The sequence below is a fragment of the Paraburkholderia sp. XV genome, from assembly GCF_020177535.1.
GTDB classification, from domain to species: Bacteria; Pseudomonadota; Gammaproteobacteria; order Burkholderiales; family Burkholderiaceae; genus Paraburkholderia; species Paraburkholderia caribensis.
Genome location: NZ_JAGUUD010000053.1, coordinates 1 through 56,037, shown reverse-complemented (window position 1 = coordinate 56,037; position 56,037 = coordinate 1). Strand labels below are relative to the sequence as shown.

At 63.7% G+C, this 56,037-nt stretch carries 51 protein-coding genes and 1 tRNA gene; 26 read left to right on the top strand and 26 right to left on the bottom strand.

Translation table 11 applies throughout. The features are described 5' to 3' along the window. The first annotated feature begins 253 nt into the window (after positions 1–253). The 3 genes from dacB (at position 254) to KFO72_RS23330 (ending at position 4,347) form a co-directional block, all read left to right on the top strand. The gene (dacB, locus tag KFO72_RS23340) at positions 254–1,915 is read left to right on the top strand and encodes a D-alanyl-D-alanine carboxypeptidase/D-alanyl-D-alanine-endopeptidase (RefSeq protein WP_224101839.1); all 1,662 of its coding nucleotides are present in this window, start codon (positions 254–256) and stop codon (positions 1,913–1,915) included. Positions 1,916–2,111: 196 nt separating this feature from the next. After that, positions 2,112–3,044 carry a sterol desaturase family protein gene (locus tag KFO72_RS23335; RefSeq protein WP_225033145.1) on the top strand — a complete coding sequence of 311 codons (933 nt, stop codon included), beginning with the start codon at positions 2,112–2,114 and terminating at the stop codon, positions 3,042–3,044. A gap of 106 nt (positions 3,045–3,150) precedes the next feature. Further along, a complete protein-coding gene (locus KFO72_RS23330; protein WP_225033144.1) occupies positions 3,151–4,347 on the top strand; it encodes an SGNH/GDSL hydrolase family protein in 1,197 nt (398 codons plus the stop codon). Positions 4,348–4,507: 160 nt separating this feature from the next. On the opposite strand, the gene KFO72_RS23325 is transcribed toward KFO72_RS23330, so the two are convergent. From KFO72_RS23325 to KFO72_RS23285, 9 genes are all read right to left on the bottom strand, one after another. Then, entirely contained in the window at positions 4,508–5,551 is a 1,044-nt protein-coding gene (locus KFO72_RS23325; RefSeq protein ID WP_054929787.1) for an L-threonylcarbamoyladenylate synthase, read from the bottom strand. A 12-nt stretch (positions 5,552–5,563) separates the two neighbouring features. After that, positions 5,564–6,772: a 5-(carboxyamino)imidazole ribonucleotide synthase gene (locus tag KFO72_RS23320; RefSeq protein WP_225033143.1), complete on the bottom strand. Its 1,209-nt coding sequence runs from the start codon at positions 6,770–6,772 to the stop codon at positions 5,564–5,566. Positions 6,773–6,897: 125 nt separating this feature from the next. Beyond that, entirely contained in the window at positions 6,898–7,416 is a 519-nt protein-coding gene (purE, locus tag KFO72_RS23315) for a 5-(carboxyamino)imidazole ribonucleotide mutase (RefSeq protein WP_224101840.1), read from the bottom strand. A gap of 27 nt (positions 7,417–7,443) precedes the next feature. Beyond that, positions 7,444–8,334, bottom strand: coding sequence for a phosphoribosylaminoimidazolesuccinocarboxamide synthase (locus KFO72_RS23310; RefSeq protein ID WP_007581426.1), 891 nt, complete (start codon positions 8,332–8,334; stop codon positions 7,444–7,446). Between the two features lie 196 nt (positions 8,335–8,530). Further along, the gene (gene fba / locus KFO72_RS23305) at positions 8,531–9,595 is read right to left on the bottom strand and encodes a class II fructose-bisphosphate aldolase (protein ID WP_035986436.1); all 1,065 of its coding nucleotides are present in this window, start codon (positions 9,593–9,595) and stop codon (positions 8,531–8,533) included. Positions 9,596–9,838: 243 nt separating this feature from the next. Beyond that, positions 9,839–11,275 (bottom strand): pyruvate kinase, encoded by a 1,437-nt coding sequence (gene pyk, locus KFO72_RS23300; protein ID WP_054929810.1) that lies wholly within the window; start codon positions 11,273–11,275, stop codon positions 9,839–9,841. A 473-nt stretch (positions 11,276–11,748) separates the two neighbouring features. Further along, complete coding sequence (locus KFO72_RS23295) at positions 11,749–12,942, bottom strand: phosphoglycerate kinase (protein WP_054929784.1); 1,194 nt, start codon at positions 12,940–12,942, stop codon at positions 11,749–11,751. A 217-nt stretch (positions 12,943–13,159) separates the two neighbouring features. After that, the gene (locus tag KFO72_RS23290; RefSeq protein ID WP_035986440.1) at positions 13,160–13,483 is read right to left on the bottom strand and encodes an AzlD domain-containing protein; all 324 of its coding nucleotides are present in this window, start codon (positions 13,481–13,483) and stop codon (positions 13,160–13,162) included. Beyond that, the gene (locus tag KFO72_RS23285; RefSeq protein WP_054929783.1) at positions 13,480–14,253 is read right to left on the bottom strand and encodes an AzlC family ABC transporter permease; all 774 of its coding nucleotides are present in this window, start codon (positions 14,251–14,253) and stop codon (positions 13,480–13,482) included. The genes KFO72_RS23290 and KFO72_RS23285 overlap by 4 nt, the downstream gene beginning before the upstream one ends. Before the next feature lie 315 nt (positions 14,254–14,568). On the opposite strand from KFO72_RS23285, the gene KFO72_RS23280 reads away from it, so the two are divergent. From KFO72_RS23280 to KFO72_RS23255, 6 genes are all read left to right on the top strand, one after another. Next, complete coding sequence (locus tag KFO72_RS23280) at positions 14,569–15,492, top strand: branched-chain amino acid transaminase (RefSeq protein ID WP_054929782.1); 924 nt, start codon at positions 14,569–14,571, stop codon at positions 15,490–15,492. Positions 15,493–15,561: 69 nt separating this feature from the next. Continuing rightward, entirely contained in the window at positions 15,562–15,756 is a 195-nt protein-coding gene (locus KFO72_RS23275) for a zinc-finger domain-containing protein (protein ID WP_007590092.1), read from the top strand. Positions 15,757–15,941: 185 nt separating this feature from the next. Further along, entirely contained in the window at positions 15,942–16,967 is a 1,026-nt protein-coding gene (gene waaF / locus KFO72_RS23270; protein ID WP_054929781.1) for a lipopolysaccharide heptosyltransferase II, read from the top strand. 150 nt (positions 16,968–17,117) lie between these two features. Then, positions 17,118–17,564 carry a nuclear transport factor 2 family protein gene (locus KFO72_RS23265; RefSeq protein ID WP_054929780.1) on the top strand — a complete coding sequence of 149 codons (447 nt, stop codon included), beginning with the start codon at positions 17,118–17,120 and terminating at the stop codon, positions 17,562–17,564. A gap of 77 nt (positions 17,565–17,641) precedes the next feature. Then, positions 17,642–18,727 carry a hydrolase gene (locus KFO72_RS23260; protein ID WP_225033142.1) on the top strand — a complete coding sequence of 362 codons (1,086 nt, stop codon included), beginning with the start codon at positions 17,642–17,644 and terminating at the stop codon, positions 18,725–18,727. After that, positions 18,720–19,319: a DUF2946 family protein gene (locus tag KFO72_RS23255; protein WP_224101843.1), complete on the top strand. Its 600-nt coding sequence runs from the start codon at positions 18,720–18,722 to the stop codon at positions 19,317–19,319. Before KFO72_RS23260 ends, KFO72_RS23255 begins: the two co-directional genes overlap by 8 nt. Before the next feature lie 8 nt (positions 19,320–19,327). Here the strand turns inward: KFO72_RS23255 and KFO72_RS23250 are convergent, their stop codons facing one another. Next, positions 19,328–21,016: a M48 family metalloprotease gene (locus KFO72_RS23250; protein ID WP_107202133.1), complete on the bottom strand. Its 1,689-nt coding sequence runs from the start codon at positions 21,014–21,016 to the stop codon at positions 19,328–19,330. A gap of 234 nt (positions 21,017–21,250) precedes the next feature. Here KFO72_RS23250 and moaC point away from each other — a divergent pair, with 234 nt between their 5' ends. Next, positions 21,251–21,727, top strand: coding sequence for a cyclic pyranopterin monophosphate synthase MoaC (gene moaC, locus KFO72_RS23245; protein WP_054929777.1), 477 nt, complete (start codon positions 21,251–21,253; stop codon positions 21,725–21,727). A gap of 103 nt (positions 21,728–21,830) precedes the next feature. On the opposite strand, the gene KFO72_RS23240 is transcribed toward moaC, so the two are convergent. The 8 genes from KFO72_RS23240 to recA all read right to left on the bottom strand — a co-directional run bounded on the left by KFO72_RS23240 (position 21,831) and on the right by recA (position 30,474). Further along, the gene (locus tag KFO72_RS23240) at positions 21,831–23,624 is read right to left on the bottom strand and encodes a PglL family O-oligosaccharyltransferase (RefSeq protein WP_060602271.1); all 1,794 of its coding nucleotides are present in this window, start codon (positions 23,622–23,624) and stop codon (positions 21,831–21,833) included. A 192-nt stretch (positions 23,625–23,816) separates the two neighbouring features. Continuing rightward, positions 23,817–24,434, bottom strand: coding sequence for a pilin (locus KFO72_RS23235; RefSeq protein ID WP_107202135.1), 618 nt, complete (start codon positions 24,432–24,434; stop codon positions 23,817–23,819). A 138-nt stretch (positions 24,435–24,572) separates the two neighbouring features. Continuing rightward, positions 24,573–25,298: a TerC family protein gene (locus KFO72_RS23230; RefSeq protein WP_054929774.1), complete on the bottom strand. Its 726-nt coding sequence runs from the start codon at positions 25,296–25,298 to the stop codon at positions 24,573–24,575. A gap of 159 nt (positions 25,299–25,457) precedes the next feature. After that, positions 25,458–26,339, bottom strand: a complete 882-nt coding sequence (gene sucD / locus KFO72_RS23225; protein WP_054929773.1) for a succinate--CoA ligase subunit alpha — start codon at positions 26,337–26,339, stop codon at positions 25,458–25,460. A 114-nt stretch (positions 26,340–26,453) separates the two neighbouring features. Beyond that, positions 26,454–27,623 carry an ADP-forming succinate--CoA ligase subunit beta gene (gene sucC, locus KFO72_RS23220; RefSeq protein WP_225033141.1) on the bottom strand — a complete coding sequence of 390 codons (1,170 nt, stop codon included), beginning with the start codon at positions 27,621–27,623 and terminating at the stop codon, positions 26,454–26,456. A gap of 55 nt (positions 27,624–27,678) precedes the next feature. Further along, positions 27,679–28,428, bottom strand: a complete 750-nt coding sequence (locus KFO72_RS23215; RefSeq protein WP_176052986.1) for a DUF2889 domain-containing protein — start codon at positions 28,426–28,428, stop codon at positions 27,679–27,681. A 170-nt stretch (positions 28,429–28,598) separates the two neighbouring features. After that, positions 28,599–29,390 (bottom strand): recombination regulator RecX, encoded by a 792-nt coding sequence (gene recX / locus KFO72_RS23210; RefSeq protein ID WP_225033140.1) that lies wholly within the window; start codon positions 29,388–29,390, stop codon positions 28,599–28,601. A gap of 7 nt (positions 29,391–29,397) precedes the next feature. Then, a complete protein-coding gene (gene recA, locus KFO72_RS23205; protein WP_054929770.1) occupies positions 29,398–30,474 on the bottom strand; it encodes a recombinase RecA in 1,077 nt (358 codons plus the stop codon). Between the two features lie 234 nt (positions 30,475–30,708). On the opposite strand from recA, the gene KFO72_RS23200 reads away from it, so the two are divergent. The 4 genes from KFO72_RS23200 to KFO72_RS23185 all read left to right on the top strand — a co-directional run bounded on the left by KFO72_RS23200 (position 30,709) and on the right by KFO72_RS23185 (position 35,060). Further along, complete coding sequence (locus KFO72_RS23200; protein ID WP_007586121.1) at positions 30,709–31,449, top strand: response regulator transcription factor; 741 nt, start codon at positions 30,709–30,711, stop codon at positions 31,447–31,449. Between the two features lie 9 nt (positions 31,450–31,458). Then, positions 31,459–33,006: a sensor histidine kinase gene (locus KFO72_RS23195; protein WP_054929769.1), complete on the top strand. Its 1,548-nt coding sequence runs from the start codon at positions 31,459–31,461 to the stop codon at positions 33,004–33,006. A 228-nt stretch (positions 33,007–33,234) separates the two neighbouring features. Next, complete coding sequence (locus KFO72_RS23190; protein ID WP_054929768.1) at positions 33,235–34,893, top strand: MFS transporter; 1,659 nt, start codon at positions 33,235–33,237, stop codon at positions 34,891–34,893. 90 nt (positions 34,894–34,983) lie between these two features. Further along, positions 34,984–35,060, top strand: a tRNA-Met gene (locus KFO72_RS23185). A 118-nt stretch (positions 35,061–35,178) separates the two neighbouring features. On the opposite strand, the gene KFO72_RS23180 is transcribed toward KFO72_RS23185, so the two are convergent. Continuing rightward, complete coding sequence (locus tag KFO72_RS23180; protein ID WP_054929754.1) at positions 35,179–35,622, bottom strand: MarR family winged helix-turn-helix transcriptional regulator; 444 nt, start codon at positions 35,620–35,622, stop codon at positions 35,179–35,181. A 159-nt stretch (positions 35,623–35,781) separates the two neighbouring features. Here KFO72_RS23180 and KFO72_RS23175 point away from each other — a divergent pair, with 159 nt between their 5' ends. Then, entirely contained in the window at positions 35,782–37,320 is a 1,539-nt protein-coding gene (locus KFO72_RS23175; RefSeq protein ID WP_225033139.1) for a DHA2 family efflux MFS transporter permease subunit, read from the top strand. 32 nt (positions 37,321–37,352) lie between these two features. Here KFO72_RS23175 and KFO72_RS23170 read toward each other — a convergent pair whose 3' ends face one another. Further along, the gene (locus KFO72_RS23170; protein ID WP_167352359.1) at positions 37,353–38,045 is read right to left on the bottom strand and encodes a FadR/GntR family transcriptional regulator; all 693 of its coding nucleotides are present in this window, start codon (positions 38,043–38,045) and stop codon (positions 37,353–37,355) included. Positions 38,046–38,312: 267 nt separating this feature from the next. Between KFO72_RS23170 and dgoD the strand changes: the two genes are divergently transcribed. Further along, positions 38,313–39,461: a galactonate dehydratase gene (dgoD, locus tag KFO72_RS23165; RefSeq protein WP_060602284.1), complete on the top strand. Its 1,149-nt coding sequence runs from the start codon at positions 38,313–38,315 to the stop codon at positions 39,459–39,461. Positions 39,462–39,777: 316 nt separating this feature from the next. Further along, a complete protein-coding gene (locus KFO72_RS23160; RefSeq protein ID WP_035986488.1) occupies positions 39,778–40,080 on the top strand; it encodes a hypothetical protein in 303 nt (100 codons plus the stop codon). A 41-nt stretch (positions 40,081–40,121) separates the two neighbouring features. Here the strand turns inward: KFO72_RS23160 and KFO72_RS23155 are convergent, their stop codons facing one another. Together KFO72_RS23155 and copC are read right to left on the bottom strand one after the other, a co-directional pair. Further along, the gene (locus tag KFO72_RS23155) at positions 40,122–41,051 is read right to left on the bottom strand and encodes a CopD family protein (RefSeq protein ID WP_054929750.1); all 930 of its coding nucleotides are present in this window, start codon (positions 41,049–41,051) and stop codon (positions 40,122–40,124) included. Continuing rightward, positions 41,048–41,425 (bottom strand): copper homeostasis periplasmic binding protein CopC, encoded by a 378-nt coding sequence (gene copC, locus KFO72_RS23150; protein WP_176055122.1) that lies wholly within the window; start codon positions 41,423–41,425, stop codon positions 41,048–41,050. The genes KFO72_RS23155 and copC overlap by 4 nt, the downstream gene beginning before the upstream one ends. 453 nt (positions 41,426–41,878) lie before the next feature. Between copC and KFO72_RS23145 the strand changes: the two genes are divergently transcribed. From KFO72_RS23145 to KFO72_RS23130, 4 genes are all read left to right on the top strand, one after another. Further along, the gene (locus tag KFO72_RS23145; RefSeq protein WP_054929748.1) at positions 41,879–42,610 is read left to right on the top strand and encodes a c-type cytochrome; all 732 of its coding nucleotides are present in this window, start codon (positions 41,879–41,881) and stop codon (positions 42,608–42,610) included. A gap of 20 nt (positions 42,611–42,630) precedes the next feature. Then, a complete protein-coding gene (locus KFO72_RS23140; RefSeq protein WP_054929747.1) occupies positions 42,631–43,929 on the top strand; it encodes a cytochrome c in 1,299 nt (432 codons plus the stop codon). A 175-nt stretch (positions 43,930–44,104) separates the two neighbouring features. Next, positions 44,105–44,725, top strand: coding sequence for a PAQR family membrane homeostasis protein TrhA (gene trhA / locus KFO72_RS23135; protein ID WP_054929746.1), 621 nt, complete (start codon positions 44,105–44,107; stop codon positions 44,723–44,725). 197 nt (positions 44,726–44,922) lie between these two features. Next, positions 44,923–46,458, top strand: coding sequence for a DEAD/DEAH box helicase (locus tag KFO72_RS23130; protein WP_225033138.1), 1,536 nt, complete (start codon positions 44,923–44,925; stop codon positions 46,456–46,458). A gap of 57 nt (positions 46,459–46,515) precedes the next feature. Here the strand turns inward: KFO72_RS23130 and KFO72_RS23125 are convergent, their stop codons facing one another. Together KFO72_RS23125 and KFO72_RS23120 are read right to left on the bottom strand one after the other, a co-directional pair. Further along, on the bottom strand, positions 46,516–47,040 hold the full coding sequence (locus KFO72_RS23125; RefSeq protein WP_225033137.1) for a hypothetical protein: 525 nt from the start codon (positions 47,038–47,040) through the stop codon (positions 46,516–46,518). 128 nt (positions 47,041–47,168) lie between these two features. Beyond that, entirely contained in the window at positions 47,169–47,996 is an 828-nt protein-coding gene (locus KFO72_RS23120; protein ID WP_007586158.1) for a ferritin-like domain-containing protein, read from the bottom strand. Between the two features lie 428 nt (positions 47,997–48,424). Between KFO72_RS23120 and KFO72_RS23115 the strand changes: the two genes are divergently transcribed. Continuing rightward, complete coding sequence (locus tag KFO72_RS23115; protein ID WP_035986506.1) at positions 48,425–49,204, top strand: DeoR/GlpR family DNA-binding transcription regulator; 780 nt, start codon at positions 48,425–48,427, stop codon at positions 49,202–49,204. A gap of 378 nt (positions 49,205–49,582) precedes the next feature. Further along, entirely contained in the window at positions 49,583–49,780 is a 198-nt protein-coding gene (locus KFO72_RS23110; RefSeq protein ID WP_007586164.1) for a hypothetical protein, read from the top strand. A 200-nt stretch (positions 49,781–49,980) separates the two neighbouring features. Here the strand turns inward: KFO72_RS23110 and KFO72_RS23105 are convergent, their stop codons facing one another. Beyond that, positions 49,981–50,370, bottom strand: a complete 390-nt coding sequence (locus KFO72_RS23105) for a hypothetical protein (protein WP_176055123.1) — start codon at positions 50,368–50,370, stop codon at positions 49,981–49,983. Between the two features lie 202 nt (positions 50,371–50,572). Here KFO72_RS23105 and glpD point away from each other — a divergent pair, with 202 nt between their 5' ends. From glpD to KFO72_RS23090, 3 genes are all read left to right on the top strand, one after another. Next, entirely contained in the window at positions 50,573–52,102 is a 1,530-nt protein-coding gene (gene glpD / locus KFO72_RS23100) for a glycerol-3-phosphate dehydrogenase (protein ID WP_060602293.1), read from the top strand. 143 nt (positions 52,103–52,245) lie between these two features. Continuing rightward, on the top strand, positions 52,246–53,745 hold the full coding sequence (gene glpK / locus KFO72_RS23095; RefSeq protein ID WP_054929742.1) for a glycerol kinase GlpK: 1,500 nt from the start codon (positions 52,246–52,248) through the stop codon (positions 53,743–53,745). A 140-nt stretch (positions 53,746–53,885) separates the two neighbouring features. Then, a complete protein-coding gene (locus KFO72_RS23090) occupies positions 53,886–54,572 on the top strand; it encodes an HAD family hydrolase (protein WP_225033136.1) in 687 nt (228 codons plus the stop codon). 170 nt (positions 54,573–54,742) lie between these two features. Here the strand turns inward: KFO72_RS23090 and KFO72_RS23085 are convergent. After that, positions 54,743–55,917, bottom strand: a protein-coding gene (locus KFO72_RS23085; protein ID WP_224100527.1) for an IS3 family transposase whose coding sequence is annotated in 2 segments (ribosomal slippage) — positions 54,743–55,659 and positions 55,659–55,917 — 1,176 coding nt in all. Because the reading frame shifts where the segments join, the coding sequence is not laid out codon by codon here. Positions 55,918–56,037 lie beyond the last annotated feature (120 nt).

Sequence of the window (56,037 nt, the reverse complement as noted above, 5' to 3'; positions counted from 1 at the left end):
GGCAAAGAAAAGTAGGTGCCGCCCCGCACAGGGGCGACGCGTGAAGCGAGATAACGCATCGCGGATGCCAGCGCAAAAACCTGGAAAACCGGACCAACCCCCACAAGACACCCCGCACCCCACCTCAAATCATTTTTTCTCGACCCCATAGCAACTCTCTACAATGAGCGCTTTCGCGCACCGCGACTTCACCGCGCACCGTGCTTGCATATACCTTTCCGCGCCGCGATTTCACCGCCGATTCCGTCCCTTCATGCCGCTCGCTTTCCTTTCACTAGCCTCGTCGTATGCCTGCTCGCTCGGGCGTCGTTTCAAATCGCTGAATTCGGCTCACGCTGAGCCGGCGGCTGCACTCCACACGACAACACGCGCCGCCGCCGTCCTGTTCGCCTGCGCCGCGCTCGCCGTCGCCGCGCCCGCCGAGGCGCGCAAGAAAGCGCAGCAACCCGCCGTCAACGTCACCACCGTATTGCCGCCTGCCGTGATGGCGGGCCTGCAGCGCGCCCATGTGCCGCTGTCATCGATCAGCGTGGTCGTCGAGAAGGTCGGCGACCGCACGCCCGTGCTCGCGCTGAACGCCGGCAAGCCGATGATGCCCGCCTCGACGATGAAACTCGTCACCACCTACTCCGGTCTGTCGCTGCTCGGCCCCGACTACCGCTGGAAGACGACGGCGTACGCGCAAGGCAACATCGACGGAAACGGCGTGCTGCACGGCAATCTGTACATCCAGGGCACAGGCGACCCGAAGCTCGTGCCCGAAGAGCTGATCGACCTCGTCCAGAAGATTCACAAGGCGGGCATCACGGGCATCGACGGCGCGCTGGTGCTCGACAAACGCTTCTTCGATCCCTCCACGCGCGATTTGCCCGCCTTCGACAGCGACGTCAATTCGCCCTATAACGTCGGCCCCGATCCGCTGCTGTACGCGTTCAAGTCGCTGTCGTTTACGATGTCGCCGTCCGAGGACGGCAAGGTGCAGATCGACGTGCTGCCCGCGCTCGCGCAATTGCAGATCGACAACGAATTGCGCGCGACGCGCGGCCCGTGCCGCGGCGAGCTGGTGACGCCCGCCGTCACGCCGGCGGCGAACGGCGTGGTCAATGCGTCGTTCATCGGCGACTATCCGCTGCGCTGCGGCGAGCGCACCGTCAACGTGGCCGTGCTCGATCACACCACGTTCTTCGCGGGCGGCTTCCTCGCGCTGTGGCAGCAGACAGGCGGCACGTTCAACGGAACGACGCGCGAAGGCCCCGTCCCCATCGACGCAAAACTCGTCGCGACGCATCAGGGGCCGATGCTGTCCGACATCGTTCGCGACATCAACAAGTTCAGCAACAACACGATGGCGCGCAATCTTTTTCTGACGATCGGCGCCGTCATCAACCGCCCGCCCGCGACGCCCGCGAAGTCGGCGGAAGCCATCGAATCGTTCCTGCATCGCAGCGCGATGCCGATGGAATATCTGAGCCTCGACAACGGCTCGGGCCTGTCGCGCGACGAGCACATCACCGCGCTCGCGCTCGCCGATCTGCTGCAAAGCGCGAACGCCAGCCCCGTCGCGCAGGTGTTCGTCGATTCGCTGCCTATCGTCGGCGTGGACGGCACGATGCGCAACCGCCTAACGTCGAAGCCCGTCAATGGCAACGCGCACATCAAGACAGGCACGCTGCGCGACGTGCGGGCGATCGCAGGTTATGTCGCATCGTCCGATGGGCAGAGCTATGTCGTCGTCAGCCTGATCAACGACCCACACGCGGAAGCGGCGCGCGCCGCGCATGACGAACTGCTCGAATGGGTGTATCAGGGCCCGTCCGCGATACTCGCCAGCACCGTCGCGCCGGCCACGACAGAAGCCGCGGACGAGCCGCGCCGCAAGATCAGGAAAAACCCTCAGAAGCGCGGCGCGCACTGAGGATTCCTTCTATTGAAGCGGTGCGCGACGCGCCGCGAGGCGTTGTACGCTGTCGGGCAGTATGAAAAAGGCGCAGACAAACAGGCATGACGGCGCGCGCGACAGGCGCCGCATGATGAACAGCGCCGCATTCAAACAATAAAGACAATGCCGGCCTCCCCGAGGAGGCCGCAGGGACCCTCGGAGGGAGACGTCAATGCAATTCGATGCCGAATTGCTTCTGCTCGCCATGGCGCCGATCTTTCTCGCGTGCATCGGCTGGGAGGCGTGGCGCGCGCAGCGCATGCAGCCCGAAGCGCGCATGTACGGCTGGCGCGACACGTTGTGCAATACCGCGCTCGCGCTGATGCACCAGGGCGCCGACAAGCTCGCGTGGCTGTTCGTCATCCCCGTCTATGCGTATTGCTACGAGCACTACCGGCTGCTCGACTGGCATGCGGGTTGGGTGTCGTTCGCGGTGCTGTTCGTCGCGCAGGATCTGCTCTACTACGTATTTCACCGCTGCAGCCATCGCGTGCGCTGGTTGTGGGCCGCGCATGTCGTGCATCACTCGTCCGAGCGGATGAATTTCTCGACGGCGTTTCGTCAAAGCCTCATGTATCCCGTCGCGGGCATGTGGGTCTTCTGGATTCCGCTCGCGATTCTCGGCTTTCCGCCGAAGCAGATCGTCGGCATCGTGCTGATCAACCTGGGCTTTCAGTTCTTCGTGCATACGCAGTCCGTCGGCAAGCTCGGCTGGTTCGAATACGTGCTGAATACACCGTCGATCCATCGCGTGCATCACGCGCGCAACGACCGGTATATCGATCGCAACTATGCGGGCGTGCTGGTGATATGGGACCGGCTGTTCGGCAGCTATGTCGATGAAGATCCGAACGAGGCGCCCGTGTACGGCATCGTCGAGCCGCTTCACACGTATAACCCGCTGAAAGCGACGTTTCATGAATGGGCTTCGATGGCGCAGGACGTCGTGCGGGTGCGCGGCTTGCGCAACCGGCTGAGCGCGCTGTTCGCGCCGCCCGCGTGGGCCGCGCAGTATCACGCGAGCCTGCGCTGCGGCGAGCTTGCGCCGGATGCTGCCGGACGCGCATCGCAGAACAACAACGCGGCCGTCCAGACGCCGCGATAACAGGGAAGGCTTTGCAGGTTCGTCGCCGCGTCCAGACGACGCCTGCATCAGATGGCTCACGAGACACAAGGCTCAGGCCAGATACATACGAGGAGATAAGGACCTTATGAAGCAAGCATCAAACAACACGGGCATCCTGCGCTACGCACGCATCGCCGTCGCGTGCGCGGCATTTGCCACGCTCGTCGCATGCGGCGGCGGCAGTGACAACAACAATAACAACAACGCGAGCGCCACGCCTGCGGGCGGGGTCAAACTGCAGGTGGTGTCGTTCGGGGACAGCTTGTCGGATGTCGGCACGTATTCGCCCGTGATCACCTCGAGCTTCGGCGGTGGACGCTTCACGACGAACCCCGGCGAGGTGTGGACGCAGAAGGTCGCCGAGTACTACGGCGACACGCTGACGCCGGCCTTTGTGGGCGGCTTCGGCAAGCCGCTCGCGGCAAATGGCGGCTTCGGCTATGCGCAAGGCGGCTCGGATGTGTCGCGCGTCGACGGCAACGGCTACGCGCCGAATAGCCAGGCCGCGACCACCTGGCCGGTGACGCGGCAGGTTCAGCAATACCTGAGCGACCACGGCAGCTTCAATTCGAATCAGCTCGTGCTGATCAACGGCGGCGCCAACGATATCCTGCAGAACCTGTCCGCGATGCTGACGTCGATCTCGACGCAGGTTGCGGCCAATCCGACTCAGGCTTCGCAAATCGTGCAGTCGGTCGCGGTGAGCACGGTCGGCCCGATGGCGCAGACGCTCGTGGCGCAGATCGGTACGATCCTCGCGAAGGGCGCAACGCATGTGGTCGTGATGGACGTGCCCGATATCGGCAAGACGCCGCTGGCCGCGCAGCTTGCCACGCAGTTGGGGTCGGCGCAGGTGCCCACGCTGATCTCGGGCATCGTCGCTACCTATAACGGCGTGCTGCAGCAGGCGCTGGCAGTGGCCGGCCTGTCGACCAAGGTGGTCTTCGTGTCGACCAGCGGCTGGCTCACGCCGCTGCTCGCCAATCCGTCGGCGCAAGGCTTCAGCAACACCACGGGCACGGCCTGCAACATCACGCAGATGGCCGCGAACGCAACGGCTTATGCGACCGCGAACCCTTCCGTGCTGGTCGGCGGCATGACGGCTGCGCAGTATGGCCAGCAATTCGCGTCGTCGCTGTTCTGCTCGCCGAATACGCTGACGGTCGCGGGCGCGGACCAGTCGTATGTGTTCGCCGACACGATCCACCCGACGACCCACGCGCATGCCGCGTTTGCGACATACGTCGAAGGCAAGATCGCGGCGACGGGTCTCGGCAAGTAAGCGGCATCCGGCGGGGTTGCCCCGCTGTTTCCGGCTGCGTTCGATGTAAAAAAAGCCCGGCTCTCAAGAGCCGGGCTTTTTGCTTGGGTGCGTCTGCTTTGGCGACTGCGTTTGCGACTGCGTTTGCGCTCACGCGAGATGCGTGCCGCGCGCGCGGCTCTCAGGCGTCGTGCGCCTCGAATGCCGCGGCCGCGCGTCCCAGCCGGTCGTTGACGGCGATCCACTCGATCGTATCCGGCAATTTCTCGATCAGTATCCGCGACACATTCGCGCGATCCAGCGCGCGCAGCAGGCCGTACAGATCGCGCGCATACAGATGCGGATCTTCCGGCGCGGCGACGAAATGCACGCCCTCCGCGTCCGCCCAGCGCCCTGCACGCGACACACGCGCAACCAGCGCAACGCGTTCGCCGGGCGCGCGCGCGGCCAGCAGCGGCTCGAGCACGTCGAACGGCAGCAGCGCGAGCGGCGTGCGCGGCGCATAGTGCGCCTTCAACGTGCCGGAAGCACGCGGCGCGCTCGCGTCCGAGCCGTCGGGCAAACGCGGCATTTCACCGAGCACGTCGGCGATGTCTTGCGGCGTGACGTGCCCCGGCCGCAGCAACGCAGGAAAGCCGCGCGACAGATCGACGATCGTCGATTCGATGCCGACATCCGACGATCCGCCGTCGAGCACATGAATCGCATCGCCGAATTCCTCACGCACATGCTGCGCCGTGGTCGGGCTGACGTGACCGAAGCGGTTCGCGGACGGCGCCGCGACGCCGCCATGTCCATTACGCAACGCGCTGAACGCCGCAAGCAGTGCCTGCGCAACAGGATGCGACGGACAGCGCAAGCCGACCGAATCCTGCCCGCCGCTCACCGCCGCCGGAATATGCGCGGCGCGTTTGAGAATCAGCGTCAGCGGACCCGGCCAGAAGGCGTCGATCAGGCGCTGCGCATCGGACGGCAATTGCTCGACCCAATAATTCGGATCGCCGCCCGGCGCCAGATGCACGATCACGGGATGATTCGCCGGCCTGCCCTTCGCCGCGTAAATGCGCGCAACCGCGTCAGGACTTTCGGCATCGCCGCCCAGCCCGTAGACAGTCTCCGTGGGAAACGCGACGAGTTGCCCGGCATCGAGCAGCGCCGCGGCACGCGCGATCTCGTCGGCGCCGACGCTCGACGTCACGTCGGCAGGTTTCGTTTGATCCGGCATAAAGGCTCGTGCTCAGCTCGTCGGGATATGCAGCAGGCGCGCGCAATCGCGGGCGGCCGCGCGCGCGTGCTCGAGCGTCGCGGCGGTGAAGTTCACGTGGCCCATCTTGCGGCCGGGACGCGCGTCTTCCTTGCCGTATAGATGCAGACGCGCTTCCGGCATCGCCGCGACTTCGTGCCACGGCGGCGTGACAGCGGCAGTGGGCCGCTCGCCCTTCGCGTTGACGGGGAACCACACGTCGCCGAGGATGTTCAGCATCACGGCGGGCGAATGCTGGCGCGTATCGCCGAGCGGCATGCCTGTCATGGCCCGCACCTGCTGTTCGAACTGGCTCGTCGCGCAGGCGTCGACCGTGTAGTGGCCGGAGTTGTGCGGACGCGGCGCCATTTCGTTCGCGACGAGCGTGCCGTCTTCGAGAATGAAGAACTCGACGCACAGCACGCCGACATAGCCGAGCTTGTCCGCGATCTGCAGCGCGGCCTGCTGTGCCTGCTCGACAAGCGTCGCATTCGCGTCGGGCGCGGGCACGATGGTATGAGACAGCACGCCGTTGCGATGCGTGTTCTGCGCGAGCGGATACACGGCCGAGCAACCCGTCGCGCCGCGCGCGATCAACGCCGACACTTCGAACTTCAAGGGCAAACGCTTTTCGAGCACGCAAGGCACGCCGCCCAGCGACGCATGCGCCGCGCGCACTTCGGCCGCATTGCCGACCCGCACCTGCCCCTTGCCGTCGTAGCCCATGCGCGCTGTCTTGAGAATGCCGGGCAGCACGGCTTCGAGCACGGCGTCATCCAGCGCGGTGAGCGCGTCCGACGATTCGATCACGACATGCGGCGCCACGGGCACGCCCGACGACGCGATGAAGCGTTTCTCCGCAATGCGATCCTGCGCGACGGCGACGCAACGCCCTGCTGGGCTGACGAACGTGGTGCGCGCAAGGAAATCGAGACTTGCGGCGGGCACGTTCTCGAACTCGGTCGACACCGCCGCACACAGCCGCGCGAGTTCGGTGAGGGCCGCTTCATCGTCGTAGGCGGCGCGCAGATGGCGATCCGCGACGGCGCCCGCCGGACTGGTTTCGTCCGGATCGAGCACGGCGACGCGATAGCCCATTGCCTGCGCGGCGAAGCAGAACATGCGGCCGAGCTGGCCGCCACCGACCATGCCAAGCCATGCGCCGGGCAGAATCGGTGATACCGGAGTGTTGTCTGGATTCATCTTGATGGTCGGTCGCGGCCGATGTGGGGTCGGCCGGGTGAAACATTGAACTGCGACATTGAGCTACGACATTCAGCTACGACACTGAGCTACGACGTCGCACGGCGACGTCTCACTGCGAAGCGTTACAGCGGCGGCAGCGTCATTGCATGCGCCGCCTGGTTCTGGCGCACGCGGAACGCGGCGAGCTTCTCCGCATATTCCGGCGACGTGCCGGACAGCAGCGACACCGCGAACAGCGCGGCATTCGCAGCGCCTGCTTCGCCGATCGCGAACGTCGCGACGGGCACGCCCTTGGGCATCTGCACGATTGAATGCAGCGAATCGACGCCCTTCAGATACTTGCTCGCAACGGGCACGCCCAGCACGGGCACCGTCGTCTTGGCCGCGAGCATGCCCGGCAAATGCGCCGCGCCGCCCGCGCCCGCGATGATCGCGCGGATGCCGCGGTCGCGCGCGCTTTCAGCATAGGCGAACATTTCGTCCGGCATGCGGTGCGCGGACACGACCTTCGCTTCGTACGGCACGCCGAATTCCTGCAGGATCGCGACCGCGTTCTTCATGACGTCCCAGTCGGAACTGGAACCCATCAACACGCCGACGAGCGGCGCGTTGTGCGTATGTGCTGTCTGGACTTCACTCATCTTGCCTGTTTTCCGTATGCGTGGCGCTCAGGCCAGTTTCTGGCCCGTCAAGCGCTCGAGCGCTTCCTGGTACTTCTCGGCCGTTTTCGTGACGACTTCGTCCGGCAGCTTCGGCGCGGGCGGCTCTTTCTTCCACGGCTGGGTTTCGAGCCAGTCGCGCACGAACTGCTTGTCGAACGATGGCGGGTTCGTGCCGACCTGGTATTGATCCGCCGGCCAGAAGCGCGACGAATCCGCCGTCAGCGCTTCGTCCATCAGGTACAGCTGGCCCTTGTCGTCCAGACCGAATTCGAACTTCGTGTCGGCGATGATGATGCCGCGCGTGGCCGCGTAGTCGGCTGCTTCCTTGTACAGGCGGATCGAGATGTCGCGAATCGTCGCCGACAGTTCGGTGCCGATGCGGCGCTCCATCTCTTCGTATGTGATGTTTTCGTCGTGGTGGCCCATTTCGGCCTTCGCTGCCGGCGTGAAGATCGGCTCGGGCAGCTTTTGTGCGTTCTGCAGGCCTTCCGGCAACTGCACGCCGCACACGGCGCCCGTCGCCTGATAGTCCTTCCAGCCGCTGCCCGCCAGATAACCGCGCACCACCGCTTCGACGAGAATCGGCTCGAGGCGCTTGACCACGACCGCGCGGCCCTTCACCTGCTCGACCTCGTCAGGCGCGACGACCGTTTCGGGCGCGACGCCCGTCAAATGATTCGGCACGACGTGCGCGAGCTTGTCGAACCAGAAATTCGCCATCTGGTTCAGCACGCGGCCCTTGCTCGGAATCGGCTCGCCCATGATGACGTCGAACGCGGACAGACGGTCCGTCGTGACGATCAGCAGCTGGTCGTTGCCCACCGCGTAGTTGTCGCGGACCTTGCCGCGGCCGAGCAGCGGCAGCGAGCGGAGCGTGGATTCGTAGAGGGTAGACATCGTCGTGATTCACAAAAATGGGGCAAACACTGCCCGGAACAAAAGGGAAACGCCGTTCCCCTGATCATGCGGGAACGGCGATCTGACGACAACCTGGCCAGATGGCCAGCTGCGTACTACTCGAACAATGCGCAAACAACGCGCAGACAACCGCAAACAGCGAGCAAACGGGCGCCGCACGGCGCCCGCGCGCCGCTTAGCGAACGACTTGCGCGAGCTCGCCCGCCTTGTACTTCTCAGCGATCTTTTCCAGCGAGACCGGCTTGATCTTCGACGCCTGGCCTTCGCAGCCGAACGCCAGATAACGGTCCACGCACACCTTCTTCGCGGCTTCGCGAGCCGGCTTCAGGTAGTCGCGCGGATCGAACTTCGACGGGTTTTCCGCCATGTAGCGGCGGATCGCGCCCGTGATGGCAAGACGCAGATCGGTGTCGATATTGACCTTGCGCACGCCGTACTTGATGCCTTCCTGGATTTCCTCGACGGGCACGCCGTAGGTTTCCTTCATGTCGCCGCCGAATTCGCGGATTTCCGCCAGCAGTTCCTGCGGCACCGACGACGAACCGTGCATCACCAGATGCGTGTTCGGAATGCGCTGGTGAATTTCCTTGATGCGTTGAATGGACAGGATATCGCCCGTCGGCTTCTTCGAGAACTTGTACGCGCCGTGCGACGTGCCAATGGCAATCGCCAGTGCGTCGCACTGCGTGAGCTTCACGAAGTCCGCCGCCTGCTCGACGTCCGTCAGCAGTTGCTCGCGCGTCATCGTGCCTTCCGCGCCGTGGCCGTCTTCCTTGTCGCCCTTCATCGTTTCCAGCGAACCGAGCACGCCCAGTTCCGCCTCGACCGTCACGCCGATCGAATGGGCCGCTTCGACGACCTTGCGCGACACATCCACGTTGTACTCGTACGACGCCACCGTCTTGCCGTCGGCTTCGAGCGAACCGTCCATCATCACGCTCGTGAAACCGCTGCGGATCGCGGCCATGCAGACTGCCGGCGACTGACCGTGGTCCTGGTGCATCACGACGGGAATGTGCGGATACGACTCCACAGCCGCTTCGATCAGATGGCGCAGGAACGGCTCGCCCGAGTACTTACGCGCGCCAGCCGACGCCTGCATGATCACGGGCGCATTGACCTGATCCGCCGCCGCCATGATGGCCTGCACCTGCTCCAGATTGTTTACGTTGAATGCCGGAAGGCCATAACCGTGTTCGGCGGCATGGTCCAGCAGTTGACGCATTGATACGAGAGGCATTGATTACTCCATAGATTGAAACGAAATCTGTGCCGACGGCATCTATTTATGCAATTTCGTGCAATTTTATCGCGAAGCAGACCGTGTCCCGAGCGCCCTCTCCCAAACTGGGGTACGCCGCCTCTTTCGGGGACACGGCACTCTGCTTCACGCGTGCCGTTCAGCTGCGCCGTTTCCGGCTTGCCGGGTTTGCGTGCCTTGACTCGCTCTGACGGCGGTTTATGGCTGGCCGATATGACGCTGTCAGACCGGCTCGCCGACCCGCACGATCTTCAGTGTGTTCGTGCCGCCCGCCTGGCCCATCGGCTCGCCGACCGTCAGCACCACCATGTCGCCGCGCGCCGCGTAACCCTTGCCGACCACCACTTCGAGCGCCTGCGCAAGCGCGATGTCGCGGTCGCTGCTGGTGTCGAGGTGCAGCGACGTCACGTTGCGGTAGATCGCCATGGCGCGCTCGCTGCCCGTACGGGGCGTGAGCGCGAAAATCGGCACATGCGTCCAGTGACGCGACATCCACAGCGCCGTCGAACCCGATTCGGTCAATGCGACGATCGCCTTGGCCCCCAGGTGGTAAGCGGTGAACAGCGCGCCCATGGCGATCGACTGGTCGATGCGCGTGAACGTGCGGTCGAGGAAATCCTTGTCCAGTTCGACATGCTCGGACTTCTCGGCTTCGACGCAGATGGCGGCCATGGTTTCGATGGTCTGCACCGGATACTTGCCCGCCGCCGATTCCGCCGACAGCATCACGGCGTCCGTGCCGTCCAGCACCGCGTTCGCGACGTCCGACACTTCGGCGCGGGTCGGCACGGGTGCGTGGATCATCGACTCCATCATCTGCGTGGCCGTGATGACGAACTTGTTGGCGTCGCGCGCCATCTTGATCATGCGCTTTTGCAGCGCGGGCACCGCCGCGTTGCCGACTTCGACCGCGAGGTCGCCGCGCGCGACCATGATGCCGTCCGACGCATCGAGAATGCCTTGCAGCGCCGGGATGGCCTCGGCGCGCTCGATCTTCGCGATCATCTTCGGCTTGATGCCATACGGCGCGCCCGCGATATTCGCGAGCTGACGCGCCATTTCCATGTCCGTCGCGTTCTTCGGGAACGACACGGCCACGTAGTCCGCGCCGAGCGACATCGCCGTGCGGATATCTTCCATGTCCTTCGCGGTCAGCGCAGGCGCCGTCAGGCCGCCGCCCTGGCGGTTGATGCCCTTGTTGTTCGACAGGTCGCCGCCGATCTTCACGACGGTATGAATCTCGTTGCCGATCACGCGCGCAACGCTCAGCACGATCAGGCCGTCGTTGAGCAGCAGCGTGTCGCCGGGTTTCAGGTCGCGCGGCAGGTCCTTGTAGTCGAGGCCGACGCGGTCGTCGTTGCCGAGCTCGCACTCGGCGTCGAGGATGAAGGTATTGCCGGCGACCAGCGTGGTCTTGCCGTTTTCGAACTTGCCGACACGAATTTTCGGGCCTTGCAGGTCAGCCATGATGCCGACCTCGCGGCCTGCCTGCCGGGCCGCTTCACGTACGAACTCCGCGCGTTGACGATGATCGTCGGCGGTGCCGTGCGAGAAGTTGAGACGCACCACGTCGGCGCCCGCCTGAATCATCTGCAGCAAGATGTCCTGCGTGCTGGATGCGGGTCCGATGGTTGCGACAATCTTGGTGGCGCGATGCATGAGTCTCCTCGTCTGGATGGGATCGCTGGGATGAACGTTGGGAGTCGGATGCGGAGGCTGCGCAACGACCGGTGCTACATGGGGTGGTGCGCCGTTCGTTCCCTTCGAACCTTGAAGGCCCGGCGTCGAATCGTGGGGGACTGCTGCGATATCTGCTGCCCGCGGCGCGTCACGCGCCGTGAGTCGAGATGCATCGGCTTCGGTGTTTGAGGCGAGAGACACCGTTGCACTTGAAACGGCTGCCGTGTCCGCGTCATGTTGCGCGACATCGATCACAGCCAGTTCGGTATTCTGATCTTCGGCAACGGCTGCGGTCAGTGCCACTGGCGCGTTGCCGGAAAGTTGCGAGGCCGCCGGTTGGGCGCCCTCGGGTTGCAGCGCTTGTGCGGAGCGCGCTGCGCGCTCCCCTGCCGCTGCCGTGCGCGACGCGTTGCGCGTCTTCTGAGGCTTGTTGGGGGAGCGCGTCGCCATTATCAGGCCCGCGATTCCAGCACAGCGACTGCGGGCAGCTTCTTGCCCTCGAGGAACTCGAGGAAAGCCCCGCCGCCTGTCGAGATATAGCTCACCTTGTCGTGGATGCCATATTTGGCGATGGCCGCGAGCGTGTCGCCGCCGCCTGCAATCGAGTACGCCGACGACTTCGCGATGGCTTCCGCAAGCGTCTTCGTGCCGTTGCCGAACTGGTCGAACTCGAACACGCCGACCGGGCCGTTCCAGACGATCGTGCCGGCCTTTTCGAGCTGCGACGCGAGCGCCTTCGCTGTTTCCGGTCCGATGTCGAGGATCAGGTCGTCGTCCTGCACATCGGCAACCTGCTTGATTTCGGCCTTGGCGGTGGGCGAGAACTCCTTCGCGGTGACCACGTCCGACGGAATCGGCACCGATGCGCCGCGTGCCTTCGCGGCTTCGATGATGGCCTTCGCTTCTTCGACGAGATCCGCTTCGGCCAGCGACTTGCCGATCTTCAGGCCAGCCGCCAGCATGAACGTGTTCGCGATGCCGCCGCCGACGATCAGCTGATCCACCTTGTCGGCCAGCGACTTCAGAATGGTCAGCTTGGTCGACACCTTCGAGCCCGCGACGATTGCCACCAGCGGACGCTTCGGTGCGCCGAGCGCCTTGCTGAGCGCTTCGAGTTCGGCCGCGAGCAGCGGGCCCGCGCACGCCACCGGCGCGTACTTCGCGATGCCGTGCGTGGTCGCTTCGGCACGGTGCGCAGTGCCGAACGCGTCGTTCACGTAGATGTCGCAAAGCTTCGCCATTTTCTGCGCGAGCTCGTCGGAATCCTTCTTTTCGCCCTTGTTCACGCGGCAGTTTTCGAGCAGCACGACCTGGCCCGGCGCGACGTTCACGCCGTTCTCCACCCAGTTCTGCACCAGCGGCACGTCGCGGCCGAGCAGTTCGGCGAGACGCTTCGCGACGGGCGCGAGCGAGTCTTCGGGCTTGAAGTCGCCTTCCGTCGGGCGGCCCAGGTGCGACGTGACCATGACGGCCGCGCCCGCGTCCAGCGCGGACTTGATGGCAGGCACGGAAGCGCGGATGCGGGTGTCTTCGGTGATGTTGCCGGCGTCGTCCTGCGGCACGTTCAGGTCGGCGCGGATGAACACGCGTTTGCCGGATAGTTTGCCTTCGGCGATCAGATCGGAGAGACGCAATACCTGTTTCATGATTGATATGCGAGTTGATTGGAAGGCGGTGCGGACGCTGCGCGAACAGCCAATCGAGAACGGTGCCGGCAGGTTCGCGCGTGTTCCGGGAGACAGCCATTTTAACCGATCGACGGACCGATCTAAGCCCGTCCGAGCGAATCCCAGTATTTGCCGGCTGCAGCGGGCGTTGCGCGATATTGCAGCGCAACATTCACACGCGCGCGGGCGACCGCCTTCAGAAAATCAGCCGCAGCGCCGTGAACACCAGCATCCCGACGACGATTGTGCCGAGCATCGTCCGCCGCCACAGGAACCACGCGAGGCCCGCGAGCGTGCCGTACAGCTCGTGATTCGACAGCGCGATGGACACGCCACTGTCCGTCACGAGCACGTCCGGCACGACGACAGCCGCCAGCGCCGCCGCGGGCGCGTAACGCAGCATCCGTTGCGCGCGCTCCGGCAGCACCGTGCGCTCCCCTCCGATCAGAAACAGCGCGCGTGTCAGCGCTGTGACAAACGTCATGCCGATAATCGCGAGCCAGATCTGCAGCGTGCTCATCGCGAATCTCCCGAATGTCCCGGACGTCCCGCTGTTTCCGTGTGGTTGCGGATGCGGCGCAGATCGGCGCGCTCGATCAGCGCGTCGGCGGCGGTGCCCGCGAGGATCGCAGTGATCACGGCGAGCGGCAGCGCGAGGCGATACGGCAGATCGAATGCGACCAGCGCGACGATGCCCGCGACGCTCACGGCCGCCAGCGTGGAGCGCGACGAAATCGCCGACACCATCACGGGAATCAGCGCGAGCGTGCCCGCGAGCGAAAGACCCCAGTTATCGGGAAAGAGGCTGGCCAGCAGAATGCCGATGATCGACGAGACCTGCCACGACAGCCAGCTCGAGACGGCCATGCCCCAGAAATACGCTTCCTTGCCGGGTACGTAGCCTGGCTGGAAGGCTTTCTTCTGGAACAGCAGATAGATGACGTCGCCGTTGAAATAGCCGACCAGCAACCGGCGCCACAGCGGCAGATAGGAAAAATGCGGTGCGAGGCCCGCGCTGAAGATCACGAAGCGCGTGTTGACCATCGCGGCCGTCAGCAGGATCGTCCAGACGGGCAGCTTGGCGAGCATGAGCGGCAGCACGGCCAGCTGCGACGAGCCTGCGTAGACCAGCAGCGACATCGCGAGCGACTGAGGCACGGTCATCACCGACTTGCTCATCGCGATGCCCGTCACGAGGCCCCAGGAGAAGATCGCCATCAAGGTGGGCGAGTAGGCGCGCGCGCCATCACGGAAAGCGCGGCGGTCGAGATCGGACAAACGAGCGAGCATGAGGCGAATGCAGCGCGGCGCGACGAGCGCCACGATGGCAGGGGGTCAGCGCCAGATCGTGTAGCAGCCGCTGGCGCATCCGGTTAGTTTTCAGCGACCGCCGGATTATAGCGTCCGGGGTGCCCGCAAATGCCCGTTGATTGTGCAAAAGACGCTAAAATATCGCTTTTCGCCGCGTGGCCCGAACGCATCTGTCGTGGTTGCGCCACGCGCCGAAACCGACGCCGCAGTCGAACGTCATAAGCGACGTCACGATCAAACGTCACAATCCGAACAACCCGCGACCCCGCGAACCCGCACTGCCAGGAGAATCGTATGTCAATGGCCGACCGCGACGGCAAGATCTGGATGGATGGCAAGCTCATCGACTGGCGCGACGCCAAGATCCACGTCCTCACCCATACGCTGCACTACGGCATGGGCGTCTTCGAAGGCGTGCGCGCCTACAAGACGGCTGACGGCGGCACGTCGATCTTCCGTCTTCAGGAACACACCAAGCGCCTGCTGAACTCGGCCAAGATCTTCCAGATGGACGTTCCGTTCGACCACGAAACGCTCGCCGCAGCACAGCGCGAAGTGGTCCGCGAGAACAAGCTGGAGTCGTGCTACCTGCGCCCGATCATCTGGGTCGGCTCGGAAAAGCTGGGCGTGTCGGCCAAGGGCAACACCATCCACGTCGCGATCGCCGCCTGGCCGTGGGGCGCCTATCTTGGCGAAGACGGCATCAAGAAGGGCATCCGCGTGAAGACCTCGTCGTTCACGCGCCATCACGTGAACGTCTCCATGGTCCGCGCGAAGGCGTCGGGCTGGTACGTCAACTCGATCCTCGCGAACCAGGAAGCCACGGCCGACGGCTACGACGAAGCGCTGCTGCTCGACGTCGACGGCTATGTGTCGGAAGGCTCGGGCGAGAACTTCTTCCTCGTGAACAACGGCAAGCTGTACACGCCCGACCTCTCGTCGTGCCTCGACGGCATCACGCGCGACACGGTGATCACGCTGGCGAAAGACGCGGGCATCGAAGTGATCGAAAAGCGCATCACGCGCGACGAAGTCTATACGTGCGACGAAGCGTTCTTCACGGGCACGGCCGCCGAAGTCACGCCCATCCGCGAACTCGACAACCGCACGATCGGCTCGGGCACGCGCGGCCCGATCACGGAGAAGCTGCAATCGGGCTTCTTCGACATCGTGAACGGAAAGAGCGCGAAGTACGCGCACTGGCTGACGAAGATCTGAATCCCGGCGGGCGCGTCGCAGGCAGAAAGCCGGACGCGCCCGCCTTGTGCATACAACGAGAAAGTCCCTATGAGCGAAATCAAGGAAATGCCGCTGGTCGAACTGTCGGCGAAAGATCTTCCCGCGTATTGCCCGAACCCGTCGATGCCGCGCTGGAGCAACCATCCGCGCGTCTTTATCGACGTGACGCACGGCGAAGCGCGCTGCCCCTACTGCAGCACGCGCTACAAGCTGCGCGACGGCGAAGTGATCAAGGGTCACTGATCCGCTGCACTGCTTGTCTGCCGCATGGGCTGCGGCCGCGCATCGCTGAATCGGGCAGGCGGAAGGTGGAACTTCCCGCCGCGCGCGCCGATATAGCCTGGGCTGCAGTCCACATTCCCTGACAACCCGGCACCGCGCGCCTCGTGCGCGCGGCGCCTTATTTTCGACATCGGAAACTCACCCTGATGCGTCGCGCGTTGGTTATCGCACCGAACTGGATCGGTGACGCATTGATGGCGCAGCCGCTGTTTGCGCGCCTCGTGAAATTGCATCCGCGCATCGCGATCGATGCCGTCGCGCCCAGCTGGGTCGCGCCCGTGCTCGAACGGATGCCGGAAATCCGCGATGTCTACGCGACCGATCTCGCCCACGGCAAGCTGCAGATGCTGCGCCGCTGGCAGCTTGCGAGCGATTTGCGTGACGTCGGCTATGACGCGGCTTACGTGCTGCCCAATTCGCTGAAGTCCGCACTGATTCCGTGGATGGCGGGCATTCCGCTGCGCATCGGCTACACGGGCGAAAGCCGCTACGGGCTGTTGAACGTGCGGCACGCGAACCCGCGCAAGGACGCGCGTCCGCCGATGGTCGGCCAATACGCGGCTCTCGCTTACGCGCCCGGCGCGAAAGTGCCCGAGGATCTGCCGCCGCCGCGGCTCGACGCCGACCTGAACGAAGCGTCGCGCGTGTCGACGCGCTTCAATCTGGACACGCGCGTGCCGCTGCTGGTGTTCTGCCCCGGCGCGGAGTACGGCCCGGCCAAGCGCTGGCCGCCCGAGCATTTCGCAGCGCTCGCGCAGATGGTCGGCCAGTCGTTCCCGTACACGAAGATCGTCGCGCTCGGTTCGCCGAAAGACGCGCCCATCGCCCAGGCCATTGCCGACCGCGCGCCGAACGTGCGCAACCTGTGCGGCCAGACCGCGCTGGGCGAGGCCTGCGCGCTGATCTCGCGGGCGAGCGCCGTCGTCACCAACGATTCCGGGCTGATGCACGTCGCAGCCGCGCTGCGCCGACCGCTCGTGGCCGTGTACGGATCGACCGATCCGCGCCACACGCCGCCCTTGTCGGACCTCGCAAAGGTACAATGGCTGCATCTCGAGTGCAGTCCGTGCTTTCAGCGCGAATGTCCGTTGGGCCATCTGAACTGCCTGCGGCAACTGAGTGCCGAACAGGTATTCGACGATCTGCGTGGAATGTTGCTCGCGCAACGCTGAGCGTCCAAGGGCCTGCTGTGCTCGCGGGGCGACGTCCCGCGCCGCCTGCAGCGTCATGCCCGCGTCTTGAGGCGCGAGCATGCTGGCGAATGGCCTGCTGCACATCACTGACCGCAACCGCGCGCCTTGCGCGCAAGAGACTGACGAGCTATGCCACGTTTTGCCCACATCTTCGAAGCCGCTGCGGACACGTTGAATGCCTATTACCAGGCAGTCGCGGAGGTCAATCTCGACAGTTTGATGGGCTTGTGGATCGACGAGGAATTTGTCAGTTGTATCTGCGCCGACGGCTCGCATCTGCATGGTCTCGACGCGATCCGCTCGGGGCTGACCGTTCAGCTCGAAGCGCAGCCGGTGTCGATCGAGCCGCTCGACATCCGCGTTTACGACAGTCTCGGCACCGTCGTCTACGCGATTGCCGAAGCGCACCGGCCCGCCGACCCGGCCGCCGTGCCGGCGATGATCTTCACCACCTATGTGATGGTCCATGAGCGCGGCGAATGGAAAATCGCGCATATTCATGCGAGTGCGATGCCGAACGAAACTGCCTCGCAGTTTGCTGCCAAAATGAGACATGGTCAGGGCGCGCTGCACTGACGCGCCCCGCGAGACCAGCTTGACGGAAGTCCCGGCGAAACCATGACCCGGGGCTTCGACTGAATACCGGTGTTGGCATGAGCACGACCCACGACAATAACGCTTCTTCCAGACCGGCCCTCGATACAGCCGCGGCTGCCGTTGAGGCTGCTGTGGGCACGTCGGTCGAAGCGACCGTCGACATGCTGTACCGCGCCCCGCTCTGGCTTCCCAATAGCCACATCCAGACCATCGTTCCCGCGCTGTTCGGCCGCCGCCCCGAGGTGACCTACCGGCGCGAGCGTTGGGATACGCCGGACGGCGATTTCATCGATCTCGACTGGCTGGTGCCCGATCCGCTTGCAGCCTCTCCCGCCGCCGACGACGCGCCGCTGTTCGTACTCTTTCACGGACTCGAAGGCAGTTCGGACTCCCACTACGCGCGCACCTTGATGGCAAGCGCCCAGCTGCGCGGCTGGCATGGCGTCGTGCCGCACTTTCGCAGTTGCAGCGGTCCGATGAACCTGTTGCCGCGCTTCTATCACCTCGCCGACAGCAACGAAGTCGATTGGGTGCTGCGGCGGCTGCGCGAGCAGCATCCGGGGCCGATCGTGGCTGCCGGCGTGTCGCTGGGCGGCAACGTGCTGCTGCGCTGGCTCGGCGAGCGGCGCGAGGACGCGGAGATCATCGCGGCGGCCGCGGCGATCTCCGCGCCGCTCGACGTGCACGCGGGCGGCCGCGCGCTGTCGCAAGGCTTCGGGTTGATCTACACACGCAGCTTCCTGAAGACGCTCAAGCTGAAGGCGCAGCAAAAGCTCGAACAGTATCCCGGCCTCTTCGATCTGAACGACATGCTCGCCAGCCGCACGATGCACGCGTTCGACGAGGTCGTGACGGCGCCGTTGCACGGTTTTCGCGACGCGGACGACTACTGGACGCGTTCGACCACGCGCCCGCTCCTTCCCGAAATCACCGTGCCGACGCTCGTGCTCAACGCCCGCAACGACCCGTTCCTGCCGGGCGCGGTGCTGCCGTCGTGCAGCGAGGTATCATCGGCGGTGGAACTCGATCAACCGGAGCATGGCGGACACGTCGGCTTCATGACGGGCCCCTTCCCCGGCCGGATCGACTGGCTTTCGCGCCGGGTTTTCGGCTACTTCGACCCGTTCACGCGACATGGATGACATCGTCAAGCAGGCATTGGCCAAATGGCCGAACGTGCCGCATTGCACCGGCTGGCTGCTGCTCGACCGGCGCGGCAACTGGCGTATGCGCGACGAAGCCGCGCAAGCCGCAGGCGCGCCCGGTGAGCCGATCCGGCATACGGCCCTGCTCGGCTTCATCAACCGCAACTACGAAGCCGACGAGACAGGCCAATGGTTTTTCCAGAACGGGCCGCAGCGCGTGTATGTCGAACTCGGCTACACGCCGTTCGTCGTGCGGCTCGCCCGTGACGACGTTAGCGAAACACTCATGTTGACGGATCAGGGCGGCGCAGCGTTCGAGCCGGCTGCTGCCTATCTGGACGACGAAGGCGGCATTCTCTTCATCGATCGCTCCACGCCCGCACGTACCGCCGTGCTGCACGACCACGATCTCGATCTTTTCTCCGAGCACACGGATCTTGCGAGCGACGGCCAAAGCGGTGCCTTCCGCTGGCGCGACGGCGAGGTCTTGAAGCTCGAGCCCTTGCGCAAGGCCGAGGTCGAAAAGCGCTTCGGATTCGTCGCAAGTCCGGCGGCGCGTGTCGCTGCGCGCGGCCTGCCCTCGCCTTAAGACAACCGCTAGCTGCTGTTCTTCTCGTCTTCGCGCTCTTCCTTATAGCGCGCCTCGAACTCATGCAGGCGCGCGTCGATCGTCGCGAGGTCGTAGTAGCCGACCGACTTGATGTCGCGTGCTTCCTTCAACTGCCGGATCGCCGACGGCCAGGCGCCTTCCAGCGCGAACTTCTCCGCGAGCGCGCGATGCTGCGTCAGCGCGTCACCCGTGCCGACGCTCGCCTGCGCGAGATAACGCCACCAGACGGGCTGCTGCGGATCGGCACGCGTCTCGCGCTGCGCCTGCACCTGTGCTTCGCCGAAACGGCGTGCGGTGAGCAGCGTCTGCAGGCGCATCTCGATGGCCGCGTGCGATTGCGGCCAGCGCTTTTGCGCGATTTCCGCGAGACGCACGGCTTCGTCGTTGCGGCCGGCGCGCCGGGCGATGTCGACCGCGAGCACGTCGAGGCTCGGCGAACTGCGCGAAGGATCGCCTTCGGCGCGCTCGTTGGCGTCGAACGCGGCGCGTGCCGTCGCCAGCGAAGCCGAAGCGTCGTCGTAGCGCTCGAGCAGCATCTGCGCGTACGCGATGCCATACCAGTTGCCCGCCACGTTCAGCGCGGTACGGTCTTCGACTTCGGAGCGCATCCGTGAGATGTCGTCCGCGTATTCGCTGCGTGAGCGGTCCTGCAGCACGCGCGCCCGTGCGCGCACGAATGCATATTCCGACGACTGGCGCGGCTGCCGGTAAGGCGCGCGGCGCGCGCGGTCGGACATATCGGCGATCCGCTCGCCCGTCAGCGGGTGCGTGCGCGCGTAGGCGGGCGCGCCCGCGTCGCTCATCGATGCGCGATCGAGCCGCTCGAAGAACGACACCATTCCATACGGGTCATAACCCGCGCCCGCGAGCATCTGGAAGCCGACCCGGTCGGCTTCGTGCTCGGCCGCGCGCGAGAAGCGCAACTGGCTGTCGACAGCATAGGCCTGCCCGCCGATGGCGATCGCGCTGCCCAGATCGCCGCTATGTGCGAGGACGCCCGCCAGCACGCCGAGCAACATGCTCGCGAGCGCCGCGTAGCCGCTGTGCTCGCCCGCCGTGATCATCCGCGCGATGTGCCGTTGCAGCACGTGACCCATTTCGTGTCCGACGACGGACGCGAGTTCCGATTCCGTCTGCGTCGCGACGATCAGCCCGGTATTCACGCCGATGAAGCCGCCCGGCAACGAGAAAGCGTTGATCTGCGCGTCGCGCATCGCGAACAGATCGAAGTCAGGACGATAGCCGCCGATGAACTGCGCGCTCGCGGCCGCGGCGAGCTTCTCGGAGATCGAGTTCAGATAGTCGCGCACGAGCCAGTCGTCGATATAGTCGGGATCGGCGCGGACTTCGCGCATCACACGTTCGCCGAGCTTGCGTTCGGCTTGCGGCGTGAGCGAGCCACCCGAGCCATCGCCGAGATCGGGCAACTGCTGGGTCGACATGGGCGCGCGCAGGCTCGCGTTGCCGCCGGGGTTACCCGCGAAGCGCGACTGCGCGCCGCCGTAGAGACCGAACACGCCTGGTGCGATGTCGGGCGGCACGGCTGTCGCGCCGTACGTGTCGAGCGGCCCGGTGACGAGCGGCAGTTCCGACAGGTTCGACGGCTGCGCGATGATCGCGGGCGGGACGGCGAGCGTGACGGACAACAATGCAGCGAGAAACCGTTTCAGACGCATTGCGGACGATGGGCGAAATCGAAAGCGGCGTAAGGTGCCGGAAGAAACAGGCCTTGTTTTCGATTGTACCGGGTGCGGTGGGCGCTTCGGCTCCCAGTCGGTGCGTGGATGGCGGGTTGCCCACAATCAGGCATCCGCGCGCTTTGTGCGCTATCGTGATTCTTCGCCGTCCCGCGCCCGACTGCCCCGGGACGCTCGCGCTGCTATGATAGGCGCCCTCTGAAGGAGCCAACCATGCCCGAACTCACTCATTTCGACGCAGCCGGCCAGGCGCATATGGTCGACGTAGGCGGCAAGGCGGAGACCAAACGCATCGCGGTCGCGCGCGGCACGATCCGCATGCTGCCCGCCACGTTCGACCTGATCCGCAAAGGCGAAGCGAAGAAAGGCGACGTGATCGGCATCGCGCGCATCGCCGCGATCCAGGGCGCGAAGCGCACCGCCGATCTGATTCCCTTGTGTCATCCGCTGGCGCTCACCCGCGTTGCCGTCGATTTCGAGCTGGACGAGTCGGGCCCTGCGGTGCATTGCCGCGTGCAGGTCGAGACGCTCGGCAGAACGGGGGTCGAGATGGAAGCGCTGACGGCCGTGCAGGTCGGGCTGCTGACGGTCTACGACATGTGCAAGGCCGTAGATCGCGGGATGACCATCACCGATGTTCGAGTGCTTGAGAAACACGGCGGGAAGTCGGGGGATTGGGTGGCGGACTGAGGTTTTGCGGCGCGCCTGCGTAGCTTGCCTGTTAAGGGTTCCCCACTCTCGCTGAAGCGGCGGCGCGTCCGACGCGCCGCCTTCGTACTTGACGGCCGAGGCATCAATCCTCGTCGTCGCCCTCTTCGTCATCGCTATTGTTGATGTCCTTCGGCGGCGTGCCGTACTTCTTCATCAGTTCCGCCTTGAACGCCCCCAGCGTCTTCTGCTGATCGCACAAATCGTACAGATAGGCGAGCTGCGAAGGCCAGTCATGCAGTTCCTCAGCGAAGATCTTCAGACGGTCGACGGTATCGAACGCACCGTTGGTGTCGCCGCTCAACGCCTGCAACACCGCGTAACGGCGCAGCACCGTTTCGCCCGGCAACAGCGCCATCGCCTGGCGATGCATCGCGAGCTTGTGCGGCAGATCCTGCGAGTTCATCGGCAAGAGCGTCGCCATCCCGTACTCGCCCCACGCGCCGAACAGGAACGACGGGTCTTCACGATACTGGTCGAACGGACGCGAGCCGTAATACAGCACTTCGGAACGCGCATAGTCGCGGTAGATCGGATACAGCGCAGCCAGTCCGCCGAACACGATCACAAGGAACGCGCCGAACGACATGCCGCCCGGAATCAGCCGCAGCGGCTTCGTGTCGAGCAGGCCGATCACGAACATCGCCGGCAGCAGGAAGAACATGTACTGCTGCGGATACTCGACAAGCGCATGCATCACCAGCACGCCGATCAGCGCGAGACCGAACACGCGCGCGGCCGTATGCGGCGCACGCACGACGCGCACGAACCAGGCAGCGAGACCGAGCAGCACGATACCCAGTCCGATCAGCCCCGTCTTAGCCAGCAGATCGATAAAGATGTCGTGCGAGTTATTGGCAATCTCGACGCCGCCCAGCGCTTTCGCAAGATCGTACTGGTAGCGCGGAAATTCGCCCCAGCCGACACCTAGCAACGGATGCGTGCGGAACATCGTCCAGCCGTACTTCCACAGCGCGAGACGCGGTGCGATCTGGCTCGAATCCTTCATGCGCTCGGCAGCGGACTGCGCCAGACCGAGATCGTAGTGAACGTTCGCCCAGCGGATCGCCGCATTCACCGCGAAGAACAATACGGCGAGCACGACGGGAATCAACCACTCGCGATTGCTGCGGCGGCGCGACGGATTGCGGCGCTGTTCGGCAAACGCCATCCAGAACCCCGCGACGACGATCACGCCCATCTGCAGCCACGGTCCGCGCGACACGGTCAACGCCAGGCCGCCCGAAAAGATCGCCGACACGAGCAGCCAGATGAACACGTTGATGCGCCGCGTCTGGACGAGGTACATCGCACCCGCCGTTGCGAACGCGATGTATGTTGCAAGGTGATTGGCCTGCGCCATGTTGCCGAACGGCCGGCGCTCGGTCAGCACGCTGTAGGCAACCACGAGCGGCGTCACCTTGACCTCGAGGTGAAACAGCTGGATGGTTTGGCAGAACACCGCGAAGAGGCCGCCCACGACCAGCGCGAACGCCGCCACCGTGAACGCGTTTTCCGTCAGATTCGCCCGGCTGAAACCAAAGCCGGCGTGCGTGGCCATGAACGCGGCAAGCAGGAAGCCGGCGCCGAGCCAGTTCATCGACGGTTGCGCGACCGGTAGTACGAGCGACTGCGCGACCAGCACGAGCCCGAACCCGAGCGGCACGAGCGCGGCAACGGGCGACGCGAACGCGACGCGCGGCCGTGCCGTCGACACCAGAAACGCGATGCCCGCGCCCAGCAGCAGATAGAGCGACAGCGCCGTGAACTCGGCGTAGAAGGTCGGAATCGGATACGTGTGGTTGACCACTGCATACGGCAGGATCAACGCACACGCCAACAGGAACAGTGAAAGATAGCGTGCGAAGGGGGTGGGCATGAGTAACCGGGGACGTCAGCAACCGGCGCACTATACAAAAAAATCCTTACGCTGTGCGCCGGCTCGGCGGAAATAACCCGGAATCCGGCCGCAGCATGGAAACTTTTGCCGCGATCTTTGATGCGGGTTCGGTTTATACCTGGCTTATGCCGGACTCATGCCCGGCTTACGTCGTGACATCCCCACGCCATCTTAGCTGCGGCATTCGGGCGGCGCGAGATTCCCCGGCAGGGTCGGTGCATCGGCGGGCAACGGTCCTGCTCCCGGAGCCGGCAACGACGAGGCAGCCTTGCCGCCTGCGAAGCATTCCCACGTGATGGTCCCTTTCTGCGCCGCGCCTTTCGTCAGCGCAACGCGGGCTGTGGGCGTGTCGGCGCTGTCGGGCGCGGACGGCACGAACACGATCGTGTTCGCGCCTTCGTCCGACACGCGCGCCGTGAACGCCACGGTAATCTGGCCAGTGTCGTCGTCGATATGGATGGACTGCACGTTGCGCGTGGCGGGCGGCGACGTATAGCCGCTGCCAAACGCGTTGCCGCTGCCGGCGTTCTCGCCGACGGTCAACTGCGCCGCCGACGCCAGCGACAATCCTTCGCCGACGCGGCTGCGCGCGAGATAGTCCTGATACGCGGGAATCGCATACGCGGCGATCACGCCGACGATGGCCAGCACGATCATCAGTTCGATCAGTGTGAAGCCCCACCAGCGCCTGACGCGGGCGAGCGGGCCAAGCCGCGGGCGCGGCGCGCGGGCGCGCAGCCAGGGCGCACAAAACGTGGACAACGAAGCAACGGCAACGATAGCGGTCATCTGCAGACTCCTCAAAACGAAAGCGCCTGTCCCGGGAATCAGGACAGGCGCTTCGATCGTAGCGAGCCGCGAATCGCGCGGGCAGTCGGCCGAATGGCTAATGGTGCGCGGGCGGATGGATCGGTAAAGTGACTGCGGTCAATGCGTTCCCGGCGGCGTATTGCCCGCAATGCGGCTGGCGTTGCGACGCTTGAGCGCGTAGCCGAGGATCACGACGAACAGCGCGCAAGCGATGCTCATGCCGTACTCGGCAACAGGCGTATCGAGCACGGGCCAACGGTCGCCCGCCGGGTCGTTGACGATGAGCCCGCCCGCGATCCAGCCGAGCAGCGCGCCACCCAGCGTAATGACGACGGGGTAACGGTCCAGAAGCTTGAGCACGAGCTGGCTGCCCCAGACGATCAGCGGAATGCTGACGATCAGCCCGAACACGACGAGGGCGATGCGGTGATGCGGTTCGGCAGCCTCGGCAGCGCCCGCGATCGCGATCACGTTGTCGAGGCTCATCACGGCGTCGGCCACGATGATCGTCTTGATGGCCGTGACCAGCTTGTCGGCGGGTTTGACATTCGCGTGCGCATCGGGCGCGGGCGCGAGCAGGCGCACGCCGATCCACAGCAGCAACAGGCCGCCCGCGAACTTGAGCAACGGCACGTCGAGCAGCGCGACGGCAAACGCAATCAGCGCGACGCGCAGCAGGATTGCGCCCAGCGTCCCCCACAGCACGCCTTTCGTGCGCTGCGCGGGCGGCAGGTTGCGGCAGGCGAGCGCGATCACGACTGCGTTGTCGCCACCCAGCAGGATGTCGATGACGATGATCTGGAAGACGGCGCCCCAATGGAGCGTGGTGAGGAATTCGAGCATGGAAAGCAGGATAGAAGGTAGCGAAAGCGAACGGCAACAAAAAAGCGAGGCAGCAATTGCTCGCTCCCTCGCTTGTCGTCGCGTCTTACGAAAGGCCTTCGTAAGAGTATCAAAAAACGTCAGCAATAGCCGACGTTTCTTGAATTATCGCAACACTTCTTACAGCATCGCCTTCAGAAGACGCGCCATTTCCGACGGGTTCTTCGTGACCTTGATACCGCATGCGTCCATGATTTCCAGCTTGGCATCTGCCGTGTCCGCACCGCCCGAGATCAGCGCGCCGGCGTGGCCCATGCGCTTGCCCGGAGGCGCCGTGACACCGGCGATGAAGCCAACCACCGGCTTCTTCATGTTGTCCTTGATCCAGTACGCAGCGTTCGCTTCGTCCGGACCGCCGATTTCGCCGATCATGATCACGGCGTCCGTATCCGGATCGTCGTTGAACATCTTCATGACGTCGATGTGCTTCAGACCGTTGATCGGGTCGCCGCCGATACCGACTGCCGACGACTGGCCGAGGCCGATCGCCGTCAGTTGGCCGACTGCTTCATACGTCAGCGTGCCCGAACGCGACACGACGCCGATGCGGCCCTTGCGGTGGATGTGACCCGGCATGATGCCGATCTTCAGTTCGTCCGGCGTGATCGTGCCCGGGCAGTTCGGTCCGAGGAGCAACGTCTTGCGGCCCTCGCGGCGCATACGGTCCTTGACTTCGATCATGTCGCGAACGGGGATGCCTTCCGTGATACAGATCGCGAGATCGAGATCGGCTTCGACGGCTTCCCAGATTGCAGCAGCGGCGCCTGCGGGCGGCACGTAGATGACCGAGACGGTCGCGCCCGTTTCTTCCTTGGCTTCCTTCACGCTAGCGTAGATAGGAATGCCTTCGAAGTCTTCGCCAGCCTTCTTCGGGTTCACGCCCGCGACGAATGCTTCGCGGCCGTTTGCGTATTCACGGCATGCGCGCGTGTGGAACTGACCGGTCTTGCCGGTGATGCCCTGCGTGATGACCTTGGTGTCTTTGTTGATCAGAATCGACATGTATTGACCTCTGTTCGTTTGGTGGCGCGCTCAACGCGTCCCGCGCGGCAAATAGCGTTTGCCCGCGACGCTCGCGCGCCGCCATTCGTAATCCGGTGATATGCGCCGGGGCGATCAGGCCTTGCCTGCGGCAGCCGCGACAACCTTCTGCGCAGCTTCTTCCATGCTGTCTGCCGAGATGATCGGCAGGCCGGAATCGGCCAGCATCTTCTTGCCGAGGTCTTCGTTCGTGCCCTTCATGCGCACGACGAGCGGCACTTGCAGATCGACCGCCTTCGAAGCCGCGATCACGCCTTCCGCGATCACGTCGCAACGCATGATGCCGCCGAAGATGTTGACGAGAATCGCCGTCAGGTTCGGGTTCTTCAGCATCAGCTTGAACGCTTCCGTGACCTTCTCGGTCGTCGCACCACCGCCGACGTCCAGGAAGTTCGCCGGTTCGCCGCCGAACAGCTTGATCGTGTCCATCGTCGCCATCGCCAGACCGGCGCCGTTCACCAGGCAGCCGATGTTGCCGTCGAGCGAGATGTACGCGAGATCGAACTTCGACGCTTCGACTTCAGCCGGATCTTCTTCGTCCAGATCGCGGTAAGCGACGATTTCCGGATGACGGAACAGTGCGTTCGAATCGAAGTTGAACTTGGCGTCCAGCGCGATAACCTTGCCGTCGCCCGTCAGGATCAGCGGGTTGATTTCGGCCAGGGATGCGTCCGTTTCCCAGAATGCCTTGTACAGGCCTTGCAGGATCGCGCGTGCTTGCGGGATCGATGCGTCGGGCACGCCGATCTTCTTCGCGAGATCGTCTGCTTCGGCGTCTTTCAGACCCGTCGACGGATCGACCGCGATCTTGTGGATCAGCTCGGGCGTCTTTTCCGCGACTTCTTCGACGTCCATGCCGCCTTCGCTCGACGCCATCACGACGATCTTTTGCGAAACGCGATCGATCACGAGACCGACATACAGTTCCTTCTTGATGTCAGCGCCTTCTTCGATCAGCAGGCGATTCACCTTCTGGCCTTCCGAGCCCGTCTGGTGCGTGACGAGTTGCATGCCGAGGATCTGGTTCGAGTACTCGCGAACCTGGTCCAGCGACTTCGCGACCTTCACGCCGCCACCCTTGCCACGGCCACCCGCGTGGATCTGAGCCTTGACGACCCACACCGGGCCGCCGAGCTCTTCAGCGGCCTTGACCGCATCGTCCACCGAGAAGACCGGCTTGCCGCGCGGTACCGCGACTCCGAATTTCCGCAGGATTTCCTTACCCTGGTACTCGTGAATCTTCATGCGTGATTCCCTTCAGTCTGAGAGTTGGATTGAACTTCGCTTCCGGCTGGACCGCTTACTCGGGACGCGCCGTCTTCACGGCCTGTCCGTCGGGTGCGGCATCCGCGCGATCCGCTGAACGCGGCGCGTGGCCGTACCAGCGCGGATAAAACTGTCGCACCGCCTCACCGTCGAACCGCAGCGCATGGCAGCGGCCCAACTGGAATGGCGGTTTGTCGTTTGATTGCTCGCTCGCCTGTTCGCTTGCTTGCCCGCTTGAAGCGTTGTCTTGGGCGTCTTGTCCCGTGCTGCCCTGCGTGCCTCGGGTTGAACCGTCTGCCGATCCACTGCGTGAACCTGCGTGCTCCTCGCTTCCTGGCCTGCCTTTGTCGGTATTCCACACGTCGCCCGCGAACGCCTGGATGGCGGCAGTCGGCAGAACTGCGCACAACTCGGTGAGATGCGTGCAACCTGTCGTGCCGGCCAGCAAACGGGCAGCATCGCGACGAAAGTTTTGCAACAGATTGAGCCCGATGAGGGCGCGATAGGCGGGATTGGAGGCTTCACACAGACCGGGATACGGAACCCAGTCGGACGACGCTTCAGCGTCGACGACATTGAGCTTGCGATCGATCGTGATGCGGAGCCAGAGTTCATGGATCGGCGAGCCGTTCGGCCGGACACCCGACGCAAGCGCCACGTCACGTGGCTTGTCGTCGGTGAGGCATGCCTCGATATCCCACAGGCCATCTTCACGCTCGTATGCGTCCGCTCGGATTGCGCGGCGATGGCGCAACTGTCGGGACACTGGCGGGGAGAGCGGCATGCGAGAACAAAGGCCGGATTTAAGAACCGTTGAATTTTAGCATACTGGGTATTTGAGACTGCCCGAAGCCCGCACAGGCTTGATGGGAGAGGGTTTGAGCGATCTTGAGGATGGCGTTTCGGCGAGGCGTTTCGTGCAGTGCGTCATTTTCTTGCGCGCCGCACGCTGCCTTACTCGGACGGCCACTCTTCGTCGATACCCTTGAGAATCTTCCCGATGATTCCCTGAGAAAAACCTCGTGTGGCAAGAAAGCGCGCCTGCTTTGCGCGCTCGCTGGGCGTTTCGGGCAACGTGCCAAACTTTTTGCGCCAGACGGCCTGAGCCCGCGCAAGTTCGGTTTCACGCAACTGCGCGCTCACCTCTTCGACCAGTTCCTGTCCGACCGAATGACGCTTGAGTTCATTGACGATGCGGCCCGCGCCCATGCGCGACGCACGCCGATTCAGCAGGCTTTCCGCGAAACGGGAATCCGACAACCAGCCTTCGCTTTCGAGCGAGTCCAGCAATGCGTCGATTGATTCGCCCTCTTCCGCGTACGGCGAGAGCTTGCGCGACAACTCCGCGCGACTGTACTCGCGGCGCGAAAGATAGCCGAGCGCACGGCCTTTGAGAGAGCGCGCGGGACGTTGTGAAGCGCGGGTCGCTGTGTCGGCGGGTTTGCCGGGTTTGCCTTCGCCTGGCTGGCGACGCGAGCGCGTGTAGGTGACTTCTACGCTACCGGCATCCGCATCCGGGCGTTCACGCGAAGCGGGAGTCAGGCCCGCGGCACGATCGTGAGCATCGAACGATTCGAATGGATCGAAGCTGTCGGACGACGAGTCGTTTGAAAACGATGCTGATCGAGAAACAGACGGGCTTGAAGATGAGCGTGACGACGATTCGAATGCATCGTCGTCACGCGGGCCGCCCGTGCTGCGTCCTGCGCCCGCAGTCGAGGAAGCAGAGCGGCCCTTGCGTATCACGCGACGATTACTCCTCTTCGCCCACTTCCTCGTCGGCACTGACGGCAGCGCCCGCCGGCATGGCATTCACGCCCAGCGATTCACGGATACGGTTTTCGATCTCGCGTGCAATGTCCGGATTCTCGCGCAGAAATTCACGCGCGTTGTCCTTGCCCTGGCCAATGCGTTCGCCGCTGTAGCTGTACCAGGCGCCCGCCTTGTCGACGATCTTGGCCTGCACGCCGAGGTCGATGATTTCGCCCTGACGCGAGATGCCTTCGCCGTAGAGAATGTCGAAGATGGCTTCGCGGAACGGCGGCGACACCTTGTTCTTCACGACCTTCACGCGCGTTTCGTTGCCGATCACTTCGTCGTTCTTCTTGATCGAACCGATGCGGCGAATGTCGAGACGCACCGATGCGTAGAACTTCAGCGCGTTACCACCCGTGGTGGTTTCCGGGTTGCCGAACATCACGCCGATCTTCATACGGATCTGGTTGATGAAGATCACGAGGCAGTTCGTACGCTTGATCGTGCCCGTCAGCTTGCGCAGCGCCTGCGACATCAGACGCGCCTGCAGACCCGGCAGCGAATCGCCCATTTCACCTTCGATTTCGGCCTTCGGCACCAGCGCCGCAACCGAGTCGATCACGATCATGTCGATCGAACCCGAACGCACCAGCGCGTCCGCGATTTCGAGCGCCTGTTCGCCCGTGTCTGGCTGCGAAACCAGCAGGTCGCTGACGTTCACGCCGAGCTTTTGCGCGTATTGAATATCAAGCGCGTGTTCCGCGTCGATGAACGCCGCCGTGCCGCCGATTTTCTGCATTTCGGCGATGACCTGCAGCGTCAGCGTGGTTTTACCCGACGATTCCGGCCCGTAGATTTCCACCACACGGCCACGCGGCAGACCGCCAACGCCCAGCGCGATGTCGAGGCCCAGCGATCCCGTGGAGACCACCTGGATATCTTCGACTGCCTCACCCTGGCCGAGCCGCATGACCGACCCTTTGCCGAACTGCTTTTCGATCTGCGCAAGCGCGGCCGCGAGTGCCTTGCTCTTTTCCGCAGTCAGTCCAGCCGAGCCTTTCTTGCTTTCTTCCATGAATCGTCCTTTGCTATGATGAACGGCGTCTGAGGCAGGTGTGCAGGCCGTTGTAAACCCGGTTCGACCAACCAGCACGCTAAACGCAGACACTGTATAAAAAAACAGTAGTCTTGGCAAGCCCGATTCACATGCGGACGTCCACATGTGCAAACGGACAACACCGACTACCAACAAATTTTTCGGAGACGCTGTGCGCCGGAGCGCCCCGGTGCCGGCCGGGCAGGGCGCATCATGCGAATTCTCATTGCCGAAGACGACAGCATACTCGCGGACGGTCTCGTCCGATCACTCCGCCAATCGGCATACGCCGTTGACCATGTGAAGACGGGAGCCGAAGCGGATACCGCGTTGTCGATGCAGACTTTCGACCTCGTCATCCTCGATCTCGGACTGCCGAAAATGTCCGGCCTCGAAGTGCTGCGTCGCCTGCGCGCGCGCAATTCGAACGTGCCCGTACTGATCCTGACGGCAGCCGACAGCGTCGACGAGCGCGTCAAAGGCCTCGATCTCGGCGCCGACGATTACATGGCCAAGCCCTTCGCGCTGAACGAGCTCGAAGCCCGCGTGCGCGCCCTCACGCGCCGCGGCGCGGGCGGCGGCCCGACCGTCGTCAAGCACGGCTCGCTGTCGTTCGATCAGGTCGGCCGGATTGCCTATGCCAATGAGCAGGTTATCGATCTGTCCGCGCGTGAGCTAGGATTGCTCGAAGTCCTGTTGCAGCGGATCGGGCGGCTGGTATCGAAGGAACAGCTGGTCGATCACTTGTGCGAATGGGGCGAAGAGGTCAGCAACAACGCGATCGAAGTCTACGTGCACCGGCTGCGCAAGAAGATCGAACCGAGCGGCGTACGCATCATCACCGTGCGCGGGTTGGGTTACTGTCTGGAGAAGGCCGCGCCGCAGACGCCGGCGCAGCAGTCCGAGCCGTCCGACGCGCCCGCTGCCATGCCCGCAAGCCACTACTTCAAGTAAAGGCGTTCCATGTCCGTCCGCGCACCGCGCGCCACGGCGCACGCGGCGGATCTCGACGAAGTCCGCGACGCGCGCTACGCGAATCCTTTCGCGCCGCCCGACGAATCCGAGGCGGCTGCGGAGACGCGTCCGCGTTCGCTGTTCGGCGAAATCCTCGACTGGATGCTCGCGCCGTTGCTGCTGCTCTGGCCGATGAGTCTTGCCGTCACTTATCTGGTGGCGAAATCGATTGCGAACGGACCGTTCGATCGCGCGCTCGAAACCGACGCCTACGTGCTTGCGCGGCAGATTCACCCCGTCAATGGCATCGCCGAACTGACGCTGCCCGATTCGACGCGTGATTTTCTTCGTGCCGACAATATAGATAGCGTGTTCTATCAGGTGCTCGGCACGCGTGGCGAGCTGGTCGCGGGCGACCGCGACATGCCGCTGCCGCGTGAGGAAGACCGGCCTCAACCGGGCATCGTGGAGTTTCGCGACGACATGCTGCGCGGCAACGACATCCGCGTCGCGTACACGACCGTCGAGTTTCCGCAGACGCCAGGCGCGCAGCCGGTGCTCGTGCAGGTAGCTGAAACGCTCGACAAACGCAGCGCGCTCGCCAACGACATCATCAAGGGCGTGATCCTGCCGCAGTTCGTGATCCTCCCGCTCGCGATCCTGCTCGTGTGGTTCGGGCTGTCGCGCGGTCTCGCTCCGCTGCACGCGCTACAGGCGCACATCCGCGCGCGGCGCCCCGACGACCTGTCGCCGCTCGAAGCACGCCGCGCGCCGCCGGAAATCGAGCCGCTGGTCACGTCGTTCAATGATCTGCTGACGCGTCTCGAACAGAACATGGAACTGCAAAAGCGCTTCATCGCCGATGCCGCGCATCAGATGAAGACGCCGCTTGCGGGCTTGCGCACGCAAGCCGAGCTGGCGCTGCGGCAGGAGGCGTCGGCGGAAGTGCATCGCTCGCTCGAGCAGATCGCGACGAGTTCGGAGCACGCCGCGCGGCTCGTCACGCAGCTGCTTGCGCTCGCGCGCGCGGAAAACCGCATGTCCGGCCAGATATTCACGCCCGTCGAGATTGGCGACGTTGCCCGCAGCGCCGTGCGCGACTGGGTCCAGCCCGCGCTCGCCAAGCAGATGGATCTCGGCTACGAAGGCCCGGAATCTCCCGACGAGGCGATTGAAGTAGAAGGCAACCCCGTGATGTTGCGCGAGATGCTGTCGAACCTGATCGACAACGCGATCCGCTACACGCCCGCCGGTGGACGGATCACCGTGAGGGTGCGGCGCGACGATGCGGCCCGCATGGCTCATCTGGAGGTCGAGGACACAGGCCTCGGCATTCCGGCCGCCGAGCGCGAACGCGTAGTCGAGCGCTTCTACCGCATTCTCGGGCGCGAAGGCGACGGCAGCGGGCTGGGCCTCGCGATCGTCCGCGAAATCGCGACCATGCACGGCGGCACGCTTTCGATCGAGGACAACGTCTATCAGACGTCGCCGCGCCTCGCCGGAACGCTGGTTCGTGTCAGTTTGAGGATGATGGACCCTGTACGGGACTTACCCTAATCCGTCAGTTTCACGCGTTTCTGTCAGCCATCACATCACACCGGTTTCGTCGCTATAAGCCCCGTGATAGCCGACATTGCACGCATTAAGCCCGACATTCCGCGATTTCCGACACTCTTAAACAAACCCTTCCCGAGTCAGAACGCCGTAAGTTTCCGCTCCAATAATCGCTAGACGGACCCGCCCGACCTGGCGAGCCGCGACTTATATCAATACTGGAGACGACATATGGCTACCGTAAGCGGGCAAATCTCGCACGCGCCGATGACGAAAGAAGAGAAACGGGTAATCTTCGCGTCATCGTTGGGGACGGTTTTCGAGTGGTACGACTTTTACCTGGCCGGCTCGCTCGCGGCTTTCATTAGCAAGAGCTTTTTCTCAGGCGTCAATCCGACGGCTGCGTTCATCTTTACCCTCCTCGGCTTCGCAGCCGGCTTCGCGGTGCGTCCGTTCGGCGCGCTGGTGTTCGGGCGGCTCGGCGACATGGTCGGGCGCAAGTACACGTTCCTGATCACGATCGTCATCATGGGCCTGTCGACCTGCGTGGTCGGCTTCCTGCCGGGCTATGCGGCGATCGGCATGGCGTCGCCGGTGATCTTCATCGCGATGCGTCTGCTGCAGGGTCTCGCCCTGGGCGGCGAGTACGGCGGCGCCGCGACCTACGTCGCGGAACACGCGCCCGCCAACCGGCGCGGCTTCTACACCGCGTGGATCCAGACGACGGCGACGCTCGGCCTGTTCCTGTCGCTGCTCGTCATTCTCGGCGTGCGCACGGCAATGGGCGAAGACGCATTCGGCACATGGGGCTGGCGCATTCCGTTCGTTGCATCGCTGGTGCTGCTCGGCATCTCGGTGTGGATCCGGATGCAGCTGCACGAGTCGCCGGCTTTCGAGCGCATCAAGGCTGAAGGCAAGACGTCCAAGGCACCGCTGTCGGAAGCGTTCGGCCAATGGAAGAATCTTAAGATCGTGATTCTGGCTCTGATTGGCGTGACGGCTGGCCAGGCAGTTGTCTGGTACACGGGCCAGTTCTATGCGCTGTTCTTCCTGACGCAGACGCTGAAGGTCGATGGCGCTAGCGCGAACATTCTGATCGCGATCGCCCTGCTGATCGGTACGCCGTTCTTCCTGTTCTTCGGTTCGCTGTCCGACCGGATCGGCCGCAAGCCGATCATCATGGCGGGCTGCCTGATCGCGGCGCTGACCTACTTCCCGCTCTTCAAGGCGCTGACGCACTATGCGAACCCGGCGCTCGAAGCCGCGACGCAAAAGTCGCCCATCGTCGTGATCGCAAATCCGGACGAGTGCTCGTTCCAGTTCAATCCGGTCGGCACGTCGAAGTTCACGAGCTCGTGCGACATCGCGAAGAGCGCGCTGTCGAAAGCCGGTCTGAACTACGACAACGTGGCGGCGCCGGCGGGCACGCTCGCACAGATCAAGGTCGGCGACACGACGATCGATACCTATGACGGCAGGGCCGCCGACGCCAAGGACGCGGGCAAGGCGTTCGACAAGAACCTGGGCACCGCCCTGAAGTCGGCCGGCTATCCGCCAAAGGCCGATCCATCGCAGCTCAACTGGCCGATGACGGTTGTGATCCTGACTATCCTCGTGATCTACGTGACGATGGTGTACGGGCCAATCGCGGCGATGCTGGTCGAGATGTTCCCGACGCGGATCCGCTATACGTCGATGTCGCTGCCGTATCACATCGGCAATGGCTGGTTCGGCGGCTTCCTGCCGGCGACGGCATTCGCGATCGTCGCTGCGAAGGGCAATATTTACTCGGGGCTGTGGTATCCGATCATCATCGCGCTGGCGACCTTCGTGATCGGCCTGCTTTTCGTGCGGGAGACCAAAGACTCCAATATTTACGCTCAGGACTGAGCGCGGCGTAGGTGATCTGGAGTTCTCGCAAAAAGTTGTCGCGCGGGGGTTGACAGCCCCCGCCGGCATCTTCATAATCTCGCTTCTTTCGGCGAATTAGCTCAGTCGGTTAGAGCGACGGAATCATAATCCGCAGGTCCGGGGTTCGAATCCCTGATTCGCCACCAGCTTCAAAAAAAGCCGCTGTTTCTCACGAAACAGCGGCTTTTTCATTTCCAGCTCGGTCCCAAACTTAGCCTCGAAAATTCGAAGACCGCGCAACCAGCCCAGACTAACGCGCCCTCTTCACCTATCGACGATCCTCGTCAAATTCCCTCGCACCTTCTGCAGCAACGAAATCAGCTGCCTGGTTTCCTCCTCGGTCAATCCGCTCAGCCCTTCGGCCGCGACCTGATCGCCGACCCGCTTCGCTTCATCCAGCGTCCGCTCCGCCTTCTCCGTAATCCTGATCTGCTTCTCGCGCCGGTCGCGCGGATTGCCTACTCGCTCGATCCAACCGCCCTCCTCCATTCGGTCCAGCAACCGTCCGGCCGAGATAGGCGCGACTTCCAGCAGGTCAGCGAGCCGCGCCTGGTTGATATCGCCGTAAAACGACAGGTACGCGAGTGCCCGGCACTGCGCGCGCGTCAGATCGATCGACAGCCGCGCGAGGTCGTCGAACCGCTTGCCGACCAGCCGGCCGACATCCGAAATGAGAAAGCCGAAGCGCTCGTCAAAATGGGTTTTCATCGCGCGATTATACGAAGCGGCGCGCCACGCCAATTTCCCCAAAGCGCGCCATACGCCCAAAACCCGCAGCGTACAACGGACTCCGGGAAACTCAGCGTATGCATAAGAATCGTCGGTCTATACAATAAGCATGCTTACTATTTATAAGACCCCCGCCTCATGGCCTCCGATTCGCCGGCAACAAAGCCCGCCGTCGAGCTGAACCGTCCGATGATCACGATCGCGATCATGCTCGCGACGCTGATGCAGACGCTCGACAGCACCATCGCCAACGTCGCGCTCCCGCATATGCAGGGCACCTTGTCGGCATCGCAGGATGAGATCACGTGGGTACTGACGTCCTACATCGTGGCCGCCGCGATCGCGACGCCGCTGACAGGCTGGCTGTCTGACCGGCTGAGCGTCAAGCGGTTGCTGATGTTCGCAGTGGGCGGCTTCACGATTGCATCGGCGTTGTGCGGGCTGTCCGAAACGCTGACGCAGATCGTCGCGTCGCGGCTGCTGCAGGGCATCTTCGGCGCCTCGCTCGTGCCGCTGTCGCAATCGATCCTGCTCGACATCAATCCGCGCGAGAAACAAGGCCAGGCGATGGCCGTGTGGGGCATGGGCGTGATGGTCGGCCCGATTCTCGGCCCGACGCTCGGCGGCTGGCTCACCGACAGCTACAACTGGCGCTGGGTGTTCTTCATCAACGTGCCGATCGGCGCGTTCGCGCTATTCGGCATACTGACCTTCCTTCCGACACGCGAGCCAAAGCATGACGCGAAGTTCGACGCGTTCGGCTTCGCAACGCTGGGTCTCGCCATCGGCGCATTGCAGGCGATGCTCGACCGCGGCGAACAGCTCGACTGGTTTGGCTCGCATGAGATCGTGATCGAAGCACTGATTGCGTCGATCAGTTTCGCGTTCTTCATCGCGCATACAGCGACCGTCGGCAAGACGTCGTTCTTCAAGTACGAACTGCTAAAAGACCGCAACTTCGCGACGGGTACGTTTTTCATCTTCATCATCGGCGCGGTGATGTACGCGACACGCGCGCTGCTCCCGCCGATGCTGCAGAACCTGATGAACTATCCCGTCGCGACGACGGGTCTCGTGACGGCGCCGAGCGGCGCGGGGACGATGATCGCAATGCTGTTCGCGGGACGCCTGCTCAAACATGTCGACGCACGCCTGATGCTGCTCGCGGGCTTCGTCGTATCGGCGTTCGCGCTGTGGCAGATGATGCAATACACGATCGTGCTGTCGGAGTCGGATATCGTGTGGCCCGGCGTGATCCAGGGCTTCGGCCTGGGTCTCGTGTTCGTGCCGCTGAGCGCGCTGACGTTCTCGACGCTGACACCCGCGCTGCGCGCTGACGGCACCGCCACGTATAGCCTGATGCGCAATATCGGCAGCAGTATCGGCATTTCGATCGTGCAGACGCTGCTTACGCGCAACACGCAGGTCTCGCATTCAGATCTGGCCGCGAACGTGACAGCGTTCAACCCCGTGGTTGCGCCGATTCTCGCAACGGGTTCGCGCATGGACATGGCCGTGCTCGATGGGTCGATCACGCAGCAGGCCGCGATGATTGCGTATCTGAACGACTTCAAGCTGATGTTCGTCGCGACGCTGGCCGTGATCCCGCTCGTGCTGCTGATTCGCCCGTCGCGCAAGGCGCCTGACGAATCCGTCGCGCACGCGGCGATGGATTGAGCCGTACGCTTGTCAGCCCGCGCGAGGCCGCGTCAACCTTCGATGCGCCCGCGCGTCACGCCAAGCAACGAAGCCATCGCGTCACGCGCGCGGGGCGCATCGCGATCGCGGATCGCCTCGAATACGGCCGAATGCTCGGCCAGCGACGCATTGAACACATCGGCGCGCTTCGCGTTCAGGCGCAATTGCGCTTCCAGCGTGCGTTCGATCAGCGTGCCGAGCGGGATCAGCAGTTCGTTGCTGCACGCGGCGAGCACGCTCAGATGAAATTGCAGATCGGCGCGTACCCACTCGTCGACATTGCGCGCCGCGAGCATCGCTGAATGCGCGGCGTCGAGCGAGGCGAACGTCGCGTCGCTATGCGATGCGGCGGCAAGCGCAGCCGCGTACGGCTCGATCATCTCGCGCATTTCCTGCAGCTTGAGGGCGAAGTCCATCGCGGGCGCGACGCGCGAATACCAGTCGAGCACATCCACATCGAGCAGATTCCAGGCGGGCTTCGGACGCACGCGCGTTCCCACGCGCGGCCGTGATTCGATCAGCCCCTTCGATGTCAACGTGCGCAGCGCTTCGCGCAGCACTGTACGGCTGACGCCGAACGTCTCCATCAACTCCGCTTCGCGCGGCAGGATGGATTCGGGCGCGTAGTCGCCGCGCAGAATGGCTGTGCCGAGCAGATACGCAACGCGGCCGTGCAGATCTCGCTGAATGTCGGTTCTCCTGATGCTGATTGTGGGTCCATCTTGCGCCTTGCACCGTGCGACCGGTCAAAGCGGACCGCCCGCGATTATCGGCGATCGGGTCAGCGAAACCCATCGTCCGGCGACAAAACCCTTTTACCAAATAATACTATTAATAGTATTTAAAGGTGATTTTGTTGTAGGATGTGGCTCCTCAACTGCCGTACCGCCAGCGTCCAATTACCGGGACGAACGGGCGCGTTGCGGCCATCAACTGCAATCGGCTTTGCAAGCAAAGGAGACGCTCCCGCCATGAAGATCACCAAAATCGAGACATTCATCGTTCCGCCGCGCTGGTGCTTCGTGAAGATCGAGACCGACGAGGGCATCGTCGGCTGGGGCGAGCCGGTTGTCGAAGGCCGCGCGCATACGGTCGCCGCCGCAGTCGACGAACTCTCCGACTATCTGCTCGGCAAAGACCCGCGCAATATCGAAGACCACTGGCAGGTCATGTACCGCGCCGGCTTCTACCGTGGCGGCCCGATTTCGATGAGCGCGATTGCAGGCGTCGATCAGGCGCTCTGGGACATCAAGGGCAAATTCCACGGCGTGCCCGTGCATACGCTGCTCGGCGGCCAGGTGCGCGAGCGTATCAAGGTGTATTCGTGGATCGGCGGCGACCGCCCGAGCGACGTCGCCAACAATGCGCGCGCCGTCGTCGAGCGCGGCTTCAAGGCCGTGAAGATGAACGGCTCCGAAGAGTTGCAGATCATCGACACCTTCGACAAGGTCCAGGGCGTCATCAACAACGTCGCGGCCGTGCGTGAAGCGGTCGGCCCGAACGTGGGCATCGGCGTGGACTTCCACGGCCGCGTCCACAAGCCGATGGCGAAGGTGCTCGCGAAGGAACTCGACCCGTTCAAGCTAATGTTCATCGAAGAGCCCGTGCTGTCGGAGAACGTCGAGGCACTGCGCGACATCGTCAACCAGACGAGCACGCCGATCGCGCTCGGCGAGCGTCTGTACTCGCGTTGGGACTTCAAGCACATTCTCGCGGGCGGTTACGTCGACATCATCCAGCCGGACGCGTCGCACGCGGGCGGCATCACCGAGTGCCGCAAGATCGCGTCGATGGCGGAAGCCTACGACGTCGCGCTGGCGCTGCACTGCCCGCTCGGTCCGATCGCGCTCGCCACCTGCCTGCAGATCGACGCCGTCAGCTACAACGCGTTCATCCAGGAACAGAGCCTCGGCATCCACTACAACCAGGGCAACGATCTGCTCGACTACATCAAGAACCCGGAAGTCTTCAAATACGAAGACGGCTTCGTGTCGATCCCGCAAGGCCCGGGTCTCGGTATCGAAGTGAACGAGGAGAAGGTGCGCGAAATGGCGAAGGTCGGCCATCGCTGGCGCAACCCGGTGTGGCGTCACGCGGACGGCAGCGTCGCCGAGTGGTGAGCGGCGACATGCGATAGCGCGATACCACGGTAGCGCGATATCGCACATGAAACACAAACGCCGCCTTCGGGCGGCGTTTGTCATCTGACAACCCGTAGCGTCTTCGAAGGCGTTACGGCGGCATGCCGCGCGCGCAGCGTATCAGTAACGTTACACAGTTGACGCGCGACGCCTTCCGGCGGCTTGCACGGCGTTGGCGCTCACCGCGCAAGCCCTTGCCGGACAAGCGTTCCAGCCCGACTCTTCAGCGCCTCCGAACGCTTGGCTCACTCCTTGCTCAATGGGATGCAAACAACCATTCGAACAGGGGGCTGTGATGGGCGAATTCCTTCCCGACTATCTGATCCGCGAACAGGCCGCGATTGGCGCACTGGTCGTGTTCGGCGTGCTGCGCGTGATCGGCGCGGTGCTCGCGTTCCAGCGCGGCTGGCGCATCTCGACGGTCGAGCGGTGTTTCATCGCTGCGGCATTCATCTATTGCCTGCCGCAGTTGCTGGACCTGCTTACGCACATGACGAGTTCCCACGCGGCCGCAGCGGAGCTCGAAGGCAAGGTGGCGGGCTGCGCGATCGGTCTGTTCTTCGCGCCCGTCGTCGGCCACAAGCTCGGTTACGAATGAGCGCTTGCCGCCAGCGACAGGCGCGACCCGCGTGGCCGCGCTCAGCCGAGCGCCGCGAAGCCGGGCACGCTATGCGACAGCACGGCGGCGGCCGCGAAGATGCCGAGCATCGCGAGCGCTTCGAGGTACAACAGGTTGACAAACGTGTGCGCGTCCATCGTCGATGCCGTGCGACGCAAGCGCGGCAAAGCGGAAAAGCGGTTCAATCCGCCTAGCACCAGCGCCAGCGCCACCAGCGCGAGCTTGAGCATCAGCACGTGACCCCAGGTACTCGTTTCGATTGCGAGGAACGAGTTGCCCGAACCCCGCGCCGCGTTGAACACCCCCGAAAGCAGCACGAACACGACGGCAACGAGCGACACATTCGACAACTGCGTCGCCGTGCGGATCAGCACGCCGCGCGCGATCGACGTGCCGAGCGCAGGCAGCACCGAGAGCCCGGCCGCGAGCACGAGGCCGCCCCACACCGACGTCGTGAGCACGTGCAGCGTGTGCATGCCGATGGCCGCCGACGCCACGCCCGCATCCGCAGCGTGTCCGAGCGTCGCCTTGCCGCCCGCAATTGCGATCACGGCGAGCCACAGCAGCGCGTTGCGCAACACATTGGTCTGCCGTGCGAACGACACGAGCAGCAGCACCAGCGCGCCAGCAAACGCGACGCTCCAGCCGAAGCCGACGTGCGTTTGCGACAACATCGTCGGCACGACGCTGAACGCTTCCGGCAAGCGCACGCCCGCCATCTCGGCTGCCTGATAGAGGAGCCAGCCGAGATCGGCCAGCACCAGCACGATCGCGGACGCCTGCATCGACCGCTGCGCGCGCAACCAGGCGGGACGCGCGGGCGCGATCTTCGCCTGCGCGTCGTTGGCGAGCCACGCGCCGAGCAAGGCCGAACCGACGGCAAACGCAAACGCAACGTTCATGAGCGCGGCCATTGCGACCTGCCCGATCCACAATCCGTCGACCCTCATTTGACGCTGAAGGCGTAGCTGCCCTTCGTCCGATGTCCGTCTTCGGCGACAGCCGTCCATTGCACCGTGTAGCGCCCCGGCGCGAGCGGTTGCAGCGCGAGATGCATGGTCTTCGTGTCCTGCGGATCGACCTGCGAGGCTGCCGGCGCAACGGGCTTGTTGTTGGCGTCGACGAGCGCGAGTTTGCTGAATGCCGGTTCGAGCGGCTCGCTGAAGTGGATCGTCACGGCTGCGGGCGCGGCGACCTCAGCGTCCGGCGCGGGATCGCGCGACGTGGGCGTCGCATGGGCAAAGGCGTTCGACGCGACGGCGAGCAATACGCCGCACGCCGCGAGCCAGCGAAGCGGCAAGCGAAAAAACAGGGAGAAGGTCATAGGCTGGCTGTAGGTGGAAAACGCGGGGACGGTCGGGATAGTACGCTTCGATGTTTCGCGGCCCTGTCAGTTCAACCGCGAGTTCAACAGAGCGGTGCAAAGGTCCGAAGCGAAGCGCCCTACACGAATTCGCTCAAAACTGGAACATCGAGAGGCAACAAAGCGACAACGACCATCGATGCAAAATGCGCAATCTTAAATTAGTTGGAAGCGCTACCGCCAGGCCAACACTCAACCAGAGGCCGCCAGGAACGCGAAAGATGACGGCGAATTGCGTCAACTTGTCGCATTCGGCGTGTCGCTCGGGCGCGTCAGGCATGAAGTTCGTCGCATGTGGCAAATAGTCACCATTACCCATCGATGATAGAATGCGAGGTCGCTGCGCACCGTCCGCCGCATTCATCGCGCTGCACACACCGATCCGTTCGAAGTTCGGCCAGGCCCCCGATAATGATGGAGTTACGCGTGTCTTCAAGACGCATTTTTCGACCGCTGCTCGCCCTGTTGCTGATCGGGTGTGCAGGCATATCTGGCGCTGTACAAGCGCAAACCCAGCCTAAAGCTCCGGACACGATGGAAGCGCGCGTGCAAGGCTGCACGGCGTGTCACGGTTCGAAAGGTCAGGGCACGGACAACGACTATTTCCCGCGTCTCGCCGGCAAGCCGGCCGAGTACCTGTACAACCAGTTGAAGAACTTCCGTGAAGGCCGGCGCAAGTACCCGCCGATGAACTACCTCGTCACGTATCTCTCCGACGACTACCTTCACGACATTGCAACGTACTTCTCGCAGCAGCGTCCGCCGTATCCGACGCCGTCGAAACCGACGGTCGCCGACTCCGTGCTCACGCGTGGCAAGGAAATCGTGCTGAACGGCGACGCGTCGAGGCAGATTCCCGCTTGCGCGGCCTGCCACGGCAAGGCGCTGACGGGCATGGAACCGGCTATCCCGGGTCTGGTCGGCCTGCACATGGACTACATCAGCGCACAGCTGGGCGCATGGCGTTCGGGTTCGCGTCACGCAATCGAGCCTGACTGCATGCACACGATCGCCACGCGCCTGACGGACGCCGACGTGAACGCAGTCGCCGCGTGGCTGTCCACGCAGCAGGCGCCGCAGAACCCCGTGCCGGCACCCGCCAAATCGTTGAAGACTCCGCTTGCCTGCGGCAGCGAACCGCAATAAGGCACCGGGAGAGACAAACAATGAAACGCAAGTCTTTGTTCGCGCTTTCGGCTGTCGTCGTGGTAGCGGCTGCCGCGCTGGTTCCCGTCCTGTGGTCGGGCAGCGACTATCTGCACAACGGCACCGCCGTCGCAGCCACACCGGCAGACCAGGCTGCATTGATCAAGAAGGGCGAATACCTGGCCCGCGCCGGCGACTGTATCGCTTGTCACACGGTGCGCGGCGGCAAGGAATTCGCCGGCGGCCTGCCGATGGCCACGCCGTTCGGCACGCTGTTCACGCCTAACATCACGCCTGACGACCAGTACGGCATCGGCAAGTGGTCGCAGGACGACTTCTATCGCGCGATGCACACTGGCCGCTCGAAAGACGGCAGCCTGCTCTATCCGGCCTTCCCGTTCACGAGCTACACGAAGGTCTCGCGCGCCGACGCGGACGCAATCTACGCGTACCTGCGCTCGGTCCCGCCCGTCGCGGTGCCGAGCCGTCCGCACGAACTGAAGTTCCCGTTCAACAACCGCAACCTGCTGATCGGCTGGCGCACGCTGTTCTTCCGTGAAGGCGAGTACAAGGCAGACCCGACCAAGTCGGTGGAATGGAACCGCGGCGCGTACCTGATCGAAGGCCTCGGCCACTGCGGCATGTGCCACACGTCGATCAACGCGATGGGCGGCCCGGTGAACTCGGCTGCGTTCGCGGGCGGTCTGATCCCGCTGCAGAACTGGTATGCGCCTTCGCTGACGTCGAACAAGGAAGCCGGCCTCGGCGACTGGGACATCAAGGACATCTCCGATCTGCTGAAGACAGGCGTGTCGCAACGCGGCGCGGTGTTCGGTCCGATGGCTGAAGTGGTTCACAACAGCTTGCAGTACATGTCGGACGAAGACATCCACGCGATGTCGACATACCTGAAGACGATTCCGCAGAAGGACGAAGCGCCCGAACATCTGCAACTGGAGACGTCGCAACAGTTCGGCAGCGAACTGTTGAAGCAAGGCCAGAAGATCTACGCTGACAACTGCGCGAAGTGCCATGCGGAGAACGGTCTCGGTATGCCCCCGTCGTTCCCGCCGCTCGCGAACAATCAGTCGATCCAGATGCCGTCGGCCGTGAACCCGATCCGCATGGTGCTGAACGGCGGTTATCCGCCGAGCACGGGCGGCAATCCGAAGCCGTATGGCATGCCGCCGTTTGCGCAAGCGCTGTCGAATCAGGAAGTGGCAGCCGTTGTGACGTATATCCGCCAGTCGTGGGGCAATCACGGCACGGCTGTGTCGCCGCAACAGGTCTCCGATCTGCGTTCGGCGCCGCTCGACTAAACGTCGTCTGAGGGTTCAGGGCGCGGCCTGCGATAATCGCGGCCGCGCCCTTCGCTTTTTTCCGGGGCGTGGCTTCGGCGTTGATCGGCGTCGAAGACATCCGGCCTATCGGGCGTATAACGTTGGTCCCGTGTTGATTGTTGGATGAGATGGGCATCATGCAGGAGGAAGTGCCGTGCAAATCGGGGAGCGTCTGAACAGCATCACTCACCTCGTCGGCGCCGTGCTGTCGGTGGCGGGGCTCGCGACGCTCGTGACGATGGGCGCGCTCGACGGCGATGCGTACAAGGTCGTGAGCTTCAGCGTCTATGGCGCGATGCTCTGCGTGCTGTACGGCATCTCGACGATGTATCACAGCGTGCGTAGTCCGCGTCTGAAGGCGATCTTGCAGAAGTGCGATCACTCTGCGATTTATCTGCTGATCGCGGGCAGCTACACGCCGTTCACGTTGGTCACGTTGCGTGGTCCATGGGGATGGTCGCTATTCGGGGTAAGCTGGGGGCTGGCCGCGCTCGGAATCGTGCAGGAACTGACGCTCGGGCGACGCACCCGCAGCGTATCGATGGTGCTGTATGTGCTGATGGGATGGCTCGCGCTCGTTGCCGTCCGTCCGCTGGTCACTGCATTGCCGGCTGCGGGTACGGCCTGGCTGCTGGCGGGTGGAATCATCTATAGCGCAGGCATCTACTTCTTCATCAACGACGAGCGCATCCGGCATGGACATGGCATCTGGCACCTGTTCGTACTCGCCGGCAGTCTGTGTCAGTTCGTCAGCGTCGCGCGTTATGTCGCATGAGGCGCATGACGGCGGATGCAACTTAATGCCAGTCGACGTGTCTGCATAGCTCGTCGAGCAATTCGGCACGCATCTCGCGTGCCGCCGATTTCTCCGTAAGCGGTGAGTGTCGGGCGAGCGATCATGCGAGTCGCCCGCGAACGCGCCTTCTGGCCGCGTTCGACACCGTTTGCACAATTGCATTGCAAAGAGCTTTTATGTCTTTTGATTCTCTCGGCTTGTCCGAACAGTTGGTCCGCGCAGTCAACGAACTCGGCTATACATCGCCGACCCCGATCCAGCAGCAAGCCATTCCCGCCGTGCTCAACGGCGGCGACCTGTTGGCCGGCGCCCAGACGGGCACGGGCAAAACGGCTGGTTTCACGCTGCCCATCCTGCAACGTCTTCTCACCATGCCGCCCGCGCCCGGCGGCAAGCGCGTCGTACGCGCGCTGATCCTCACGCCGACGCGTGAACTGGCCGCACAGGTCGAGGAAAGCGTGCGCGCTTACGGCAAGTATCTGAAGCTGAAGTCGACCGTGATGTTCGGCGGCGTCGGCATCAACCCGCAGATCGACGCGTTGCGGCGCGGCATCGATATCGTCGTGGCGACGCCTGGGCGTCTGCTCGACCACATGCAGCAGAAGACTATCGACCTGTCGCATCTCGAGATTCTCGTGCTCGACGAAGCCGACCGCATGCTCGACATGGGCTTCATTCACGACATCAAGCGCGTGCTGGCGAAGCTGCCGCCGAAGCGCCAGAACCTGCTGTTTTCGGCAACGTTCTCCGACGAGATCAAGGCGCTCGCCGATGGCCTGCTCGATTCGCCCGCGTTGATCGAAGTCGCGCGCCGCAACACGACGGCCGAAACCGTCGCGCAGAAGATTCACCCGGTGGACCGCGACCGCAAGCGCGAGATGCTCACGCATCTGATCAAGCAGCACAACTGGTTTCAGGTGCTGGTGTTCACGCGCACGAAGCACGGCGCGAACCGTCTCGCCGAACAGCTGACGAAGGACGGCATCAGCGCGCTCGCGATTCACGGCAACAAGAGCCAGTCGGCCCGTACCCGCGCGCTGTCGGAGTTCAAGAACAACACGCTGCAGGTGCTCGTCGCCACGGATATCGCCGCGCGCGGCATCGATATCGACCAGCTGCCGCACGTCGTCAACTTCGATCTGCCGAACGTGCCGGAAGACTACGTGCACCGCATCGGCCGCACGGGCCGCGCCGGCGCGACGGGCGAGGCGGTGTCGCTGGTGTGTGTCGACGAGCTTCAACTGCTGAAGGACATCGAGAAGCTGATCAAGCGCGCCGTGCCGCAAGAAGTGATCGCGGGCTTCGAGCCGGACCCGAATGCGCGGCCCGAACCGATCCTGCGCCGCGGCCAGGGCGGCGGCGGTGGCGGCGGCCGTCAGCCGCGCCAGGGCCAAGGGCAAGGGCAGCGGCAAGCTCAGGGGCAGCAAAAACGCGAAGGCTCGGGCAGCGCGAACAACGGCGCATCGCGCGGCGGCCAACGCGCTTCGGGCGACAAGCCGAAACAGCAAGCCAAGCCGCAAGGCGCCAAGCCCGCGCAGGCGCGTACCGATGGCTCGCGTCATCAGGACAAGCCGCGCGCCGTCGCGCATGAAGGCAACACGCATGCTCCGCACGCACCGCGCAAACCGCACAGCACCAATCCGGGCGCATTGCTCAGCGGCGGCGGCAAGCCGCGCTCCGGCGCACCACGCGGCGGCCAGCGCGGCAACTGACGCGACACCGCGGACGCCCGTCATTTTCAATGCGGGCGTCTCGTACTTGTCCGGCTGCTATCTGCCAGCCGCCGCGCCGCCGGCGGCTTTCTTCAGGTACTCGATCTGCAGCGTCCAGCGCTCGAGCACCGCATCTCTCCCCTCTTCAAGGTCGAACGTGATGCCCGCCGTCAGGCGCGCATAGCGCACGCGATGCGCTTCGCCGGATTCGATCGATCCCGCGAAGCACGCCAGGCCGGCCGCATCCGCGCTCAACGGCGTGAGCGCGAGCTGAATCTGATAGAACGCCTCATCGAACACGAACGTCAGCGCCGCACGGCCGCTGCGGGCAATCGCCTGCGCAGCGCGCGACTGCGGCCATAGCGCGACGCATAGCGTGCGCGAGTCCGGCGCGTGCAGTTCGCCGATGCCGAGCAGCGACGTGCGCAAATGCGCGCCGCTCTCGTCGACGGTCAGCAGCGACGCCGTAAAGCCGACTTTCGATGCGAGCGCCGAGCCGTCGAATAGCGCGCGCAATTCGACCGGCCATTCATCGAATATCTGTTGATCGAGTGCGCGGTTTTGCTCCGCGGATGCTGTCATGGATGATTCCTCCGTCGTAGGCGGGCTCGCGCGCGGCGTCCAGCACAAATGCAAATGGCCCGCCTGAAGGCGGGCCATTCATGCGTCAACAGCGCAGGCCTTCGACGCCCGGCTGCGCACCACGACGCTCAGCGGAAAAAAACGTGCTGCGTGATCTTCGCGAGCGGGTAATGGACACCGGGCTGAATCTTAGCCGGCAAATCGAGCGGCTTGAGCAGCATCTTCACACACATATCGGCCGACAGGTTGTGCCGCACAAGCTTGTTCACGCGCGCAGCCTTGTCACGGTTATACACGGGATCGTTGACGCGCTCAGGATAACGGATCGCGAACACATGACGCAGCGCGATCTCCGAGTCTTCGTTCTTGATCTCCATTACGCGCCGCATCAACGCGCCGAGCACCGCGAGCCGGCCATTGCCCTCGATCTTGTTGTACTTCTTGAAATACTTGAAAAAGTGCTTGTAGTGGCGGACCTCGTCGGTGCGGATGTTGTCGGTGATTTCCTTCAGCACGGGCTCGTCCGAACACACGCCGATGGCGCGATACAGCGTCGCCGTGCCCGTCTCGACGACACAGCGCGCGACCATTTCCAGCGCGCGGGTCTTCTCGAAGTCTTCCATGTTGCAGGTCTTCGAGTACTCTTCGAAGAAGTTGTGAAACGCCGTATCCCAGTCGAACTCGGGCCACACGTGCGCGATGTACGCCTTCAGCGCGCGGCCGTGCTGCATCTCTTCGGGCTCCCACTCGTTGTTGAGCCACGCCGACACCTCGGGATCGCCATTGAAGAACCTGCTCAGATTGCTCGTGTAAAGATCCGTACCGCTTTCGATAAACGAGGCAGCGCAAAGCAGTAACAAGAGGTCTTCATTGGCGACCGCGCGTTGACGGTCGATGCGATTGAGATCGATGTCTTCGATGCGCCAGGGCATCACGTGACCAGCCTCGTTGTGCATAAAAGTTCACTCCGAAAACCGTAGCGCCTCCTGCGCGGGCTGAACCGCGCCTATCCCGGTTCGACCGCCGCCCTCGACGGCTACAGTGCCTTGCAACATTGAATTTTTATCTTCATCTTAGACGCTGCTCTGCAAATTCGCAGACAACACAGCAGAGACCATGCCGGATCGACGCAGTTCCGCCCGAACCTTGATTGATCGTGCGCATGCACAAAAGACTACATATGTGATGATTCGAACACCCTGGCAGGCGGGAAAATCGCACGATAAAGCTGCATCGCGCAGGTGCCTTACGCTTCCTTTCGACTACCGCGGCGGCGAAGCGAAAAAATCCGAACACAAACCAACGACGGCGAACACAACGAAGGTCTTACAATACGGCCAAGCCAACCTTCGCCCGCTCCAGGTGCGGCGCTCACAAAAACATCATGACACGAGACCCCCGCCTCACGCTTAACGCACGTCAACAGGAACTGCTGGAGTGGGTGCAACGCGACGGCTTCGTCACGGTCGACGATCTGGCCGCGCACTTCGACGTGACGCCGCAGACGATTCGCCGCGACGTCAACTGGCTCGCCGACATGAATCTGCTGCGCCGCTATCACGGCGGCGCGAGTCTGCCGACCAGTTCAGAGAACGTCTCGTACAGCGCGCGGCAGCGGATGTTCCATGACGAGAAGCGGCGCATCGCGGCGCTGGTCGCCACGCACATTCCCGATCAGGCGTCGCTCTTCATCAATCTCGGCACGACGACGGAAGAAGTCGCGCGCGCGCTGAACCGGCATCGCGGGCTGCGCGTGATCACGAATAATCTGAACGTCGCGAGCATGATGAGCGGCTACCCGGATTGCGAGGTGCTCGTGACGGGCGGGATCGTGCGTCCGTGGGACAAGGGCATCGTCGGCGAACTGACCATCGACTTCATCCGCCAGTTCAAGGTCGACTTCGCGATCATCGGCACGTCGAGCATCGAAACGGACGGCACGCTGCGCGACTTCGACACGCGTGAGGTGCGCGTCGCGGAGGCGATCATCGAACATTCGCGCACCGTCTTCCTCGCCGCCGACCATTCGAAATTCGGCCGCCCGGCGCTCGTGCGCCAGGGGCATCTGAACCAGATCGACTCGCTCTTCACCGACGCGCCGCCGCCGCCCGACATGACAGAAACGCTGACAAACGCGGGCACGCAGGTCTTTATTGCCGAGTGAGTTCGGGCGTGGCCTGCCACGCACCGGCTGACGGGTCCGAAGCGTCGCAAGTCCGTTTCCGCCATGCTGCACCGCACGCAAAACCTACAGTGAAATCAAGGATTTGCCTCGCCCACCGGACCGCCTCTTTCACGCGGCGCTGTCAACGGGAAAATTTACGCGGGTCCATTTGGACTTCCGGCCGCCATTGACTACACTCCAGTTCCCCAACGTCCTTAAACGTCCCTGGACCGAGCGGCATGCATTGGACATGGGGTGAAGCAAGCATAACTTCAGGCCTGATCCGCGGGATTCGCCGTCCGCTGGATCCTCCGTCTGCCGGCAGGGCCGTCGGCGGGCGCAAAGGCCACCCGACTACGCTTGACATGGAGAGAAACGATGCTGAGTCCGCATGAATTCGCCACGTTGTTGCTTGTCAAGGACGCCCCTAACCAGGTCGATATGGAACGCGAAGAACTCGACGCACTGCTCGAACGGCAGCTCGTGGAGCTCGAAAGACTGGCCTCGGGCTTGCAACAATGGCGCATCACGGAATCGGGAGACACGGCTCTTCGCGCGATCAAGCGCTTTTCCTGACTGGCAATCGAGCGAAAATCGAGCGAACTTAACGCGCTTGCCAGTCATATCACTGCGGCCGTCGGCGTGTTCGCAACGGACACGCGAAAATACGGACGCCTGGACGGTCACGCGGCTTGCCCGCCTGGCCGTCTTTATGTTTTCAGGCTAGCCAGCCCCGTCATCTTCGAACGGCGCGCCCGCACGCCCCGATCGCGGCCTCAGCCGCTGCGCAGCGTCGGATCGACGGCGGCACGCCAGCTCAGCGCCTTCACACGCTGAGCGTTGAAGAACTCCACCCACTGACTGCGCACCTGAGGGTCCGTGCTCCCGCCCTGTGCGGCGTAGCGCTGCGCCAGCGCCGCCTGGAATGCGCAGTAATCGGCCTTCGACAACCCGCCGCGCCTGTTCGCCACATACGCATCGAATAGCGTCACGTACACGGATTGCGCGTCGCTGCCGTAGTCGGCGGGCTCACTTCCGCACATTGCCTGCAGATCCGCGAACGACGGCGCGCCCAGCGTTCCGTTCAGGCTCGGCGTGCTGACACATCCCGACAGCACCGCCGCGATCGATAGCGCCGCCGCGCCCGTTTTCCAGAGTCCACGCATGAAGTTCACCTCGTATCGCCGCAATCCGGCCCGTTGCCGGAAGTATCGTCCGCGCGCGGCAAACGTGCCACCGGCGCGCCGAATCGCGCACCAATCCAAGGCGAGTCGAACTTTACTTTTTCGAATATGTTCATTAAAGTTTCGAAAACGAACATTACGACTTCACATCAACCCTACTTTTTCTCCGTCAGGGGCATTCCGGGTGACGCAAGATTCCATTTTCGACCTGCTCGTCGTCGGCGGCGGGATTAACGGCGCGGGCATCGCGCGCGACGCGGCGGGCCGCGGCCTGTCCGTGCTGCTGTGCGAACAGGACGATCTCGCTGCGCATACGTCGTCGGCCAGCACCAAGCTGATTCACGGCGGCCTGCGCTATCTGGAATATCGCGAGTTCGGGCTGGTGCGCAAGGCGCTGCAGGAACGCGAGACGTTGCTGCGCGCCGCACCGCACATCATGTGGCCGCTGCGCTTCGTGATGCCGCATATGCCCGACCTGCGGCCGGCGTGGCTGATCCGCGCCGGTCTCTTTCTCTATGACCACCTCGCGCGCCGCGAACTGCTGCCCGGCTCGCGCGGCATCGACATGCGCAAGCATCCGGCGGGCAAACCGCTGATCGACTCGATCAAGCGCGGCTTCGTCTATTCGGACGGCTGGGTCGACGATGCGCGCCTCGTCGTGCTGAACGCGCTGGACGCACAGGAGCGAGGCGCGACCATTCTGACGCGCACCAAGCTCACCGGCGCGACGCGCGTGAATGGCGAATGGCATGCGCAACTGCTGCGCGCGGACGGCTCCACGCTGGCCGTGCGCGCGCGTTCGATCGCAAACGCCGCCGGTCCGTGGGTCGGCGACCTGCTGCGCGGCCCGCTTGCGCGCGAAGCGAACTACAGCGTGCGGCTCGTGAAGGGCAGCCACATCGTCACGCGTCGCCTGTTCGAGCACGATCACGCGTACATCTTCCAGAACCCGGACAAGCGCATCATTTTCGCGATCCCTTACGAGCGCGATTTCACACTGATCGGCACCACCGACCTCGAATACAAGGGCGATCCGTCGAAGGTCGCGATCGAACCGTCCGAAACGCAGTATCTGTGCGACTCGATCAACCGTTACTTCAAGCAGCACATCGCGCCGCGCGACGTGTACTGGACCTACTCCGGCGTGCGTCCTTTGCTGGAGGACGAGAACGCCGACAACCCTTCCGCAGTGACACGCGACTATCGGCTCGAACTCGATGCGCCCGCAGGCGAGGCACCGTTACTGTCAGTGTTCGGCGGCAAGATCACGACGTTTCGCAAGCTCGCGGAAGAAGCCGTCGACGATCTCGCGGGCGTCTTGCAGCACGACAAGCCGACCTGGACAGCGGGCGCGCCGCTGCCGGGCGGCGATATCCCGCACGCGGACTTCGAGCGCTTCGCGTCGCAGTTCGCGCAACAGCACGCATGGCTGCCTGCCGCTCTCGCACGCCGCTATGCGCGTGCTTATGGCACACGGGCCGAACGCGTGATCGGCGGCGCGCGCTCGCTCGCCGATCTCGGGCAGCAGTTCGCGCCTGGCTTGTATGAGGCGGAACTGCGCTATCTGCGCGAAACCGAATGGGCGACGACCGCGCGCGACGTGCTGTGGCGCCGTTCGAAGCTCGGCCTGCATGTCGAGCCCGGCATGCTCGAAAGCGTCGCGCGCGACATCGACGCATGGTTCGCCCGCGCGACGACCAGGCAGCACGCCTGACGGGCGAATGCGCGCAAACATGCAGCAGCGCGCGGCGATTCCGCCGCGCCGCCGCGCATGCAACAATCCGCGCAGGCAGTTTATTTCGCGTGACCTGAGCGCGCCGCCGCGCCGGTCCGACAAAAACGCATGGAGATGAGACGATGCAGGATCAGTACATCCTGGCGCTAGACCAGGGCACCACCAGTTCGCGCGCGATGCTGTTCGATCGCAAGGGCAATGTCGTCTCGGTCGCGCAGAAGGAATTTCAGCAGATCTATCCGCATCCGGGCTGGGTCGAGCACGATCCGCAGGAAATCTGGGCGACGCAGGCGGGCGTCGCAGCCGAAGCCGTCACGCATGCCGGCCTGAACGGCACGTCGATTGCCGCGATCGGCATCACGAACCAGCGCGAGACGACGATCGTCTGGGATCGCGAAACGGGCCATCCCATCTACAACGCGATTGTCTGGCAGGACCGGCGCACGGCCGACTTTTGCGATCAGTTGAAGGCGCAAGGTCTCGAACAGACATTCCGCGCGAAGACCGGCTTGCCGATCGATTCCTACTTCTCCGCCACGAAGATCCGCTGGATTCTGGACAACGTCGACGGCGCGCGCGAAAAAGCCCGGCAAGGCAAGCTCGCGTTCGGCACGGTCGATAGCTGGCTGGTGTGGAATTTCACCAAGCATGAGTTGCACATCACCGACGTGACCAACGCGTCGCGCACGATGCTCTTCAACATCCACACGCTGCAATGGGACGACGAGCTGCTCGACGCGCTCGACATTCCGCGCAGCATGCTGCCGGAAGTGCGTCCGTCGTCGGAAGTGTATGGGCCGACGAAAACGACCGTGTTCGCGTCGAAGATTCCGCTGGCGGGCATCGCGGGCGACCAGCACGCCGCGCTGTTCGGCCAGATGTGCACGCGCTCGGGCATGGTGAAAAACACGTATGGCACCGGCTGTTTTCTGGTGATGAACACGGGCACGAAACCGATCGAATCCAGCAACAATCTCGTCACGACGATTGCCTGGCAGATCGGCGATCAGGTCAACTATGCGCTCGAAGGCAGCATCTTCATCGCGGGCGCTGTGGTGCAATGGTTGCGTGACGGCCTGGGCATCATTCGCAGCGCGTCGGAGATCGAGGCGCTCGCGCGCGGTGTCGAACATTGCGACGGCGTGTACCTCGTGCCTGCGTTCGCGGGCCTCGGCGCGCCACACTGGAATGCGCGCGCTCGCGGCACGCTGTTCGGCGTGACGCGCGGCACGACGTCCGCGCACATTGCACGCGCGGCGCTGGATTCGATCGCGTATCAATCCGTCGACGTGCTCAAGGCGATGGAAGCCGACTCGGGCATTCATATCGACGAACTGCGCGTGGACGGCGGCGCATGTGCGAACAATCTGCTGATGCAGTTCCAGGCCGACATTCTCGGGGTGGATGCCGTGCGTCCGCAGATCAGCGAAACGACGGCGCTCGGCGCCGCGTATCTCGCGGGACTCGCGACGGGCTACTGGAAGGACATCGACGAATTGCAGAGCCAGTGGAAGCTCGAGCACCGCTTCTCCCCGTCGATGCCGGGCGATCAGGCGAAGGCCTGCCTCGACGGCTGGCAACGGGCAATTCGCGCGGCGAAGGCGTGGGCCGACGCGCCCTGAGTTGACGCACGTCCGTGCGCGCGTGTCGCGCAACCCGCCCGGCGCGCGCCGGGCCGCAATGCACGTATCATGTCGCTTTCGGCGCGTAGTGTGCCTTGCGTCCTGCCTCTTGCGGGCTGCGCTTTTGTTTTATTTTCCGCATGATCGACCATCTCATTTGCGACTGCGACGGCGTGCTCGTCGATAGCGAAGTCATCGCCGACCGCGTGATGCACGACACGCTCGCCGCCACTTTTCCCGCGCTCGATTTCGACGAGATCTGCAAGACCGCGTTTGGTCAGCAGACTTCGCGATTTCTCGAGAGCGTAGAAGCAGCCTTCGATATCGAACTGCCCGCTGATTTTTTGCAGACCGTCGAGGCCAATGTCGAAGCGGAGCTTGCGTCGTCGCTGTCCGCGATTAGTGGCGTGCGGGATGCACTGCTGCGCGTGTCGCTGCCTGCTGCTGTCGTGTCGAACAGCCGGACGATGCGTGTGAGCGCGTCAGTGCGCCGCGCCGGGCTGGCGGAGATTTTCGGGCCGCGGGTGTTTAGCGCCGAGCAGGTCGCGCGGCCGAAGCCTTATCCTGATGTGTATCTGTTTGCTGCGCAGCGACTGGGGGTCGAGCCGTCGCGGTGCATCGTGGTTGAGGATAGCGTCGCGGGGCTCAATGCCGCGCGGGCGGCGGGGATGATGACGATTGCGTTTGTTGGGGCTAGTCATATTCCTCATGGCTATGCCGATGTGCTGCGGAATATGGGGATCACACGGATCATGCAGCATATGGATGAGTTGCCGTCCATTGTCGAGGCGGGGATGCGGGGGGAGTTTGGAGGCATGCAGTCGTAGGTCGTTTTTTTTGTCTGCGACGCTTTGGGGTTGGCGTTTTTGCCTTTTCGCTCTGGCATTCCGCGTTTTGCTTTTGCTTTCGCTGGCATCCGCGATTTGCCTTTTCGCTGGCATCCGCGATGCGTTATCGTGCTTCACGCGTCGCCCCTGTGCGGGGCGGCATGTAGTGGTCAAGTATTCCTGGACACTTTTTCTGCTTTCCACCTTTTGTGCATCGTGGCTTCGTATTCGGCGGGCGGCATGTTGCCGGCCGCCGAATTCAGTCGCTGCTGGTTGTAGAACGTCGCGATGTAATCAATGACATCGCACTTCGCTGTGAGATAGTCCGGGTACGGACGTTGCCGCACACGTTCGGTCTTCAGGCTGCGGAAGAAGCGTTCTACCACGGCGTTATCCCAACAATTCCCCTTGCGACTCATGCTCTGGATAATCCGGTTCCGGCTGAGGAAGTCCCGGAACGCATGGCTGGTGTACTGACAGCCCTGATCCGAATGGAACATCAGCCCGGACGCCGGACGGCGCGCATCCAGCGCGAACTGCAACGCACGTGTCACGAGGTTGGTATCGGGCGAAGCGGAGCAGGCCCAGCCGATCACACGCCGCGAGAACAGGTCCATCACCACTGCGAGATACAGCCAGCCTTCCTGAGTCCAGACATACGTCACATCTCCGGCCCAGGCACGGTTGGGCTTCATGACATCGAACGCCCGGTCCAGCCGGTTGGGGGCAAAGGCCAGCGTGCCACCGCCCTTTGGATACTGGTGCGTACGGACTGAGCGCACACGCACGCCGGCCTCGCGCATCAGACTACGGGCGCGATGCCGTCCCGCGTTATGACCGCGTCGGCGCAACTCCTGCGACATACGCCGGCTGCCACACGTCTGATCGTACTGGGCGTGGATCGCATACACCTCACACAGCGCCATATGCTGGATCGACTGCGCGCGGGCGCGGCGCGCTTTCCACGCGTAGTAACTGCTGCGTGCGACATCCAGCGCCCGGCACACGGCCGCAACCGGATAGGCCTTCCCTGCACGCTGGATCACTTCGTATTGCGATCCAGTTCCTTGACAAAGAAGGCTGTGGACTTTTTTAAAATGTCGCGCTCCCTCTCCAGTTCGGCCACCCGCCTTTCCAGTTCCTGAATGCGGGTCTGGGCAGGCGTCGCCCCCACCTTTGCCGGCTCCGTTACGGCGCCCTGCGGCTGGCGCTCCCCGATCCAGCGACGCAGCGCCGTCTCGCCAATGCCCAACGCCCGCGCGGCCTTCGTGACCGTATAACCCTGTCGCAGCACCAGATCGACCGCATCGTCCTTGAACTGCTGCGAGAACTCCCTTCTTCCCATCGAACACCTCTCCGTCTGGTTGTCAGTCTACCTTTTGAGGTGTCCAGGAGCATTGGACCATTACAGCACCTACTTTTCTTTGCCGCCGCAAAGAAAAGTAGGCAAAAGAAAGCGGCTCAC

Coding starts and splice junctions, on each gene's coding strand:
- KFO72_RS23090 (WP_225033136.1), top strand. CDS start 53,886: ATGATCGACCATCTCATTTGCGACTGCGACGGCGTGCTCGTCGATAGC.
- KFO72_RS23130 (WP_225033138.1), top strand. CDS start 44,923: ATGTCTTTTGATTCTCTCGGCTTGTCCGAACAGTTGGTCCGCGCAGTC.
- KFO72_RS23155 (WP_054929750.1), bottom strand. CDS start 41,051: ATGAGGGTCGACGGATTGTGGATCGGGCAGGTCGCAATGGCCGCGCTC.
- KFO72_RS23260 (WP_225033142.1), top strand. CDS start 17,642: ATGAGCACGACCCACGACAATAACGCTTCTTCCAGACCGGCCCTCGAT.
- KFO72_RS23285 (WP_054929783.1), bottom strand. CDS start 14,253: ATGCTCGCTCGTTTGTCCGATCTCGACCGCCGCGCTTTCCGTGATGGC.
- KFO72_RS23195 (WP_054929769.1), top strand. CDS start 31,459: ATGTCCGTCCGCGCACCGCGCGCCACGGCGCACGCGGCGGATCTCGAC.
- dacB (WP_224101839.1), top strand. CDS start 254: ATGCCGCTCGCTTTCCTTTCACTAGCCTCGTCGTATGCCTGCTCGCTC.
- KFO72_RS23200 (WP_007586121.1), top strand. CDS start 30,709: ATGCGAATTCTCATTGCCGAAGACGACAGCATACTCGCGGACGGTCTC.
- KFO72_RS23110 (WP_007586164.1), top strand. CDS start 49,583: ATGCTGAGTCCGCATGAATTCGCCACGTTGTTGCTTGTCAAGGACGCC.
- KFO72_RS23265 (WP_054929780.1), top strand. CDS start 17,118: ATGCCACGTTTTGCCCACATCTTCGAAGCCGCTGCGGACACGTTGAAT.
- KFO72_RS23335 (WP_225033145.1), top strand. CDS start 2,112: ATGCAATTCGATGCCGAATTGCTTCTGCTCGCCATGGCGCCGATCTTT.
- KFO72_RS23140 (WP_054929747.1), top strand. CDS start 42,631: ATGAAACGCAAGTCTTTGTTCGCGCTTTCGGCTGTCGTCGTGGTAGCG.
- copC (WP_176055122.1), bottom strand. CDS start 41,425: ATGACCTTCTCCCTGTTTTTTCGCTTGCCGCTTCGCTGGCTCGCGGCG.
- KFO72_RS23235 (WP_107202135.1), bottom strand. CDS start 24,434: ATGACCGCTATCGTTGCCGTTGCTTCGTTGTCCACGTTTTGTGCGCCC.
- KFO72_RS23190 (WP_054929768.1), top strand. CDS start 33,235: ATGGCTACCGTAAGCGGGCAAATCTCGCACGCGCCGATGACGAAAGAA.
- KFO72_RS23145 (WP_054929748.1), top strand. CDS start 41,879: ATGGAGTTACGCGTGTCTTCAAGACGCATTTTTCGACCGCTGCTCGCC.
- KFO72_RS23180 (WP_054929754.1), bottom strand. CDS start 35,622: ATGAAAACCCATTTTGACGAGCGCTTCGGCTTTCTCATTTCGGATGTC.
- purE (WP_224101840.1), bottom strand. CDS start 7,416: ATGAGTGAAGTCCAGACAGCACATACGCACAACGCGCCGCTCGTCGGC.
- KFO72_RS23280 (WP_054929782.1), top strand. CDS start 14,569: ATGTCAATGGCCGACCGCGACGGCAAGATCTGGATGGATGGCAAGCTC.
- KFO72_RS23160 (WP_035986488.1), top strand. CDS start 39,778: ATGGGCGAATTCCTTCCCGACTATCTGATCCGCGAACAGGCCGCGATT.
- KFO72_RS23120 (WP_007586158.1), bottom strand. CDS start 47,996: ATGCACAACGAGGCTGGTCACGTGATGCCCTGGCGCATCGAAGACATC.
- KFO72_RS23275 (WP_007590092.1), top strand. CDS start 15,562: ATGAGCGAAATCAAGGAAATGCCGCTGGTCGAACTGTCGGCGAAAGAT.
- KFO72_RS23295 (WP_054929784.1), bottom strand. CDS start 12,942: ATGAAACAGGTATTGCGTCTCTCCGATCTGATCGCCGAAGGCAAACTA.
- KFO72_RS23330 (WP_225033144.1), top strand. CDS start 3,151: ATGAAGCAAGCATCAAACAACACGGGCATCCTGCGCTACGCACGCATC.
- KFO72_RS23320 (WP_225033143.1), bottom strand. CDS start 6,772: ATGAATCCAGACAACACTCCGGTATCACCGATTCTGCCCGGCGCATGG.
- KFO72_RS23240 (WP_060602271.1), bottom strand. CDS start 23,624: ATGCCCACCCCCTTCGCACGCTATCTTTCACTGTTCCTGTTGGCGTGT.
- KFO72_RS23115 (WP_035986506.1), top strand. CDS start 48,425: ATGACACGAGACCCCCGCCTCACGCTTAACGCACGTCAACAGGAACTG.
- KFO72_RS23230 (WP_054929774.1), bottom strand. CDS start 25,298: ATGCTCGAATTCCTCACCACGCTCCATTGGGGCGCCGTCTTCCAGATC.
- sucC (WP_225033141.1), bottom strand. CDS start 27,623: ATGAAGATTCACGAGTACCAGGGTAAGGAAATCCTGCGGAAATTCGGA.
- KFO72_RS23255 (WP_224101843.1), top strand. CDS start 18,720: ATGGATGACATCGTCAAGCAGGCATTGGCCAAATGGCCGAACGTGCCG.
- KFO72_RS23215 (WP_176052986.1), bottom strand. CDS start 28,428: ATGCCGCTCTCCCCGCCAGTGTCCCGACAGTTGCGCCATCGCCGCGCA.
- dgoD (WP_060602284.1), top strand. CDS start 38,313: ATGAAGATCACCAAAATCGAGACATTCATCGTTCCGCCGCGCTGGTGC.
- fba (WP_035986436.1), bottom strand. CDS start 9,595: ATGCCTCTCGTATCAATGCGTCAACTGCTGGACCATGCCGCCGAACAC.
- waaF (WP_054929781.1), top strand. CDS start 15,942: ATGCGTCGCGCGTTGGTTATCGCACCGAACTGGATCGGTGACGCATTG.
- pyk (WP_054929810.1), bottom strand. CDS start 11,275: ATGCATCGCGCCACCAAGATTGTCGCAACCATCGGACCCGCATCCAGC.
- glpK (WP_054929742.1), top strand. CDS start 52,246: ATGCAGGATCAGTACATCCTGGCGCTAGACCAGGGCACCACCAGTTCG.
- recA (WP_054929770.1), bottom strand. CDS start 30,474: ATGGAAGAAAGCAAGAAAGGCTCGGCTGGACTGACTGCGGAAAAGAGC.
- KFO72_RS23310 (WP_007581426.1), bottom strand. CDS start 8,334: ATGTCTACCCTCTACGAATCCACGCTCCGCTCGCTGCCGCTGCTCGGC.
- KFO72_RS23105 (WP_176055123.1), bottom strand. CDS start 50,370: ATGCGTGGACTCTGGAAAACGGGCGCGGCGGCGCTATCGATCGCGGCG.
- KFO72_RS23250 (WP_107202133.1), bottom strand. CDS start 21,016: ATGCGTCTGAAACGGTTTCTCGCTGCATTGTTGTCCGTCACGCTCGCC.
- KFO72_RS23175 (WP_225033139.1), top strand. CDS start 35,782: ATGGCCTCCGATTCGCCGGCAACAAAGCCCGCCGTCGAGCTGAACCGT.
- sucD (WP_054929773.1), bottom strand. CDS start 26,339: ATGTCGATTCTGATCAACAAAGACACCAAGGTCATCACGCAGGGCATC.
- KFO72_RS23290 (WP_035986440.1), bottom strand. CDS start 13,483: ATGAGCACGCTGCAGATCTGGCTCGCGATTATCGGCATGACGTTTGTC.
- KFO72_RS23325 (WP_054929787.1), bottom strand. CDS start 5,551: ATGCCGGATCAAACGAAACCTGCCGACGTGACGTCGAGCGTCGGCGCC.
- KFO72_RS23125 (WP_225033137.1), bottom strand. CDS start 47,040: ATGACAGCATCCGCGGAGCAAAACCGCGCACTCGATCAACAGATATTC.
- moaC (WP_054929777.1), top strand. CDS start 21,251: ATGCCCGAACTCACTCATTTCGACGCAGCCGGCCAGGCGCATATGGTC.